This window comes from Paenibacillus sp. FSL R10-2778 (genome assembly GCF_038593035.1).
GTDB classification, from domain to species: Bacteria; Bacillota; Bacilli; order Paenibacillales; family Paenibacillaceae; genus Paenibacillus_AQ; species Paenibacillus_AQ odorifer.
Window position 1 is genome coordinate 807,267 of sequence record NZ_CP151956.1, and the last position, 57,671, is coordinate 864,937.

The 57,671-nt window shown below is 43.2% G+C and carries 51 protein-coding genes (2 of these 51 cut by a window edge); 39 read left to right on the forward strand and 12 right to left on the reverse strand.

Going from position 1 to position 57,671, the window contains the following annotated elements:
• The 13 genes from NST40_RS03560 to NST40_RS03620 all read left to right on the forward strand — a co-directional run.
• Positions 1-262, forward strand: the 3' portion of a protein-coding gene (locus NST40_RS03560; protein ID WP_076276954.1) for a restriction endonuclease-like protein. It extends 2,153 nt beyond the left edge of the window; only the last 262 of its 2,415 coding nucleotides appear in the window; its start codon lies off the left edge, out of view; the stop codon is at positions 260-262.
• A gap of 263 nt (positions 263-525) precedes the next feature.
• Positions 526-1,335 (forward strand): ABC transporter ATP-binding protein, encoded by an 810-nt coding sequence (locus NST40_RS03565; protein ID WP_081387204.1) that lies wholly within the window; start codon positions 526-528, stop codon positions 1,333-1,335.
• A gap of 75 nt (positions 1,336-1,410) precedes the next feature.
• Positions 1,411-2,181, forward strand: a complete 771-nt coding sequence (locus NST40_RS03570; protein ID WP_254857081.1) for an ABC transporter permease — start codon at positions 1,411-1,413, stop codon at positions 2,179-2,181.
• A gap of 153 nt (positions 2,182-2,334) precedes the next feature.
• On the forward strand, positions 2,335-3,342 hold the full coding sequence (locus NST40_RS03575; RefSeq protein WP_076276955.1) for an ABC transporter substrate-binding protein: 1,008 nt from the start codon (positions 2,335-2,337) through the stop codon (positions 3,340-3,342).
• Between the two features lie 138 nt (positions 3,343-3,480).
• Positions 3,481-4,842 (forward strand): LLM class flavin-dependent oxidoreductase, encoded by a 1,362-nt coding sequence (locus NST40_RS03580; protein WP_076276956.1) that lies wholly within the window; start codon positions 3,481-3,483, stop codon positions 4,840-4,842.
• Positions 4,839-5,372 carry an NADPH-dependent FMN reductase gene (gene ssuE, locus NST40_RS03585; RefSeq protein ID WP_076276957.1) on the forward strand — a complete coding sequence of 178 codons (534 nt, stop codon included), beginning with the start codon at positions 4,839-4,841 and terminating at the stop codon, positions 5,370-5,372. Before NST40_RS03580 ends, ssuE begins: the two co-directional genes overlap by 4 nt.
• A 282-nt stretch (positions 5,373-5,654) precedes the next feature.
• On the forward strand, positions 5,655-6,233 hold the full coding sequence (locus tag NST40_RS03590) for a sigma-70 family RNA polymerase sigma factor (RefSeq protein WP_081387514.1): 579 nt from the start codon (positions 5,655-5,657) through the stop codon (positions 6,231-6,233).
• Positions 6,226-7,077 carry a hypothetical protein gene (locus NST40_RS03595; protein WP_076276959.1) on the forward strand — a complete coding sequence of 284 codons (852 nt, stop codon included), beginning with the start codon at positions 6,226-6,228 and terminating at the stop codon, positions 7,075-7,077. Before NST40_RS03590 ends, NST40_RS03595 begins: the two co-directional genes overlap by 8 nt.
• 213 nt (positions 7,078-7,290) lie before the next feature.
• Entirely contained in the window at positions 7,291-8,403 is a 1,113-nt protein-coding gene (locus tag NST40_RS03600; protein WP_076219493.1) for a helix-turn-helix domain-containing protein, read from the forward strand.
• A 112-nt stretch (positions 8,404-8,515) separates the two neighbouring features.
• On the forward strand, positions 8,516-9,532 hold the full coding sequence (locus NST40_RS03605; RefSeq protein ID WP_076219492.1) for an ABC transporter substrate-binding protein: 1,017 nt from the start codon (positions 8,516-8,518) through the stop codon (positions 9,530-9,532).
• Positions 9,529-10,350, forward strand: a complete 822-nt coding sequence (locus NST40_RS03610) for an alpha/beta hydrolase-fold protein (RefSeq protein WP_076219491.1) — start codon at positions 9,529-9,531, stop codon at positions 10,348-10,350. The genes NST40_RS03605 and NST40_RS03610 overlap by 4 nt, the downstream gene beginning before the upstream one ends.
• Positions 10,351-10,420: 70 nt before the next feature.
• The gene (locus NST40_RS03615) at positions 10,421-11,461 is read left to right on the forward strand and encodes an iron ABC transporter permease (protein ID WP_076276960.1); all 1,041 of its coding nucleotides are present in this window, start codon (positions 10,421-10,423) and stop codon (positions 11,459-11,461) included.
• Positions 11,461-12,447 (forward strand): iron ABC transporter permease, encoded by a 987-nt coding sequence (locus NST40_RS03620; protein ID WP_162164281.1) that lies wholly within the window; start codon positions 11,461-11,463, stop codon positions 12,445-12,447. The genes NST40_RS03615 and NST40_RS03620 overlap by 1 nt, the downstream gene beginning before the upstream one ends.
• An 80-nt stretch (positions 12,448-12,527) precedes the next feature.
• Here NST40_RS03620 and NST40_RS03625 read toward each other — a convergent pair whose 3' ends face one another.
• Positions 12,528-13,067, reverse strand: coding sequence for a helix-turn-helix transcriptional regulator (locus NST40_RS03625; RefSeq protein WP_076128531.1), 540 nt, complete (start codon positions 13,065-13,067; stop codon positions 12,528-12,530).
• A 46-nt stretch (positions 13,068-13,113) separates the two neighbouring features.
• Entirely contained in the window at positions 13,114-14,301 is a 1,188-nt protein-coding gene (locus tag NST40_RS03630) for an ABC transporter permease (protein WP_076276961.1), read from the reverse strand.
• 169 nt (positions 14,302-14,470) lie between these two features.
• Here NST40_RS03630 and NST40_RS03635 point away from each other — a divergent pair, with 169 nt between their 5' ends.
• Together NST40_RS03635 and NST40_RS03640 are read left to right on the forward strand one after the other, a co-directional pair.
• Positions 14,471-15,601: an FAD-dependent oxidoreductase gene (locus tag NST40_RS03635; RefSeq protein ID WP_076276962.1), complete on the forward strand. Its 1,131-nt coding sequence runs from the start codon at positions 14,471-14,473 to the stop codon at positions 15,599-15,601.
• A gap of 216 nt (positions 15,602-15,817) precedes the next feature.
• The gene (locus NST40_RS03640; RefSeq protein ID WP_076185135.1) at positions 15,818-16,984 is read left to right on the forward strand and encodes a DUF4317 domain-containing protein; all 1,167 of its coding nucleotides are present in this window, start codon (positions 15,818-15,820) and stop codon (positions 16,982-16,984) included.
• Between the two features lie 73 nt (positions 16,985-17,057).
• On the opposite strand, the gene NST40_RS03645 is transcribed toward NST40_RS03640, so the two are convergent.
• Complete coding sequence (locus NST40_RS03645) at positions 17,058-17,591, reverse strand: NAD(P)H-dependent oxidoreductase (RefSeq protein WP_076276963.1); 534 nt, start codon at positions 17,589-17,591, stop codon at positions 17,058-17,060.
• Positions 17,592-17,782: 191 nt separating this feature from the next.
• On the opposite strand from NST40_RS03645, the gene NST40_RS03650 reads away from it, so the two are divergent.
• From NST40_RS03650 to NST40_RS03665, 4 genes are all read left to right on the forward strand, one after another.
• Complete coding sequence (locus NST40_RS03650; RefSeq protein ID WP_076128545.1) at positions 17,783-18,148, forward strand: helix-turn-helix domain-containing protein; 366 nt, start codon at positions 17,783-17,785, stop codon at positions 18,146-18,148.
• Positions 18,130-18,699: a hypothetical protein gene (locus tag NST40_RS03655; protein ID WP_076276964.1), complete on the forward strand. Its 570-nt coding sequence runs from the start codon at positions 18,130-18,132 to the stop codon at positions 18,697-18,699. Before NST40_RS03650 ends, NST40_RS03655 begins: the two co-directional genes overlap by 19 nt.
• A gap of 113 nt (positions 18,700-18,812) precedes the next feature.
• Complete coding sequence (locus NST40_RS03660; protein WP_076276965.1) at positions 18,813-19,535, forward strand: MBL fold metallo-hydrolase; 723 nt, start codon at positions 18,813-18,815, stop codon at positions 19,533-19,535.
• A gap of 253 nt (positions 19,536-19,788) precedes the next feature.
• Positions 19,789-20,547 carry a hypothetical protein gene (locus tag NST40_RS03665; protein ID WP_076276966.1) on the forward strand — a complete coding sequence of 253 codons (759 nt, stop codon included), beginning with the start codon at positions 19,789-19,791 and terminating at the stop codon, positions 20,545-20,547.
• A gap of 22 nt (positions 20,548-20,569) precedes the next feature.
• On the opposite strand, the gene NST40_RS03670 is transcribed toward NST40_RS03665, so the two are convergent.
• Entirely contained in the window at positions 20,570-21,511 is a 942-nt protein-coding gene (locus NST40_RS03670) for an AraC family transcriptional regulator (protein ID WP_076276967.1), read from the reverse strand.
• A gap of 425 nt (positions 21,512-21,936) precedes the next feature.
• Between NST40_RS03670 and NST40_RS03675 the strand changes: the two genes are divergently transcribed.
• The gene (locus NST40_RS03675; RefSeq protein ID WP_076128555.1) at positions 21,937-22,956 is read left to right on the forward strand and encodes a glycoside hydrolase family 88 protein; all 1,020 of its coding nucleotides are present in this window, start codon (positions 21,937-21,939) and stop codon (positions 22,954-22,956) included.
• 12 nt (positions 22,957-22,968) lie between these two features.
• Positions 22,969-25,131: a 1,3-beta-galactosyl-N-acetylhexosamine phosphorylase gene (gene gnpA / locus NST40_RS03680; RefSeq protein ID WP_076274718.1), complete on the forward strand. Its 2,163-nt coding sequence runs from the start codon at positions 22,969-22,971 to the stop codon at positions 25,129-25,131.
• 83 nt (positions 25,132-25,214) lie between these two features.
• Here the strand turns inward: gnpA and NST40_RS03685 are convergent, their stop codons facing one another.
• Entirely contained in the window at positions 25,215-26,738 is a 1,524-nt protein-coding gene (locus tag NST40_RS03685; RefSeq protein WP_076185126.1) for a flavocytochrome c, read from the reverse strand.
• Positions 26,739-27,221: 483 nt separating this feature from the next.
• On the opposite strand from NST40_RS03685, the gene NST40_RS03690 reads away from it, so the two are divergent.
• The 6 genes from NST40_RS03690 (at position 27,222) to NST40_RS03715 (ending at position 35,930) form a co-directional block, all read left to right on the forward strand.
• Positions 27,222-28,109 carry a hypothetical protein gene (locus NST40_RS03690; RefSeq protein ID WP_256715810.1) on the forward strand — a complete coding sequence of 296 codons (888 nt, stop codon included), beginning with the start codon at positions 27,222-27,224 and terminating at the stop codon, positions 28,107-28,109.
• Positions 28,110-28,209: 100 nt separating this feature from the next.
• Entirely contained in the window at positions 28,210-29,031 is an 822-nt protein-coding gene (locus NST40_RS03695) for an aminoglycoside phosphotransferase family protein (protein ID WP_076277009.1), read from the forward strand.
• 672 nt (positions 29,032-29,703) lie between these two features.
• Positions 29,704-31,260, forward strand: coding sequence for a glycosyltransferase family 39 protein (locus NST40_RS03700; RefSeq protein WP_076276970.1), 1,557 nt, complete (start codon positions 29,704-29,706; stop codon positions 31,258-31,260).
• Between the two features lie 31 nt (positions 31,261-31,291).
• On the forward strand, positions 31,292-31,540 hold the full coding sequence (locus NST40_RS03705) for a hypothetical protein (protein WP_076185123.1): 249 nt from the start codon (positions 31,292-31,294) through the stop codon (positions 31,538-31,540).
• Between the two features lie 96 nt (positions 31,541-31,636).
• Entirely contained in the window at positions 31,637-32,389 is a 753-nt protein-coding gene (gene yaaA / locus NST40_RS03710) for a peroxide stress protein YaaA (protein WP_076276971.1), read from the forward strand.
• Positions 32,390-32,564: 175 nt separating this feature from the next.
• Positions 32,565-35,930 (forward strand): HEAT repeat domain-containing protein, encoded by a 3,366-nt coding sequence (locus tag NST40_RS03715; RefSeq protein ID WP_342410408.1) that lies wholly within the window; start codon positions 32,565-32,567, stop codon positions 35,928-35,930.
• Positions 35,931-36,012: 82 nt separating this feature from the next.
• Here the strand turns inward: NST40_RS03715 and NST40_RS03720 are convergent, their stop codons facing one another.
• Positions 36,013-37,788 carry an ABC transporter ATP-binding protein gene (locus NST40_RS03720; RefSeq protein ID WP_036684845.1) on the reverse strand — a complete coding sequence of 592 codons (1,776 nt, stop codon included), beginning with the start codon at positions 37,786-37,788 and terminating at the stop codon, positions 36,013-36,015.
• Positions 37,775-39,550 carry an ABC transporter ATP-binding protein gene (locus NST40_RS03725; protein WP_076098706.1) on the reverse strand — a complete coding sequence of 592 codons (1,776 nt, stop codon included), beginning with the start codon at positions 39,548-39,550 and terminating at the stop codon, positions 37,775-37,777. The genes NST40_RS03720 and NST40_RS03725 overlap by 14 nt, the downstream gene beginning before the upstream one ends.
• 274 nt (positions 39,551-39,824) lie before the next feature.
• Here NST40_RS03725 and NST40_RS03730 point away from each other — a divergent pair, with 274 nt between their 5' ends.
• Both NST40_RS03730 and NST40_RS03735 read left to right on the forward strand, forming a co-directional pair.
• The gene (locus NST40_RS03730; protein WP_036684849.1) at positions 39,825-40,526 is read left to right on the forward strand and encodes an ABC transporter ATP-binding protein; all 702 of its coding nucleotides are present in this window, start codon (positions 39,825-39,827) and stop codon (positions 40,524-40,526) included.
• 13 nt (positions 40,527-40,539) lie between these two features.
• The gene (locus NST40_RS03735) at positions 40,540-43,185 is read left to right on the forward strand and encodes an ABC transporter permease (protein WP_076276973.1); all 2,646 of its coding nucleotides are present in this window, start codon (positions 40,540-40,542) and stop codon (positions 43,183-43,185) included.
• Between the two features lie 682 nt (positions 43,186-43,867).
• Here NST40_RS03735 and NST40_RS03740 read toward each other — a convergent pair.
• Positions 43,868-44,314 carry a GNAT family N-acetyltransferase gene (locus NST40_RS03740; RefSeq protein ID WP_076190108.1) on the reverse strand — a complete coding sequence of 149 codons (447 nt, stop codon included), beginning with the start codon at positions 44,312-44,314 and terminating at the stop codon, positions 43,868-43,870.
• 21 nt (positions 44,315-44,335) lie between these two features.
• Positions 44,336-45,325 carry a DUF4003 family protein gene (locus NST40_RS03745; protein ID WP_076276974.1) on the reverse strand — a complete coding sequence of 330 codons (990 nt, stop codon included), beginning with the start codon at positions 45,323-45,325 and terminating at the stop codon, positions 44,336-44,338.
• 223 nt (positions 45,326-45,548) lie between these two features.
• Between NST40_RS03745 and NST40_RS03750 the strand changes: the two genes are divergently transcribed.
• Positions 45,549-46,391, forward strand: coding sequence for an aldo/keto reductase (locus NST40_RS03750; protein ID WP_076276975.1), 843 nt, complete (start codon positions 45,549-45,551; stop codon positions 46,389-46,391).
• 44 nt (positions 46,392-46,435) lie between these two features.
• Here NST40_RS03750 and NST40_RS03755 read toward each other — a convergent pair whose 3' ends face one another.
• Positions 46,436-47,002 carry a TetR/AcrR family transcriptional regulator gene (locus NST40_RS03755; protein WP_076128582.1) on the reverse strand — a complete coding sequence of 189 codons (567 nt, stop codon included), beginning with the start codon at positions 47,000-47,002 and terminating at the stop codon, positions 46,436-46,438.
• A gap of 194 nt (positions 47,003-47,196) precedes the next feature.
• Between NST40_RS03755 and lpdA the strand changes: the two genes are divergently transcribed.
• Genes lpdA through NST40_RS03770 form a run of 3 tightly spaced genes read left to right on the forward strand, consistent with a single transcriptional unit; the run spans position 47,197 to position 50,352 of the window.
• Entirely contained in the window at positions 47,197-48,591 is a 1,395-nt protein-coding gene (gene lpdA / locus NST40_RS03760; protein WP_342410409.1) for a dihydrolipoyl dehydrogenase, read from the forward strand.
• Positions 48,588-49,217 carry a biotin/lipoyl-containing protein gene (locus NST40_RS03765; protein WP_342410410.1) on the forward strand — a complete coding sequence of 210 codons (630 nt, stop codon included), beginning with the start codon at positions 48,588-48,590 and terminating at the stop codon, positions 49,215-49,217. The genes lpdA and NST40_RS03765 overlap by 4 nt, the downstream gene beginning before the upstream one ends.
• Positions 49,201-50,352: an ABC transporter permease gene (locus tag NST40_RS03770; RefSeq protein ID WP_076276978.1), complete on the forward strand. Its 1,152-nt coding sequence runs from the start codon at positions 49,201-49,203 to the stop codon at positions 50,350-50,352. The genes NST40_RS03765 and NST40_RS03770 overlap by 17 nt, the downstream gene beginning before the upstream one ends.
• Before the next feature lie 20 nt (positions 50,353-50,372).
• On the opposite strand, the gene NST40_RS03775 is transcribed toward NST40_RS03770, so the two are convergent.
• A complete protein-coding gene (locus tag NST40_RS03775; protein ID WP_256719011.1) occupies positions 50,373-50,852 on the reverse strand; it encodes an NAD(P)H-dependent oxidoreductase in 480 nt (159 codons plus the stop codon).
• 83 nt (positions 50,853-50,935) lie between these two features.
• Between NST40_RS03775 and NST40_RS03780 the strand changes: the two genes are divergently transcribed.
• Positions 50,936-51,229, forward strand: coding sequence for a hypothetical protein (locus NST40_RS03780; RefSeq protein ID WP_143763932.1), 294 nt, complete (start codon positions 50,936-50,938; stop codon positions 51,227-51,229).
• A 2-nt stretch (positions 51,230-51,231) separates the two neighbouring features.
• Here the strand turns inward: NST40_RS03780 and NST40_RS03785 are convergent, their stop codons facing one another.
• Positions 51,232-52,170, reverse strand: coding sequence for a YafY family protein (locus NST40_RS03785; protein WP_076220760.1), 939 nt, complete (start codon positions 52,168-52,170; stop codon positions 51,232-51,234).
• Between the two features lie 99 nt (positions 52,171-52,269).
• On the opposite strand from NST40_RS03785, the gene NST40_RS03790 reads away from it, so the two are divergent.
• The 5 genes from NST40_RS03790 to bshB2 all read left to right on the forward strand — a co-directional run.
• Positions 52,270-52,719: a VOC family protein gene (locus NST40_RS03790; protein ID WP_076128596.1), complete on the forward strand. Its 450-nt coding sequence runs from the start codon at positions 52,270-52,272 to the stop codon at positions 52,717-52,719.
• 240 nt (positions 52,720-52,959) lie between these two features.
• Positions 52,960-54,657 (forward strand): hypothetical protein, encoded by a 1,698-nt coding sequence (locus NST40_RS03795; RefSeq protein WP_076276979.1) that lies wholly within the window; start codon positions 52,960-52,962, stop codon positions 54,655-54,657.
• 112 nt (positions 54,658-54,769) lie between these two features.
• The gene (locus tag NST40_RS03800; protein ID WP_342410411.1) at positions 54,770-56,650 is read left to right on the forward strand and encodes a PAS domain S-box protein; all 1,881 of its coding nucleotides are present in this window, start codon (positions 54,770-54,772) and stop codon (positions 56,648-56,650) included.
• A 233-nt stretch (positions 56,651-56,883) separates the two neighbouring features.
• Positions 56,884-57,228, forward strand: a complete 345-nt coding sequence (locus NST40_RS03805; RefSeq protein WP_076128602.1) for a YojF family protein — start codon at positions 56,884-56,886, stop codon at positions 57,226-57,228.
• Positions 57,229-57,251: 23 nt separating this feature from the next.
• Positions 57,252-57,671, forward strand: partial view of a bacillithiol biosynthesis deacetylase BshB2 gene (gene bshB2 / locus NST40_RS03810; protein WP_342410412.1) — the 5' portion only. 234 nt of this gene lie beyond the right edge of the window; only the first 420 of its 654 coding nucleotides appear in the window; it begins with the start codon at positions 57,252-57,254; the stop codon falls past the right edge of the window.

Here is a 57,671-nt window from a genome sequence, read left to right on the forward strand (position 1 = left end):
AGATCTGTATGTACGATTTACGGTCGAGGAATGGAAAGCAATTACGTCTCCTATCATGCTAGGTGGTCAAAGAATACAAACGGTGCTCTATACGAGTAAATATATTCTGGATCGTGCCTTGGAAATCGCGGAGCTTCGCTTAGAAACGGAGGGAGATCTTCGTGAATGGCGTGAGAAACGCCGAAGGGGCAGAGTGAAGGTGAAGTTGGATCATGAGCAGTATGTGGACTTGGGAAAGGTTGTTGAAGTTCGGAATATTTAAGGTTAGTGAACATGAAGTAAGGTTTGTTTAGTTAATTCCATAATTATGAATTTATTGTTGACAACCCCAGCGGATTAAAATATAGTAATCCCATCAGATTAATGCAAATTATTGATGTTTAAATTTTAGTGATTGTGAGTACGAAACGGAATATGCTGACTGGTTCCACCAGAGGCTCAGGGGACAAACGCTAGTCGTTGTCATCTGAGCCTTTTTGGTGAACAATCACTTTCCCGTAATAATAACTAAAAGAGGTGAAGTCAATGGCTGCTGCTGAAAAAATCAGATTTGAGAGTGTCACCAAAACGTTCAGTGTCCGAGATTCTAAGCAAAAGGAGGGAACGCAGCAATTCACGGCGGTAAAAGAGTTGGACTTTTCCGTAAGAAAAGGTGAATTCATAACGATAGTGGGGCCAAGCGGGTGCGGTAAGTCAACTTTGCTTGATTTGATTAGTGGTTTATCATCCCCCACACAGGGTCGCATTTTAATAGATGGTCACCCAATAACAGGTCCAGGGCTTGATCGAGGTATTGTGTTTCAGCAGTATGCTTTATTTCCGTGGAAGACCGCGCGTGGCAATATTGAATTTGGGTTGGAAGCAAAGGGGATCCCGAAGCATGAACGTAGCGAACAGGTTGGACATTTTCTTTCGTTAGTTGGGCTTAGTGATTTCGGAGACCGTTATCCACATGAGCTTTCCGGAGGGATGAAGCAGCGTGTAGCCATTGCCAGAAGTCTTGCCTTTAACCCGGACGTCTTGTTAATGGATGAGCCTTTTGCCGCACTGGACGCCCAAACACGTGAATCCCTGCAAAGTGAGCTTTTACGGATTTGGCAGAAGACCCAAAAAACCATCATATTTATTACGCATGGCATTGATGAGGCCGTTTATCTTGGGGAGCGGGTAGTCGTCCTGACACCAGGACCCGGGACGGTGAGGAAGATTGTAGATATTCCGCTTCAATCACGATTGGAAGATGCGGATATTCGCTCACATCCTGATTTTGTGAAGGCTCGACATGAGGTATGGGGTTATTTGCATGAACCTGAATACAAAGGTGCATATATTTAATCTATAAAGGGGGGGATTCCCATCGAATCCGTTAAGTCTGTTCATTCAACGTTACAGCTAAAGAAACGAAATCCTATTTCTTTTTCCGGCGTGCTTAAGGTGTTCAAACAGTCCATTGTCTTAGTCTTATTGTTCTTACTATGGGAAGTCGCACCACGGACCGGCTTAGTTGACGCAGCATTTTTCCCGCCTATTTCTGAGGTAATCACCGCCTTATGGAATTTGATAGCTTCAGGTGAGCTATTCACTCATTTCTTAGCGAGTATCATTCGCTCGTTCAGTGGATTTGCATTAGCGTTAGTGATTGCAATCCCATTAGGTTTATTAATTGGCTGGTATCCCTTAGCTAGGGAGCTATTAAATCCAGTGTTGGAATTGTTCCGAAATACAGCTGCGCTCGCTTTACTTCCGGTATTTATGCTGCTGTTAGGGATTGGTGAAACCTCTAAGATTACAATCGTCTTATTTGCTTGCACATGGCCTATTCTTCTAAACACGATTGCTGCTGTAGGTAACGTCGATCCCTTACTTATTAAAGCGGCTAAATCCATGAATATTAAGTCGTTCAAATTATTTCTGAAGGTCATTTTGCCGGCATCCGTGCCAACTATTTTTACAGGGATTCGAATGGCAGGAACAGGGGCGATATTAGTATTGATTGCGGCAGAAATGGTAGGGGCAAAAGAAGGCTTAGGCTATTTAATCACTTATTCTCAATATAACTTTCAGATCCCTCAAATGTACGCCGGTATATTAACCATTGCTTTGTTGGGTTTGCTAATCAACCAAGGCTTGACCATGCTCGAGCGTAAATTTTCTAAATGGAAGCAACCGGTGAATGAATAGAAGGATGATTTTGAATGATATTTTTTCGGGATAATACCAACTAAACAAATTGAATTAATTACACTTAAAACAATCTAAAAAGGAAGAGTGGCGGAGGGAAGTTTGGAACTGTAGCTCAGAAAAATACAATTCATTTGGAAAAGGAGAAGTGAGATGAACAAAACAGTAGCACTGCTTATAATTGTAGGCTTGGTTAGTGGTATTTTATCTGGCTGCTCAGAGGGGAACTCCTCCGCCAAAAGTGGAGAAGATCAGATCCTGCAATATCAGTCTGCACCTGGAAGTGTCTCTTTCCCAGAGCTGGCCGCCGATTTAGGTTACCTAGGAGATTTGAAGTTAGAGTCTATAGGTGACAGCGTGGGTGGTCCGGAAAGTATTCAGTTAACCGCGACGAAACAAATTGACTTTGGTGCAGCGTTTAATGGAGCCATTATTAAATCTTACGCCAAGAACGTAAAAATAAAGTCGGTCATTGGCTCCTACGGCAGTGATGAAAATACGTATGTAGGTGCATATGCCCTCGAGGGGGGAGCTATAAAGTCGGCTAAAGATTTTATTGGTAAAAAGGTAGGGGTGAATATTCTCGGTGCCCATTCGGAATTCGTCATTAAAGATTATTTACGCCAAGGCAACTTGACCGAAAAGGAAATTGAACAAGTAACCTTAGTGACAGTTCCAAGTTCTAGTGCAGAACAGATTCTGCGAAATCATCAGATCGATGTGGTTATGTTAAGCGGGATTGCCCGGGATCGGGCTTTAACAACAGGAGGGGTCGCAGAAATTTTTAAGGATATTGATGTGTTTGGCACAGAGTTTACTGCGGGTGATTATTTCTTTACAGATCAGTATATCAAGGATAATCCGAATACCGTCAGGCAATTTGTAGATGGAGTGGCTAAGGCGATTGAATGGGCCCGAACGACACCTAGGGAGGAAGTAATTAAACGATTCGAGGAAATTATTAATAAGCGTGAACGCAAGGAAACCACAGATAATCTTAAGTTTTGGAAGAGTACGGGCATCTCTGAAAAAGGCGGTGTGATCACACCCTCGGAATACGATGTCTGGATTGATTGGCTTGTGGCAAAAGGGGAGCTAAAGGAAGGCCAAGTGAAACCGGAAGAGTTATATACGAACGAATTTAATCCTTTTGTTAAATAATTTTATATATGAGTTGAATCTAAAACAATCTAAAAAGGGAGAGTGGCAGAGGGGAAGTTTGGAACTGTAGGAGCGTGAGCATCCGCCTTTGTGTACGGATTTCCTTAATAGAAAATCAAACAATAGGGAGTGGTTAACATGACAAAAAAACAAATGAAATTAGGGGTATTCATTAATCTACCCGGTCATCATGTAGCAAGCTGGCGTCATCCTGCTTCAGGGGCAAGTCGGGCATTTGATTTGGAGTATTTAACGGAGATTGCACAAACGGCTGAGCGTGGCAAGTTCGATATGATATTTTTTGCAGATGTATTAGGTCAAAAGCTGTCCGGAAATGCACAATCATCATTAAAGCTAGATCCCGTTATTATTATCTCAGCACTTGCAGCAGTGACTAAGAATATCGGGTTAACGGCGACCTTGACTACTACCTATAACGATCCATACCATGTAGCACGTAAATTCGCAGCGATTGATCATTTGTCCAAGGGGCGTGCCGCCTGGAATGTAGTAACATCAGCCAATGAGGGTGAAGCTCTCCTGTTTGGTAAGGATAAACATTTGCAGCATGCGTCCCGCTATGAACGTGCTGAGGAATTTGTGGAGGTTGTTAAACAACTCTGGTTGTCTATTGAGTCTGAGGCGCTGGTCATCGACAAGGAGCAAGGTCGGTATTTAGATGTAGAAAAGGTACATCCTGTTGATCATCAGGGAGCTTGGTTTAAGGTACAGGGTTCACTGGATTCCTCAACCACACCACAAGGGCATCCCGTGATTGTTCAAGCTGGATCATCGGAATCTGGAAAAGAGTTAGCTGCGAAGACCGCAGAAGTTATTTTTACAGCATGGCAGACGCTTGAAGAAGCGCAAACCTTTTATCGTGATGTGAAAGGGCGGTTGGCTAAATATGGACGTAAACCGGAGGACTTGAAGATCATGCCGGGTGTGTTTATTACTGTAGCGAAAACAGAGGAAGAAGCTTTGTTGAAGCAGCAGCAATTAAACAGCTATATTTTACCTGAAGTAGGATTATCGTATTTGTCGTCTTTCACTAACATTGATCTGTCAGGGTATGATGTCGAAGAACCACTTCCGGAATTCAGTTCAATTGAAGATGACACCAATCCGCGGATCCGCTACAACATTATTCGTGATATCGCCAAACGTGAGAATCTGCAATCTATTCGTGCAATCTATGAGCGCATCGCTGGAGCACGCGGACACCGGGAAATCGTTGGAACCCCTGAACAAATCGTAGATCAATTAGAAGAATGGTTCTTAAACGATGGTGCAGATGGATTTAATGTGATGCCTCCCCATTTCCCGGAGGGCTTTAACGATATTGTTGAATTAGTGATTCCTGAATTACAGCGTAGAGGCTTATTCCGTACTGAATATGAGAGTTATACGCTTCGAGGAAATTTAGGGCTATCTGTACCTGTTGTAACAACACTTGAAAAGGCACTAACCGGTGCGAGTACAGGAGGGAATGTGCAATGAGCAAAGCAGTCATTATTAATGGAGGAAATACTAGAAAATCTCGATTAACAGCTATTCATCAGCAGGTTGAAAGATTTCTAACGCAAGAGGGGATTTGGCATCATTCGATCTATGTACATGAGTTACCAGCGGACGATTTGCTTACGGCCAATTTCGCCAGTGAGGCGATTCTGCGGGCCAATGCGCTAGTGGAAGAAGCGGATATTGTCGCCGTATTAACGCCTATCTATAAAGCCTCCTATACGGGAATCTTGAACACCTATTTAGATCTCCTTCCGCAAAAAGCGCTGGTTGGTAAGCGAATTGTACCTATTGCTATTGGGGGTTCGTTAGGCCATCTTCTAGCGATTGAATATGCATTAAAACCCGTCTTATCTGTACTGGGTGCTACTGAGATTTTAAATACGGTTTATTTCTTGGATCGGCAAATTGAACGTTTAGAAGCTGATGGGTATCGTATTGATGAGGAAGCGGAGCAGCGGCTAACCGTGGAATTACTAAAGCTTGCACCTGCAAAAATAACTAATTAGACTAGGGAGAACAGGAAGTTAGGGGTTAACATTAACGCAGCCTTTCGGGGTTGCGTTTTTTGTGTTGTGATTGTTAATCTCATGAACCAACGTTGAAAAAGGTCCCTAGTCTCCATTTGGTGAACTATAAGTTGTATGATGGTTTCTTGCCATTCCACGATTACATCAAAAGATTTGTTAATGGTTTGGGCGTTTCTCCGTATTAACATATGTAAGTTTCTTCACAACAAATTGCGCAATTTGTTTAGCTTTTCGATGAAGGTGAGTGGAAGGAGGGTGGAGATGGAGGTTATCCAGGGTAAAGTGGAGCGTTACATGAATACCGAAAGATCACGTGAAGCTATCATGTCCAAAGAGGAATTTACCCGGATGTATGATACGTACTACCAACGTGTTTACAAATATATCTGTTATCGGATTAATAACCACCACGCGGCAGAGGACATATGCAGTCAGGTGTTTGAGACTGTGATGTGTAAGTATTATAGTTTTTCACAAGAAAAATCCAATTTTGAGGTGTGGCTGTTTGCCATTGTAAGAAACGCTGTAACGGATTATTTTCGGGCGCAGAAGAAAAGAAGCTATAGCTCACTGGATTCGTTGCTGGAACTTATATTTCCCAAGCCGTCTCCTGAGGAGCTGGCGATCCGTGAGGATAATAATCAGGCACTGTTCAAGGCGCTCTCCAAGCTGCGTGAGAAGGAGCGGAATATCATTGCAATGAAATATGGGGCTGGGCTGAAAAATTCCGAAATTGCACAGATCATGGGAGTTAGTGAGTCCAATATCGGTGTCGTAGTATATAGAAGCTTGAAAAAACTGCATATTTCCTTAAAGGCAGGAGGGTTCAAAAATGAATAAGAAAGATGATATCACCAAATTCAGCAAAACCATAGAACTGCTTGAGAATGCCGAACAGGGCAGCACTACCGCCAAAGAAAGAATCTATAACCGCTTGATATACAAATTGGACCATGGGGCTCTTAGCCCCCAATCAGAGATAAAGGACGGGATAACGATGAAAAAAAGCAGCTGGAGAAATGCAATAGTGATTGGCAGTGCAGTAATTTGTCTGGGTGGCGCATTCTCTGCAACCTCCTATGCACAGGATATGTTCCAATCGATCATGGCAAAGTTTGAAGTGGGAAATCTCGAAATCACACAATACGATAAGGAAATCCCATCGGCTGCACAGTCAATGACTCCATCTGAAGATGCCCAAGGCGGGGAGAATGCGGTCATTGAATTGCCGGTTGCAGCTAAGTTAAGCCTAGATGAAGCACGTGCAGCACTTGGCATGAACTTCCCGGCACCCGACTGGATGGGAGACTATGAGTTTGTGAATTGTGTTCTTCAGGGGACCAGCATGGTTGAAGTGCAGTATAATTCCGGTGAGAATGCTGTGAATTTTCTAATCTCCAAGGGCGGGGACAATGGGATCAGCACTACGGAAGAAGTGAAGACAGAAGTAATCAACGGGACTAAGGTTTATTATGCAAATGGAATTGTGATATGGGAACAGGATGGCTATACAGTAGAGTTGTATTCCCAAGTAGATTTTGACCAAGCTACACTAGGGAAAATCATTGATAGCTTTAACATTGGTGCGCCTGTTCAGCCTTTAGAGCAAGGTCAAGTGAAGGAGAACTTGCAAAAGAATGGAGCAGCGGTTGCAGCTCCGGCTCCGGCTGTAGATTCGGAATAAAAGACTCACTCCGGGCAGCAGCAGCCTATAGTTACACACGGAAGACGCGAGGGGATTAGTCCCCTGAGCGTCTTCTTTTCTGAGCACACTTTTATAGAACATTCCCCAACCATTGCCACCCCCCAAAAACAAAAGTATAATTGATAATGATTATCAATTAATGAATGAATAAAGAGTTATGTGCATGTATATAAGCAGTAAAGAGGTGACAGAATGCAAAAACAATCGCAGAAGACAGATTTAACTGAGGTTAGAAGATATATAGAAGAGAATTTCACGAAGCACTTGTCTTTAGCACATTTAGCTAATCTTTCTGGCCTTAGCTCCAGTTATTTTTCCTCAGCGTTCAAACAGGAATATATACAAAGTCCAATGGAGTTCGTTACCCAGCTGCGGATTCAAAAGGCTAAACAATTATTGCAAAAGGAAGATGTTCGCTTAAAGTTTATAGCAGAGGCTGTTGGATATAGTGATGAGTTTTATTTTAGCCGAGTGTTCAAAAAGGTTGAAGGGATCTCGCCAACGATGTATTCCAGCCAGCAAAAATCTCATATCGGTGTTGTAACTGGGAACATGATGGGGTATTTACATGCGGCAGGAGTCATTCCGTTTGCTGCACCCTTAAGTGCAAAATGGACACCGTACTACTATAATTTGTGGGCGCAAGAAATCGAGCATAAGGTAACCTTGACGCAAAACAAAAATTATTGCAGCCCCAATGAGCTATTGCATTTGCCAATTGATCTTCTTATTTCTCCCAAAGATTTGTCGTCAGAGCTGGTAAAACGGATAGAGGATCATTTTCCAATCTATTGGCTGGATGATAAGCAAGATTGTTTAGTAGCCTTAACTGAACTTGCTGCCCGACTAAATAAACAAGAAGAAGCGAAACAGTGGATCACGCAGTATAGGGCAAGATTGGAAGACGTTCGTCGCGGATTAGGCTGGAACTCTACACCACCTAAAGTTCTAGTTATACGTATCTATCAGCAGCAAATCTTTGCTTATTGTAATACAGGCATTCAGCATCTTTTATTTCAGGATTTGGGAGCGGAATCTAGTTATGAGCAGCCCGGTCTATATAATACTGAGATTACTTTTGATGAATTAGGTAAATTGAAGGTAGATAAGCTGTTTACGATTATTTGCCCCGATGATGAGTCACGAGCAACATGGCATCATTTGCAGAGAGAGGTTGGGTTCAGACAGTTAGAGGCTATTAAGCAGCAACAAATCTATGTTATTCACTCCGATCCTTGGTTTGAATATTCGCCTGTAGCTTTAAAGCGGATGCTAGAGGAAGTTGCAGTAATGATGATACCTTGAAAATGTACATGTCTAATCATAAGATGTTACATGGTCAATGCGTCCTATCTCTTATACACTCAATAATGAGAATGATTATTATTGAGAATATAGGAAAGAGGGAAGGTCTATCATGAAGGGGTTTAATACAAAAACAATAAGTTATGTTGTAATGGTTGGTTTATTATCCATTCTACTGACAGCTTGCGGCGGCAATAATACAGCTGATCAGCAAGCAACAGATACTCCAGTAACAACCAGTGAAGCGAGTGCAACTGCAACGGAGGAACCCGCTGTACAAGAACCGGAAGTAGCGGCTAGAGAAGCGTTTGTAGTAACTGACCAAGTAGGCAATACAGTAAACATTCCGGGGACTGTACAAAAGGTGTATGCCCCTGGTCTGGAGGATTACTTAGTTACCCTTGGTGTAACCCCAGTAGCCCAATGGTCCACGGGTGAAAGACCGCAGCAGTATCTACAAGATACGTTAAGTGGTGTAAAAGAAATCAGCTTCGCTAATGGTGTTCCCTCTCCAGAATCTGTAGTAGATTTGGAGCCGGAATTAATTATATTCCCCACTGCTTTTTATGCACAAAATGGTGTTTATGAAAACTACTCGCAAATTGCTCCAACTTACGTGTTTAAGAATGCACTCGGCAATGTAGTGGAGGCCACAGAAACGATTGCGAAATTGCTAGGTTTAGAGGATAAAGCAACAGAAGCTATTGCTGCTTACAATACAAAGCTAGAAGCAACTAAAGCACAGTTAGCCAGCGTTTCTGCTGGTAAAAAAGCAATTTATATTAATGCGAATGCCCGTGCAATCTTTTTAGTGGGTAACTTCCATTACGGGGGTTATGTGCTGAGTGAGCTAGGCTTTGCTCAAAGTGCTCTTGTAGAAGGTGAAATGTCCGCTGATATTTCGCTGGAAATGTTGTCTGATTTAGACGCGGATTATATCTTTATTAACGATAATGATGGTCTGGGAGATGCTTTCCTGGCAGACATTAAAGCTAGTCCTTTATGGAAGGCGCTGCCTGCAGTTCAAGCAGGTAAAGTGTTCGAGGTGGATGGCGATCACTGGAGATCCAGTGGATTAATTGCTTATCAAAAAACGATGGACGATATTGTAGCGTTCCTGCTGCCATGATTATCAAACCGTACGTAAAACCAAACTATGAAACGATGCTGATCACGAGTAAAGCTAATCATAAGGACTATGAAATCTTTATTGCAAAACCGTTGGATGAGTCTGCAAAAGATGGCTACGGCGCCATTTATGTTCTTGACGGCAATGGGCTTTTTGAAACCGCTGCTGAAATCACCCGATTGCTGACGCGTAAGCCTAAAGGCTATCCACCCGCGATTGTTGTTGGCATTGGTTATCCTGGAGGTGAGGCGTTTGATACCGTGCGTCGAACCTATGATTTAACCATGCCAGCTGAGCTCGCGAATTTACCGAAACGTCCCAACGGGGAGCCTTGGCCTGAATTTGGCGGGGCAGATGAGCTGCTAGCTTTTTTTGAAAAAGAGTTAATGCCAGCCATTGCCCAGCGGTTCGTTATCAATAAGCAGAAGCAAGCATTGTTTGGTCATTCCTTTGGCGGATTATTTGTTCTGCATGCTTTGTTTACACAACCCACGTTGTTCTCACATTATATTGCGAGTAGTGCTTCCATCTGGTGGAATGATTACGCACTTTTAAAGGAGTATGAGAATTTTAAAGCTGATTTACACAGCAATACGCTAAGTCAGTTACCTAAAACGCTTATGATTGCCGGTGGAGAAGAGCTGGATTATATGGTCAAGGATAGCTTGGATTTATGTAACAGCATGATGGCCTTACACCTTCCAAGCTTCGAAGTAAGCTGGGCATTGCTTGAGCAAGAGGAGCATGTGAGCGTAATCTCGGGTGCGATTAGTCGGGCCGTCAAATTTTTGCTTACCACATCCTCTGACTTAAGTTAGATAGAAATCATATTCGTTTGCATCTGAGCTGGCCCTTGGCTGGCTCTTTTTGTAAAGTGAAGGGAAAGGGTTGGAAACATTGGCCGCAAATGTTCAGAAATCATCACTAGCAGGAGAAAAAAAGTTCTCCTTTTTATTATTGCTAATCCTCATGCTCCTCCTATTAATAGGCGTATTAGTGCTTGCTATGGCCCTTGGCGCGAAAAAAATACCCTTCGCAGATGTATTCATGTCGATCATCGCTTTTGATGATAAGGCGTCTACTCATCAGGTGATCCAGTCGATTCGTTTACCCCGGGTACTTGCCGCTATGGCAACAGGCGCTGGATTTGCAGTAAGTGGAGCGATTATTCAAGGGATTAGTCGCAATCCTTTAGCGGATTCGGGGATTCTTGGATTAAATGCTGGGGCGGGTGTCACGCTAGTTATTGCTATGGTTTTCCTGCCGACGATTTCATTCACAGGTACACTTTGGCTCTGTATTCTAGGTGCGGGATTGGGAGCGGGTTTAGTCTTTAGTGTTGGTTTATTAAGTAAACGAGGCATGACGCCTATTCGGCTTGTATTGGCGGGTGCTGCCATCTCTGCTATGCTAACTGCCCTAAGTGAAGGAATAAGTATCTTTTTTTCAGTGGCTCAGCAGGTGGCTTTTTGGTATGGAGGAGGTTTAAGTGGCATTAGCATGGCCCATCTACAGCAAATGTTGCCGTGGATGCTTCTTGCGCTATTACTTGCCATCGTAATTTCAAAGTCGATTACTATACTTTCTGTAGGGGATGAGACAGCGGAAGGGTTAGGCGTTAATATAAAACTTATCAAAAATCTTTCGCTTTTAGCCGCATTTATGTTAGCCGGGATCTCATGTGCTTTAGCCGGATCTGTAAGCTTTGTGGGCTTAATTGCTCCTCATTTGGTACGTTACATAGTGGGTGTGGATTATCGTTATATTATTCCATTATCCGCAATTCTGGGAGCCATCCTTGTTGTGCTTGCTGATTTAGTGGCACGTATCGTAAATGCCCCTTATGAAATACCTGTAGGTGCTGTAATTGCGGTTATTGGTGTTCCGTTCTTTCTATATTTGGCACGTAAAGAAAGGCGGGAACTATAGTGAAGCTAAGATGGAAATTTATAATTATAGCAATCATTTTACTGCTAGGCTTTATATATAGTGTATCTACTGGTCAAAGCAGCTTAAGCTTACAAGAGTTATGGCAAACCGTATTGGGAAATGGAACACCGAGGCAGGAGCTTGTACTTTTTCAGTTCCGTATTCCACGTATGATCTTGGGTTTTCTAGTAGGTGGCGCGTTGGCAATAGCAGGAATGCTGCTGCAAGCCATAAGCCGAAATGCTTTGGCCGACCCGGGCATACTGGGGATAAATGCTGGTGCTGGATTATCCATGATGTTATTTTTACTCTTACAAAATAGCTCAACCGGCTTACATACTTATGTTCAGCCACTGTATGCTTTATTGGGCGGATTTATCGTTGTCGCTCTATTATTTATGCTTTCCTATGATCGCAATCAAGGCATTATTCCCATTCGATTAATTTATACTGGTATTGCTGTTGCGGCTGCGATTAGTGCATTTATGATTGTGTTAACCTTCGTACTAGATCCTTCGCAATATCAGATGATTAAGGTGTGGCTGGCAGGGAACATAGGGAATAGTAATTGGAGCCACGTGTATGCTATGCTGCCTTGGTTACTTCTTATTGTGCCTTTATTAATTCGGAATCATCTTATATTGGATGTACTAAGGCTTAACGATCCTGTAGTCATTAGTTTAGGGGTATCTCTAAATAAGTATCGTGTTTGGTTTTTAGTGTGTAGTGTCTTATTGGCGGCACCAGCGGTTGCCGTTAGTGGAAGTATTGGATTCGTAGGTTTAGTAGTTCCACATTTAGTTAGACGACTCTTTCGTGGCCATAAAATAATGATTCCCGCATGTTTATTAATCGGTGGCGGATTAGTTGTTATTGCAGATGCGCTTGGTAAAATGGTAGTAGCCAATACTGAAATACCAGCAGGAGTAATCGTAGCTTTAATCGGTGCTCCATACTTTTTATATTTATTAATTAAAAGTGAATAACTGAAAAAAGCTATTGTGTGATTGATGCTGGAAATAAAAAAAGAATGCCTTGATTATGCAATAATCCAAGGCATTCTTTTTTATATCGTTTTCGTTTTCAGCTTTTCTAAAAGAACTTTCCACCAGTGTATAGATTGCTCAAGTTGAGAAGCGTAGTAGCTTTCCATGAAATCTACACTTTCACGAGTGGAGCTATCTACATCTATTTGCTGGTAGATTTGATTTAATTGATCTTTTTTTATAAGTGACTGTTCAATTTTCTTCTCGATAATCGGGATCACTTTATCAGTCTCTACAAAACGAAGATTCACAAGAGCGACAATCATATCTGAAATAGATTCTGCATCTTCTATTACCTTATAAATTTTGAGCGGGAGCTGCTTGCGCCCTTTATCGGTAATGGAAAACACCTGTTTGTCTGGACGATGTTCTTCTTTGATAATCTCTACCTGTTCAACTAAGCCCTGTTTCGTAAGAGATTCAAAGTGATAATATAGTTTGCTTTCAGATAGATTGAGCAATTTATCAAAAGGAATAGGGGTGGATAGTTCTTTTTTTAATTTATAAGGATAATTATTTTCATCCATTAACTTACTTAAGATATAAATTTGAATTGACATCACAGAACCCACTCCTAATTGTTGGCTAAACTCTATCTTACCAAACCTAGGCGGTTATTTCAGCTGTATTTTTAACTTCAACGGGCAGTATAGTTTCTTTAGTCACAGGTACAGGTTTATGAACAAACCGGACGATTACAATGTTAATCATCATAGCCCCGGCAAATACGCCTGCTAATCCCCATAAGAAGGGTGCTGGACTAATAGAACCAAACATTTGTGCCAAATAAGCTTGCACAGAATAATACATCGGGGTGATGCGGCCGAACCAATCGTATGGTGTATACATCATATCACGAGGCATGGTAGCACCATTGGCGATGGTTTGCATGAGCAGGATTGGAATATTTAAGACCATACCGCCTTCGCCAACTAGGAAGACCATAATCGCACACACGTTAAATGCAGCCATATACATTAGAATTTGCTGAGCAGCAACTGGTAACAGTAAAGATAGGTCTACATCTGCAACAGAGAAGGCAATGGTTAAAGCAACGACTGTTGATAATACAGCGATTAATAAAGCTGTCAATTGAACGAACATAAACAGTTTTGTCTTGCTTGCTTTCCCGCGGTTCGCTTTAAAAGAAGCAACTAATTGCATGGAGGCAATCATTGCCCCGACATAACCAGCCATAGTTAAGAACATAGGTAACATGTTGTTGTGCATGCCGTCCGGAACATCATTGATGACAACATAATTCCCGACATAACTATTTTCAATTTGTGTAGCCATTGCGGTGGCTTGTTCTTCTGGTACGTTAAAGTTCATTAACACACCTTTTGCGGTTTGCTCTGAGAAGTTCGCGCTTAATTGTTTGTTAATTTCTCCTACAACGGAAGACATGGCTGAAGATACCATGGTGGCAGAAGCTTCGTTGACTGTGAAATCAATACTTGCGGATACCTTACCGCTTTGAACGTTGGCTGAAAATTCTTCTGGAATATGGACAACTAGAGCTAACTTATTATGTTCTAATTCATCCATCGCTTTTTTATTCGATACATCGGTTTTTATCGTTTTGAATGGTAAACTCTCCGAGAACTGACTCGAAATCTGAGCCCCATATTGACCTGCATCATCATTGACAATAGCAATTTTTAAATCATCCATGTTCCCTGGAAGTGCTGTATACCCTGGTAAGAAAATACCAAGCATCGCAATGGCATAGAACACACCCATAAAGATAGAACCGATGGCCCCTTTGGACTTCAAAAACTGTGAAAACTTCAACTGTATTCCTTCTTTCTTCTGAATAACACTTTTATTTTAGTACTTCAATTAAAGTACTTTTAACTGAGTGAAATTTATAGTACGATAATTCATTAGAAATGTCAAATTTAAGATACAATGGGTAAGTAGTGAATGATTAAAAAAATGAATAACTGAAGGGACTTCGAATATGAACAAGGTTATTGTAATTGGTGCAGGCATATTAGGGGCTTCAGCAGCTTATCAGCTAAGTAAGTTAGGTGCTGAGGTCATCATTATAGATCGTAAGGATGTTGGACAAGCAACGGATGCAGCAGCAGGGATTATTTGTCCATGGTTGTCTCAACGCAGAAACAAAGCATGGTATCGTCTTGCTAAAGCGGGAGCAAGCTTTTATCCGGCACTTATTCAAGAGTTGGAAGAGGCTGGACAAACCGAGACTGGATACGCAAAAGTTGGAGCGATACGTATCCATGAGGATTTGAAAAAGTTACTCGCGATGAAAGAAAGAGCGGAGCTGCGCAGAGAGGACGCCCCTGAAATAGGGGAACTTACGATGCTGACGGATCTTGAAGCGCAAGAGAAGTTTCCATTATTGTCGGAAGGTTACCATGCGCTGCATGTATCCGGTGCAGCAAGAGTGAACGGACGTGAATTACGTGATGCTTTGCTAAGGGCTGCTCAGCGTAATGGTGCGCAAATGATTGAGGGCGATGCTATTTTAGAGCATGCTGATCATGAAATTAAAGGGGTTAGCGTAGGAGAACAGACATTCACAGCGGATGAAGTGATTGTGTGCGCAGGGGCTTGGTCTAACGCTTTGCTTCATCCGCTTGGGATCATGCTTCAGGTGCGTTATCAAAAAGCTCAAATTATGCATTTGAAGCTTGCTCAACAAGCGAGTACAGAGCAATGGCCGGTGGTAATGCCGCCTACAGATCAATATATACTCGCATTTGCGGATCAAAATATCGTGGTAGGTGCTACTCACGAAAATGATGTCGTAGGTTATGATACTGCTGTAACCGCAGGAGGAATGCAAGAAATTCTAAATAAAGGTCTGCAAACGGCTTCCGGTCTTGCGGATTGTAGCCTAAATGAGATAAGAGTAGGGTTCCGTCCATTTACAGCAGATTTTCTTCCCGTGTTGGGCAGGGTTCAAGGATGGAATAAACTAATTGTTGCTAATGGACTAGGATCATCCGGATTAACGATGGGGCCCTTTCTTGGTGAACAGCTAGCCAAGCTGGCCATGAATCAACAGGTAGATATTCAGCTTGAAGACTATGCATTAGAGCATGCGATAAGTTTGGAACTGTAGGAACGTAGTGTCCGCCTTTGTCACCGGATTTCAACCATGAAACATGGTAATATTCGAGAAATCTGGTGACAACAGCGGCCGGAAGTCCAAACATTCACGGGAGTCACGAACTTACCTTAATAGAAAAATCTTAAGTTCAACTAGTATAGCGAAGCTTTTTTTTATCCTTTATACTGAAAAGACCAATTAATCTTCCTAGGAGTTGTCTAACGAATCATGATAAAGAAAGAAGTCGCGCATATACGCAAGCAATTTAAGCTGGATCACGATTTAATGAGTATTTACGATATTCTCAACGTGTATATTATGAAGGAAAGCAACGAAATCTATCATTGGGAGCGCCAGCCATTTGGAATGGTGGACAGAGAGAAGCAGGAGCTGTATATGGGCAATTTCAAAAAACTCCTGACCGGTGAACTAGATCAGAAATTGTTCGAGTTGAAGTTTCAAGCGGAAGCGGAGGAGCCAGCGCAGGTGATGCTTCATCAAGCTTTGGTGACAGGGGATCCGGATGAATGGCAGGACCTGATGCTACTGTTGGTGGACAGAATGATGGCGGATACTCATTATGAACGGGATACGGTGATCACTTTCGTTCGCGGACAGTATTTCCGCCCGACTAAAGATAGAAACGATGAAGCCGAGGAAAGTGAGAAAAACGAACTATTCGCGCATCCTTTTATCCTATGCAGCGTGAATTCCACGGAGAAACAACGGAAAGCTCTCTTGTTTGATTACGTGGAGCGGGAGTTCAAGTACAATGTCATTGTAGATCCGATAGTCAAATTAAGTACGCCGGAGCAAGGTTTCTTTTACCCAAGCGTGACGGACAATTATTCCGATGTGAACCGCATTCTGTATTGTACGGGGAAATCGAACTTTCCAGATCCGCATTTTGTCGGAGAGGTCTTGAATGCCGAAAGATCCATGACAGCACTGGAAGAGAGAGCTATATTCGAAGACATCGTGAAGGAAGTGGCGGGCGAACAGCTTGATGCAACCACTCTCGCACAGGTGTACGAGGAGATCCATCAGGTCATCGAAACCAACGACGATAAGGAAGAACCTCCAAAGCTCGATTATAGAGACCTGGAACGTGTACTGACGGTAAGTGGCGTAGAGAACGTGACAATGGAAAAAGTGGAACGGGCGTTTGAAACGATCGTTGACGATAAGCATTATGAGATGAAGGCGAGCAGCGTGATGCCGAAATTCACTACCAAATCGATTAAGATCGATACAAAGGTAGCTACGATTTCGGTCAGCCCGCAGGATTTAAAATATGTGAAGCAAGTGAATTATCATGGGAGACGCTGCATTTTGATTGAGGTTGACGAAGATGCCGTGATCGAAGGCTTCACCCTTACTACAGAGAATCTTTAGACTGCTTCAACAATGCTATGGGCTATCCTTAAAGTCTTTGAACAAGACTAAGGATAGCCCAATTTGTTTTGTATCAAATACGGTGATTAAAGATATATTCGATATATTCTTTTGCGCTAGTATTAATTTCTTCATCGCTGGCTTGAAATGAAGCTCCAAAAACAGCAAAGTACGGTAGGGCTTCTGCGCCTACATGTTTGGCACTGGCTTTAAAGGGTGCGATCACTTCGTCTACGGTAAAAGAAACAGAGCCCGCTGGCTGATAATTTTCTTTTTTATCACCGATGGACAGGGCCAGCCCTAACTTTTTCCCGTTAAGCTTGTTCCCGTTTGATCCATAAGCCCATCCGTAAGCCAACACATCGTCAAACCATTTTTTTAATAGCGGCGGATAACTGTACCAATACAACGGGAATTGAAAGATCACATGGTCATATGTTTCCATTAGATTCTGCTCTCTAGGAACATTAATATTCCAGTCAGGGTACTCCTTATAAATCTCATGAAGGGTAATATCGTTGGGATATAACAGCAGTTCTTCTTTCCAGCGCTGGTTGACCCTCGAATTCTCAAGGTTTGGATGCGCCAAAATCACTAGTGTTTTCATGATGAATCTCCATTCTCAGGCCTATATTATTTATGAATATTATTATTATCTTGCAGGTTGTAAAAAAAGAAAATACACACAATAAAGTAAGATGGTTACTTCGAGGTGTGTACTGGACTCCGAAAAAAATATATGCAACAATGAAGTTTTGAGTAAGCTTAATTTGATCAGCATGAACGAGGTGTTATTCTATGAAACAATATCATTTAGGGATAGAGGCAACACTAGAAATCATCGGCGGAAAGTGGAAAGCTTTGATCATTTGCTTTTTGATGTCCGGTGCCAAAAGAACAAGTGAATTACAGCGTAATATTCAAGGCATCTCACAAAAGGTTCTGATCCAGCAGCTTCGTGAACTTGAGAGGGATGGGCTTGTCAAAAGATTCGTGTACCAGCAGATGCCGCCAAAAGTTGAATACAGCCTCACGGAATATGGCGTTACAGCCAATAAGATCGTGGATGTTATGTGTTCTTGGGGAAAAGAAAATATAAAAATAAGACAAAGACGAGGAGAAGAGATCGTCTTGTTGGAGGATACATGTCCTGGAGCAAATTAAAGCAACAACTGGAGAGTTTTCTATGTCCCGCGTTATCCGGCAAGGTTGAATATCGCGCAAGCAGCTACCGTTATTTACCTGATAAATCAGGGAGCTGTTATATTTCGGTAGATAAAAAGAACGTACTCAATATGAATGATAGAACTAACTCAATCAGATGGTATCAGACGGAGCAGGAGATTAAGAATGATTCAGAACTCCAAATTCCAATCCACCCTGAAGACATTGAAGCGGTTAGAAAAGATAGTAAAGGGATCATCCCGGAGGATCGTCTAATAGTCATTGCAAGAAGCAGAAAGATATCAGAAGTTGCAAAGGAGCTTTTGTCAGCACAGACCTCATTAAGTAAATCGAATTTTATCGTTATAGCTAATAAGTTTCTATCTACTTCTATAGAGGAATGCATAGAGAGCGATGATATCTTATTGAATATTCTGGCTTTAGTGGATAGACGGGTTGGGAAAAAGCGGATTTTAAACATGAGCGAGAAGATGCAGTTAAAGCATCCGATTGTGCAATATTTTTATGAACTACGTCGTAGTACATTGTGAATATAACTAAACTCTCCCTTGCTCAATGGCACCTGCTTCATCCATTATAAATAGGTAATCATCTCCCCCATAGAGCGTATCTTTACCTGTATCCATAAAGGAGAGAAAATAGGATGGAACTCAAAAAAATAAATGACTCTATTTATTATTTGGAAAGTGTCAGAGAAACAGACAGACCTGTTTTGGGATATGTTGTAGGTGACAGCTTTTCAATTATGATTGATTGTGGTAATTCAAAATCGCATTTAGATACCTTTATAAAGTGTTTAGATGATAACAATCTGCCACGTCCCAAATATGCTTTGATCACGCACTGGCATTGGGATCATACCTTTGGTATGCATGCTTTTGACGGGGAAACTATAGTCTCTTCAGCAACGAATGAGGCACTAAAGCGCCTGAAAGAATGGGAATGGGATGAAGAAGCTGTTGTAAAACGCTTAGAGACCAAAGAAGAAATAGAATTCGCCTATAACTGTATGAAAAAAGAATATGATACGTTTGATAAGATTAAGGTTAGCACAGGAAATATTATGTTCGAGAATGCTTTAACGCTGGATTTAGGGGGCACCACTTGCCAGATTATAAAGGTAGGAGGGCCACATGAAGACGATTCTTGTGTTGTATATATAAAAGAAGCGGGAGTATTATTCGCAGGCGATGCACATAGCGGGGATTATTATCATGGAGAAGGTAAAATTGATCCGATAAAAATGAAAGAATATATTGAGCTTTTATCGACTCTTTCATTTACTACGTATATCCCGGGGCACGACGCCCCTATGAGCAAGGAACAAATCATTCCCTTGTTAAATAGATTTTGTGAGGTAAAGTAAAGGCTAGCCTTACCACATAACAGCTTATTTTATTAGGCGACTTGTTAGGTATGAATTCGGTAGTGTACCGGACGCATGCCTTTTTGTTGTGCTTGATGGGGCAGTTCAGAGGGGGGGGCTTATTTGCGTTTATTGGGAAGCAGCGTTACGATTAACCATAAGCAGCCTTGCTTCAGACCCCTTCCGAGCTATTAGAAATCTTAGACGAATTATACATCGATGGCTGGGGACTTGTACAGAAAGGGAAACAGAAATGGATAAGAAAATAAGCGTAGAGAATCTAAAACTGACACCACAAAATGATACTTATTATATTGCTTGGAGTATCGGAGTCGATAAGAAGTATAAAAAGCATATGAAAAAAGAAATAAAGAGCCAACTCACAGACGTTCTAGGATCCATGACTCAAAATAATGCTGTGGAGGATATTTCAGTTTACAGTCATAACAAAACAGCCGAAAAACATGGAGAATTCATTATATGGGATTATCTTATCCTAATGCAGATCAAGGAAAAAGAAGATGCCGAATTCATTTTACCTAACTTAAAAAATGTGAATATACCTTTCGTGCTCGAAACAATCCGTATGGAGTTACTTGTAACCACACCAAACAGCACGTACCCTACACCAGGGGAAGGCGCGCGAAAACGGCATGTAAAGCCCTTTTATGCAATTGAATATGTCGATGTTCAGCCTAATCATTTAGATGAATTCCGAGACATAATGATTAACAATAATGGACCGGCAATGAAGTACGTAATGGAGGAAGCGAGATGGTGTCATAATTTTTATGCATTAGAAACGCTGACTGTCTTCTATCATCATTCAAGTTATCCTACTTGGAACCAGATTCATGTCATAGGTTTGTATTTGGAATCAATTTTTCTATATAAAAAAGATTTCTCAAAAGGGCTGGCACTGACCCACAGCATTTCATTTGAAGAAAACTTTGCGCAGTTAAAGAAGATAAGAACCATGTTATATAAAACAATCGGGAGAAAGATGATCTAGAATAGATCAATGGATCAATGGATCATACCCACCCCGTAAACTCCAATATAGACGCTTTAGCGGATTGTGCTTCGGATTGTGCGCCTTTACGCCATTGTTTAGGTGACTCACCCATAAGCTTGGAGAAACATCGGTTGAAGCTGGATATGGACTGAAAACCGACTTGCTCAGAGATGGAGAGAATGGAATCATCCGTACTTTTTAACTGCTTACAGGCCTCTTCAATACGGGTACTGTTTAGGAAGTCGAGAGGTGCGGACCCCATAATCTCATGGAATTTCCTGCGGAAATGAGTGGTACTTAGGTGGCACAGATCAGCTAAAAAATCGATGGTAACTGGCATCATGTAGTTTTTAGTGATGTATTCCAGAACAGGTGAAATGACAAAATCGCCCTTCAGGCTATGCTCTGTGTCTTGATCAACCAAGGGTTCATTCCGGGAATGAATTCTAAGGAGCTCTATATAAAGCGATAACAATAAGCCGTAGGCACTTTCTTGATAGTAAGGATTTTTTTGTTTCAATTCCTCCACGACCGATGTCGCAAGGGTATAAACCTTGGGATGTTCCTCTTTGTTCAAAATACAGTTTATTCCCTTTATTGCCCACAGATTCGGCTCAAAGTTGCTGTAAGCGCTCTTGAAGGATTGCTGAAAAAGATCCTCAGGCGAAAAAAAGATATAAGACCACAGACTGGCTTCATTCGGCGAACTATAAGTTGTATGAGGGAGATACCTAGGGATGAAGGTCACATCTCCGGCTTTAAAAGGCACAGATTCTCCTTTGATCTCCATGATGCCGCTATCCGAATGGCAAATGCCAATCTCCAAATGATTATGGAAATGCAGATGTTCACTTTTAATATCAGAAATCTTCCAACGTTCACCGCTTAACAGCAAGATAGGAAAGTTTATCGGTAAGCTGTAGTGGCGGTATTCAATGACGGGCTTCTTTTTTCTGGGCATATTCTCAATACTCCCATTCTTATTACGTAGGTTGAGTAGATTATAGGTTAACGTTATATCAAATTCAACTATATAAAGAGAACTTGATATTATACAATTTGGGAAAAAAGTGGCGGAGGTGAAGTTTGGAACTGTAGGAGCGTTAGCGTCCGCCTTTGTCAGCAGATTTCCACCGCGAAGAGCGGTATAAAATCAAGAAATTCTTACGACAACAGCGGCCGGAAGTCCAAACATTCTCTGTAGTCACGGCCAATCCCGAAATATAAGAACTACTAGTTAATGGTTGAAATTGCACAGTTTAGTTATGAATATGCTTAGAATCAGACCATTTTACTACTTACAATAGAGTTAGTAAAGCGTTTACAATATGGACGGACAGCTCTCAAGCGCCTTTGGGGGCGTGTGCGAAAGAGAGGAGAAACAAGATGCTTCAATTAACTTATGACAGAGAAGAGATTTTAAGGGTCATTGACAAAGTGGTCAGAAAAACAATGGCGATGGATTTAACATGGGACTGGCCTTGTGGTGTGGCTTATTATGGGGTAACCAGAGCTTATGAAACTACAGGAAATAAAGAGTATTTGGATATGCTTGTCCAGTGGGCAGATGAATATATCGAGCTGGGTCTGCCGGATTGGACGGTAAATACCTGTGCCATGGGCCATATGCTGATCACTTTGTATGAGGAAACAGGCAATCAGAAATATTGGGATATTGTGATGAGCAAAGTAGATTATCTACAGAACAATGCGCTTAGATTCGGAGATCATGTGTTGCAGCATACCGTCTCTATTTCTAATGATTTTCCAGAACAGGCATGGGCGGATACCCTGTTTATGGCGGCATTTTTCCTGCTCCGTGTAGGAAGCAAATTAAAGGATCAGGAAATGATCCAAGATGCCTTGAATCAATATTATTGGCATATCAAATACCTGCAAGATCCTAGCAGCGGGTTTTGGTACCATGGCTACAATAATGTGAAGCAGGATCACATGTCTGGACTATTCTGGGGCAGAGCGAATGCTTGGGGCGCATACACCATGTCGCAAGTTAAAAAGCTTTTGAAAGAATGGTATCTGTATCCGCAGTGTATGGACGTGGAGTGTTCGCTGCGCGATCAGCTGGCCGCACTCAAGCTGGTGCAAACGGAGAACGGCCTGTGGCGGACAGTACTCGATGACGAGGAGTCTTATGAAGAAGTATCCGCGTCTTGCGGTATTGCGGCTGCTATGATCAATAACGGCAATCCGCTGCATACCAAATATGTGCAAAAAGCCCTGAAAGGTATTTTGAACAATATCAGCGAAGATGGACGGGTACTGGGTGTCTCTGGCGGAACAGCGGTTATGAAGGATCGGGAAGGATACCGCAATATTCCAAAAGACTGGATTCAAGGCTGGGGGCAAGGCTTAGCATTAGCTTTTCTATCCGATATGCTTAAATAGGAGGGATCCAAGTTGTCCAAACAAACAACGGGGGCCTTTACACTGCCGGGAGAATCCGGTTATGAGGCATTGACCCTGGAATTAGCTGAACGTTGGGGTGCCGATGTCATCCGTGACAGTGACGGCACACAGTTGTCCGATGAGATTATCAACGCAGGATACGGCATTTATTCAACAATCTGCATCATCAGAGATCATAACGAATGGGCGTCCCAGAATTCAGACAAGCTGCAGCAGAGCTTTTTAATAACAAATCCGAAGGTAGCGGTACAAGATTATTTATCCATCTATCTGATGGAGGATTTTTTTGCTGAACAATTCCGAGTGAATGATTCCAAAGAGGCGTTTAAGTACTGGCAGGTTTTTGACCGAACGACGGGCGAAGAGGTTCCAAGAGAACTGTGGAATTATGAGCGGGAATCGGGAAATGTAGTCATTACTGGAATAACGCCTTGGCATAAATACACAGTCAGCTTCATGGTCTACCGGATTTGGGAAGAGATCTCCATGTACAATCACACCACGAATCACTGGGAAAAAGAGCATCTGATGCAGATTGATCCCATCTATGTAGAAACGCAAAAATATTTACTCCATTGGATTGAAGATTGGTGTCGTAAGCATAAGGAAACAACAGTGGTTCGGTTCACCTCCCTCTTTTATAATTTCGCCTGGATCTGGGGCAGTGATGAGCGCAATCGCCATTTGTTCTCGGACTGGGGTTCATATGATTTTACGGTAAGCTCAAGGGCGCTTGATCTGTTTGCCAAGAAATATGGGTATTCGCTCACGGCCGAGGATTTTGTGAATGGTGGGAAATATCGGGTCAGTCATATCCCGGCGCAGCAGCGGAAGCTGGACTATATGGCATTTATCAATGATTTTGTCATCGAATTTGGTAAGCAATTAATTGATATTGTGCATAAGCACGATAAGCTGGCGTATGTCTTCTATGATGATAGTTGGGTTGGCATGGAGCCTTACAATGACCGTTTTGAGGAGTTTGGTTTTGACGGGATGATTAAATGTGTGTTCTCAGGGTATGAGGCAAGGCTTTGTTCTGGTGTAAAAGTAGATACCCATGAGATTCGGCTGCATCCCTATTTATTTCCGGTTGGATTGGGAGGGCTTCCTACGTTTATGGAGGGAGGTAACCCTACGCTCGATGCCAAAAAGTATTGGATTAATATCCGGCGCGCCTTGCTCAGAGAGCCTATAGATCGGATTGGACTGGGCGGATATTTGCATCTTGTAGAGCCTTATCCGGATTTTTGTGATTATATCGAAAAGATCGCGGATGAATTCAGAGAAATTAAAGAGCTGCATCATAAAGGCAAACCGTATCACATTAAGACGAAGGTAGCCATTTTGCACGCTTGGGGCAAATTGAGATCGTGGACCTTGTCCGGGCATTTCCATGAAACGTATATGCATGATCTGATTCATATCAACGAGGCTTTGTCCGGGTTGCCGGTTGAGGTGCAGTTCATTGATTTTGAAGATATCCGTAAGGGAGTATTACAAGAGTGTGATGTAGTGATCAATGCCGGCTCGGCAGGTTCAGCATGGAGTGGTGGAGAATATTGGAGTGACCATAAGTGCGTGGACTTACTGACAGAATGGGTTTATGAGGGCGGTACTTTTATAGGTATCAATCAGCCTTCGGCGCTTGATGGTTATGACAGCTTTTTCAGATTGGCACATGTGCTTGGTCTGGATGAGGATACAGGCTCCAAGGTAGCTCATGGAAGATGGACATTTGAGGCTAGAGATGAGCAAGGTTTAGTGCCTGAAGGAGCCAGCATAACACCTAAAAATAACATCTATCTTACGGATGGCTCAGCGGCGGTATTGTGTGAAAAGAGTGGGATGATAACATTGTCCACCCATGCCTTTGGTAAAGGAAAGGGGATCTACCTGCCTTCTTTCACCTTAAGCTTTGAAAATACAAGATTGCTATTAAATGTGATTCGTTATGCCGGGAATGAGTTAAAGGAAACAAAGTACATTACGGATAATTTATATACAGAGTGTGCTTATTATCCAGAAAGTAAAATACTCGTCGTGATTAACAATAGCGACCAGCTTCAAAAAACTACGATCGATACGGAATATGGACAACAAACCCTGGAATTAGATCCGTTTGATACTATTATCCGAACTATTGGCGATTAATCCCATTAAAAAAGCTCAAGCCAGCGGCTAACTTGCCGATGCTTGAGCTTTTTGCTGTGAGGCCTATAGTATCTGTTATCTACTTATTTTGCTTTTATGAATTCAGCAGATTTGATCCCAGCTTGACGACCAAAAATAATGATTTCTGCAACAGAGTTGCCGCCAATCCGGTTTTGTCCGTGTAAGCCGCCTGTAACTTCGCCTGCCGCAAACAGACCAGGGATAGCTTCACCATCTTTATTTAGAACCTCTGTGTTCGTATTGATCTTCACGCCACCCATGGTGTAGTGAATCCCAGGAGCAATTTTAATAGCGTAGAAAGGACCAGTGGACAGGTCATTGTCCATTCCTGTAGTTCTGCCAAATTCGGCATCCTTTTTATTCTTAACGGCGCTGTTCCAAGTATCAAGCGTTGTTGCCAGCTTATCCTCTGGAACACCGATTTCTTTGGCCAAAGCTTCGATGGAATCCGCCTGAATCACGAAGCCCATTTTGTCATATTGTTCAACAGCCTTCACACGGGATTTAACACCGGAATCAAAGACCAGCGTAGCTGCTTTTTCAGGTAGTGTATTGATGGAAGCTGTTACTTTATCACGGGTGTCCAATTCATTGGTGAACCGTGTACCTTCACTGGAAACAAGGATAGCGCCTTCCCCACGAACAGCTTCGCCGATGAGGTAGGATTTTTCTTGCTGCACAGTCGGGTGAACTTGGATTTGATCCATATCGACGGTTGTGCCGCCGAGTTTCTCAATCATCTTGATGCCGTCTCCGGTACTGCCGATTTGGTTAGTAGTAACGTAGCCTTCCAAGTCAGGTCTTACTTCGGAGATCAAATCCATATTGGCACCGAATCCGCCAGTGGTTACAACGACAGCATCTGCCGTAATTGTTTTTTCCTCTGTTTGGTTAAAGAGGACCTTGACGCCATTTACTTTGCCATCTTTTTCAGTGATTTCTTTGACATCAGCATTCACGAAAAGTGGGATTTCTTTCTCTTGTACGTTTTTTACTAAACCTTTGACAAGGTATTGACCCACAGCAGAGCCATCTTCAGGACGGTGTGTACGTTTTTCGTTCATGCCGCCTGTAATGGTGATATTGTTCAAGCGGATTCCGATGGAATCCAGCCAATCGATCGCACTCGCGGAATTATCAACGAAGAAACGAAGCATTTCTTTGTCGTTAGTGTCATGGCCACCTTTTAATGACTCTTCATAAAATAAATCATTGCTGTCTTCAATGTTTTGTTCTTTTTGGAATTTCGTTTCAGAAGCGTTCATCCCCGAAGAGGATTTGGTTGTGTTCCCGCCGGCAACCGGCATTTTTTCCAAAATAACAGGGTTCATGCCTTTCTCTTTGGCCTCAAGCGCCGCGGACATTCCCGCACCACCCGCACCGACAATGATGATATCATATTTATCTTTTAATTGATCGAATGGTGTGTAGCTTGCTTCAGATGCCCCGGAGACGGCTTCAACTTCTTTTTTCTCGTTGTTATTACTCTTGCTCTCGTTCACCTTGTCGTTTCCATTACCGCAACCTGCGATAACGAGCATGACAGAGAGGACGAGACTCAGAGCACCAGCTGCTTTCTTTTTCATTGTTAACCCTCCACTTTTATATTTCTCTATTAAGATGTACCAAAAGAACCCGACAAAAAAGAAAGGAAGTATCAGAGGGAGTTGGAAGTGGAGAAGCGCGCGCGTCGCTGTTATTCTCCTAACTTCAAATCTTCTACGGTTACGTCCACAGTTTCCATCGTTATTCTCTTTAGTTCATCTTCTTATTAAGTATACCATCAATCATGACTATTAGTGAAAGTTTTCACAAATTATACAAGTCGTCTATTCTAACATAGGGTAACGAAATATTGAGCGGATTAGGCGGAAAATGGACCATAAACCATATAACTAGAAGATTTGGCGTGAGATTTTCTCACTGTAGAAGTGGTAACTGTCACGGATTAGTAAAGCGGTTTTTGTTTTTCTGGATTTTTAAATGGTAAAATGAGAGTATTGCCTACTAGTCAATCCGGAAAGACTAACATGAGACATAGGAACAAATTCTAATTAATAGGTGAGAATATGGAATTTAATAACGTAATAAAAGAAAAAGTAAAAGAAGATAACTATAAAGTGTTTGCTTTACTTAGCCGCTATTTGAATAATACCCCCGACTTTATTAACAAAGAAGAAATTGAAGAAATCGTAAACTGTGGTGTATCTTATGAATACGCTTTTGGTTTAATGCTGGCTGCTGCTTTTGGGATGGATACGGTTGATAATGTTGATGATAAGGAATTGTTCAACCAATATTTTAGCAATATGCTTCATAAGCTTGATGCAAATGAATATTATGACAATCCATATTATAAAAATATCAAGATACCAACTATAAAGATTAATAATAGTGAATTAAAATATGAAAAATATAAACCCTTTGAAGGTTTTGTTTGCAATGATATCATCCGGACAGAAGAGGGAAGACAAATTCCTCAGGTTGGTTTTTTTCAAACTGAATTCATGTTCCCGGCTGTCTTGGAGAATGACAGAATCTGGATGACGATCACACCAAATGAAATAGAAACAATGAAAGAAGCTGTTGATAAAGCGTTTGGGAATGTTCTTACGTTTGGGCTTGGACTTGGCTATTATGCTTATATGGTTTCTGAAAAAGTTAATGTTGAAAGCATAACGGTTGTTGAAAAAAATCAAGATGTCATTGATTTATTTAATAAATATGTACTGCCACAATTCAGTAATGCTCACAAGATCAGGCTTATCCAAGCAGATGCTTTCGAATATGCAGAACAACATATGTCTAAGGAAAAATATGATTTTGTATTTACGGATTTATGGCATGATGTTTCTGATGGAATGGACATGTATTTAAAAATGAAAAAGTTTGAAAAGAAAAGCCCGGATACTGTATTTATGTACTGGATAGAACAATCTATTTTATGTTATTTGTAATTTTGAGTTGCGTTAATCTGTTGTAGCTGACTCCGAAAGGAAGAACCCATTTTTGAAAACTCCTATATCTATCATAAATTGGCTAGAGCACAACGAAATCATGAACGACTTATTAAATCAGGAAGACAGCTTAACTGCGCATACAATGGATCAAGGATTTGAAGCTGAGGTCATGAAGATTAATTCTGATCAAGAGAGCTATGTACTGAAAACATGGAATAAGGAATCCAGACCGGATGTCCAGTTTCAATATCGTTTATTGGATGTTCTATCCGAACGAGGAGTAGCCGTCTCTAAACCAGTGGGCTGGGGAATCAATCCGGAGGGACATAAGGTGTTGTTAACAAGTTTTGACGGAACCCCTATTCATAAAATGAATACCAGGAAAATGAAGGAACTCGCAAGCCTATTAGCAAAAATACATAAGATTCGCGTTGAAGAGATTGGAAATATACAACTGCCAAAATACGATTTCATCGGCTACTTTTTCCCTGAAGCCAAAGAACAATCTGATATTTATAATGTGTTGACTGCTCTTGTTGAGCAAACTCCAATGAAGCAAGACTGTATCATTCATGGGGATTTTCATATCGGAAATATAGTGGAGGATAAAGAGCGATATACCATAATCGATTGGACGAACGGCCAGTTGGGAGACTCTAGATATGATTTTGCCTGGTCACTTATTCTGCTGAAAATATATATCTCTGAGCGTTATGCTGATGTGTTCCGAACTGCTTATCTATTGGAAAATGATATGGATCAGGAAGAACTTGAGATCTTTGAAGCTTGGGCATGTCTACGGTGGATTTTGCTGAATAGAAGAGGTAGCACACCGAAAGGGCCTAATACAACGAAGAGAGTGAAAGGCTTAATCGCTAATAATCGGTTTTTAAAAAAGATGGATAGTAAATTGTTCTGATGTACGCAAGGATGGATGGATTTTCTGGGAGATTGGAAATGTAATGTAACACCGTACATTATTACGTTATTAAATTATTTGTGGTATATTAAAGGTAGAAAAGACGTAAAATGCAAAGAGAGCCGTGCTGTAACACGACTCCCAAGGCAATAGCCGCTTTTAAGGGCGGTAGGCTTCAGCAAATAGGACACGACAGATAGACCGCATGCCTTTGTGAGTGGGCGGTCTATTTGCGTTTATTGGACAGCAGCGCTACGATAAGCGAACCAAAGGTTAGCATAAGCATCATTGCTTCAAACACTGTCACAAGGCATCCCTCCCTTCGGTGAGAGGTAGCCGACCGACCCTTTAAGCCTATTCTATTTGCTCCACCAGTATAGCATAATCGTTTGAAAGAGAATTAAGACTCTTGTCATAATACTCCCTAGGATTGGAGTAGTTTTCCATTTACTCTCTTTGTCTCCGCAACTCTCTCCATTTTGAAACTTCCGTATCACATTTGCGATTTTTTGATTCCCAATTGTAGGACGTACCTCTCTTTCTAAATCTCTTCTTTGCGAATTCCCAAACTTCCGATTTTCATTGGATTTTCAGTTTGGGTGTTTATAATGCTTTTTATGAATCGGGGCAGCGGATTGTAAAGGGCTTTCGATTGCGCAAAGGAGGTTTTCCATGATAAGAGGAATTAAAAAAACATTGTATCTCATACTTGCATTCTTTATCGGTCTTTTTATCGCATCCTCCTTTTTTATTAGGGCGAAATATAATTATTTCGTATATGGGGACACGCCAATTTTGGAGAGACAACAGCTGGGTCTTTTTATTCTAGTGATCGCAGTGGTGCTGGCATTAAGCGTTATTTTGTATAAAATGTGCCTGAAGCTTAATAAGTACAGTTGGAAAATAGTCATTCCAGCCATACTGCTGTTTTCTTTTGCAATCCAGATGGTGATTATCTTTCTGTTTCCACGCTTGCCGACGGATGATTCGCAGACAGTGCTTTCATTGGCACTCGACATGCTGTACAGGAATGATTATTCGTCGTTTGACACGAACGGCTATCTGCATATGTTTCCGTTTAATTTTTCGATCGTTTTATATTTAAAGACGTTGTTGTTGATCTTTCCGGATAATTATCTGGTAATCAAAATATTTAATATTCTATTTACACTCTTAACCTCATTAATGATTTACATGCTGTATAAAGAGCTCAATTATAAGTCCAAGGATAAGGATTATGGCATCCTCGTGTTTGCTGCAACCTATATCCCTTCATTGTTTATGAGTAATTTTATCTATAACGATGTGATCGCTACCGCCTTTCTGACAAGTGCTTTATATTTTGCCATAAGATTTATCAAAAGAAGGTCCATTAAGGATATTCTCTTCGCAGCTCTCTTACTGGCAATAGGCAACTATTTCCGCAGTATCGGTGTTATTTTTCTGATTACCGTGGTGGCGGGTCTTTTATTCAACATACGTTCTATCGGGGTGAAAAAGGTTTTTAGCGCTTTGGTTATCACGGCCATATTGTTTAATGTCCCCGGCTGGACGCAAAATGCTGTGTTGCAGGCGACGAATGTTGTAGATGAACCGATGAACGAAAATTCCGCACCTGTCTACATGTGGCTGAATATGGGGATCAATCTGGAGACGTTTGGGTTCTGGGACAACCGGGAGAGCTACGCTATCTATCAGCAGGATGCAAATTATAATAAGGCAGAAAGTACGGAGTTATTTAAAGAAGAAATCAGTAATAAACTCTCCGAGGCGGGCCTAAGTGACTTAGTGAAGATGTATTATAAAAAAATCGTTTGGACCTGGACGGAAGGAACCTACCAGATGGAACGATATGGGCTCGGAAATGACGGATCATCCAGTAACGGGGGAAGAATGGGCTTTGTCATGGACCGTTATAGCTACACTAATGCTGCTACGGATTTGTTTAAGGCAGACTCCAATTATAGAAGTGGAATGTTGTGGCTGCTGTATGTTCTGAATTTTCTGATGTATGTATTTATACTCGTTCGCTTAATGGGTGGAATAAGAGCCAAAAGATTTGAAGAGACCTCTTTGATTCTTGTAGTGCTGGGCTTTATCGGATTCTATCTTTTATGGGAGATCAAGTCCCGGTATATTTACCCGGTGTATCCGCTGCTGATCGTATTATCCTATATGGGTTTTAAGGACGTATACGATTATATGTTAAAAAGATATTTTCCACGTTAACTATGTTCGCTCGGAAAGAGGGGATTCAAAGATGCGGATCAAGCGATATTTCGCTTTGCTCATAGCAGTGCTAAGTTGTTCCATGGTGCTCGTCTCCTGCGATGCTATTACCGCACAGAAGATAACGAGTACTGACTCCGGGTCAAGAGCGAACGGGGGACAGGGCTTCACTGGCGGGCGGGGTAAAGATGGGGGCGGATCTCCCGGCATGAATGGTGGGACAAGGAGAAACGGCAACCCAGGTACAGATAGCGGTGGCGCACAAGGTGGACGGCAGTGAACAAATTTCATGAACTTGCCCCAAGCCTACGAAGATTAAGTGTGATAGGATAAGGTTACATTTAAATTCCCCGCGGGGGTAAGAAAAGGGAGCACCATGAGAATCATTATATCGCCTGCCAAGAAGATGAAGATGGATACGGATTTCTTGGATTGCCGCCAGATGCCGCAATTCATAAGCGAGTCGCAGACTCTTCTGGCCTTATTACAAAAGTTGAATTATGAAGAAGCCAAATCGTTATGGAAATGCAATGATGCCATCGCCACGCTGAATGTGGAACGGATTCGGGATATGGATGTAACACGGGATCTTACACCGGCTATCTTTTCTTATGAGGGTATCCAGTACCAGTACATGGCACCAGGGGTACTTCAAATGGAGGAGCTGGAATATCTTCAGCAGCATTTACGGATATTATCAGGGTTCTATGGAATTGTCCGGCCATTTGACGGCGTTGTTCCGTACAGGCTGGAGATGCAGGCAAAGCTTAGCGGACCTGGTTTCAAGTCTATCTACGAGTTCTGGAACAGGAAGCTGGCAGATCAGCTGTTTTCGGAGACTGACATCATTCTGAATCTGGCCTCTAAGGAATACAGCAAGTGCATCTCCCCTTACATTGGCGGGAATGTTCGAATGGTTAGTTGTGTATTCGGGCAGGAGATCGGCGGTAAGGTAGTAGAGAGAGCGACCCTGGTCAAGATGGCCAGAGGTGAAATGGTACGCTTCATGGCTGAGCGGCAAATCAGCTGTGTGGAGGATATCAAAGGCTTCGACGGATTTGATTTCAGCTTTGCTGATGAGCTGTCGGATGAGAGTACGTATGTGTTTATTCAGAAAAAGAATGACTAGAGCAAGCAGTACATGATGGGTAATTCTGAAGGGGGTTGAATAACCTGCTTCAGGGTTACCTTTATTTTTTGGTCAACGAAACCAGATGCTGAATTCTAGTTTTTTTAAAGGGGATAGATTAGGGTATAGAGAATAAAGTTCGGGTGGAATAAGAACAGGTTAACGAGGAGGACTTATGATTTTCAAAAGAGATCCATTGGATAAACAGAGCTTACTTAAAGAATTGGATTCGCTAGGCTATTCCGACAGAATCAAAAAAGTAGCAATCCTAGGCCGTGATCATCTCGGATCTGTCCAGTACTCCCAATTACTAGCCTCTTTGCTGGAGGATGGTGTTTATGAAGCACGACTTGCCTTAATCGGCGCCATTGCAACACAAGATGCTGCTATTATTCTATCAGCACTGCGGCATCCCAAGGCAAGTATCAGAAATACGGCTGCGGGTCTTTTGGCAAAGGTGGCTTCGGATGCTGATATTGAACGTGAGCTCCCCCATTTATCCCATGATTGCCGCCGCAAGCTGCTGCATAGTATTTCACAGATTAACCGTCAGGAATTAGCAGAACGCTTATTGCCTGTAGTGTATGCCCGATGGGGAGCGGAGGAAGCCGCGATTATATTGCAGGCCTGTTATTCGGCTACGGTAAGTAAATGGCTTGCTGATATCGGGTATGCCATAAAAGACTGGAAGAAATTATCCAGCCGGCATCTTAACGTAGTAGCAGAATACTTTGCAACAACACTGGAAAGCACACCACTCAGGGAAAAAGGCTATGTCTGGTGGAGATTCTCATCAGCTCTGGAGATCCTATGCAATCTGAAGGCAGACTTGGTGCTGGAGTGTGCGCTGAATCATGGACCTATGGGCATCATACATCCTGCGTTAAAAGAACAGCTTGGCACGCTTGTACGCCAAAATCCTAATAAGGTATATCAACTGTTAACACGAACGGAGTCGCGGAGCGATCTGATTTCTTATGGTATTCCTGAAGCTGTTCTTAAAAGGAAAAAATATTTATCCATGGATCAATGGATTGAGATAGCGAAACTACTCGCAGATCACCCTATGCACATAGCAAAGCTGCTTCATAATATTGCACCTTCTAACCGCAAAGTCATTTTCGATGCTGTGTATGAAGAAGATAAACGTAATGAACGTATTTTTCCGGAAAGATTACTGTATGTATTACCGCATGTCTTGCGTGACAAGGAAGCCACCCGGATGCTTGGCCTTCGTGAAATCAATGATGACCGGGAGAGAACAATCAGATTTACAGCTTGCCGTTCTATTCTTCATTCAAGAGCGGGACTTGAACAAGCAACACAGGTATCCAGTGCAGACGAACGTGCCACGGCGCTTATGCAGCTGATCAGAAGTACCGTTCTGTCGAGACAGGGTATGAATGAAACTTTGGTGTACCTGGGCCGGATTAAAAATGATCAGGATCCTGTCCGGGGCGCTGTGTTTAAAGAGCTATCGGAAAGTCCTGCGTCTGTGTTCACGGATGCCCATGTACAAGAGCTTACTTTGCTTGTTGATAGTGTTATAGAGGCTAGAGATACTTCATATGGCACAAAATTTTCCGTTCAACAACTGGCGTTTGCTATTCTCCGGCATAACGCATTACTTCCTCACGGTGAGCTGTTTAAGTTTTCTTTAAATACGATTCAGAAATTGGCCAAGCAGAATGGGCAGCTTTCCCTTCCATCCTTGGAGAAGAATTTACCCCGGGGAGTAGAAGAGATTATCTTCGACGAAATTTATACATTAGCTGTACAGGCCAACAAAAGAGAAGACTACAATCTGGTATTAAGCCTAGCTAGCTCATTCGGTAAAAGAGGTTACGGTATTATAAAACTTCAGAATCTGTTAAAGGAAGCAACGAGGGCAAAGGCGGATTCTACAGCCATACAAGCGGCCAGATACTGGCTTGCGCCTCGTACAACGCGTGATGCCAGAGTTAAGGAATTATTAGCTATAGATAAATCGTATATTACGATCCATGAAGTGTTCCAGCATCTGCATCTGAAGCGTCAGGAATGGCTCGATCCTTTTATTTCAGGGGCTGTCATTAAGGGCAAGTTCCTATCAGGCAAAACTATCTATCTTGTGCCGGCCGCGGATGGATTCCACAGATGGCTGCCACGTCAGCAACAAGCTTTAAGTGCCTTATTAGAAAAAATTGCATACGATGCCAAACGTAATCTTTGGGAGCGTGCAAGCGTTATTAAGATCATGGCAAGCATGCCTGATCTCGGTTCGGATAGGTTACTTGGGCTTATGCAGGATAAGGAAGTAACTGTAGTAGAAGCTGCACTTCATGCCTTTTCGCTTATGGAAGAACCGGAGAAGGCACTTCCCGTTCTGCTGGAGAATCTGGATGGGGACCGGGCCCGTGTAGCCATGTACTCGATACCCAGATGCATCCGCAGGGTGAATCCGGTGTTACTGGTTACTATGCTGAAAGAGCTTCTGAATCGGGATAAGCTGAAGATCACTGTCAGAAAAGAAGCCATCCGCTTACTGGGCGCTTATAGAAGCGATGACAGCCTTCCGCTATTGATGAACGAGTTCCAGAAACCCAATGCACACAAGGATGTAATCATAGCCATAGGGCATGCTGCGAAACAGCTTTTAGATGATGAACGCGCTTGGGATATGTTAAGTACAATGGCTTCTTCATCAGAAAGTGACATTGCAGGAAGTTTATTATCTCAACAGCCTAATGCTCTTCCGCTAGACTTTAGACCACGTTATCTAGGATTAATCCTTGAAATCGCAAGGCACCAAGATGCGTATATTGGCAGATATGCTTTCATTTCTATGATGCGGTGGACAAATGGAAATGAAGGGATTGTTGCAGCTGCCACCGCTCAGTCTATTACGGATTTGGAAGACAGCACTAGATGGGAAACTGCTATGAACACGCTGGTAGAAACCTGTCGCGATGGTAAGATCAATGAGGTTGTAGTTGGTGTATGTCAGAGACTGGTTAGTGCAGCGATAAGGGATGAATGGAACGCCACTGCCAAAAGAGATTTGCCTCATCGGCAACGTCTACTGAAATTAGTCAACCAGCTGATAGCTTTGCCAAAAATCACCCGGATGCACCTTATCCCTTTGTATACGGATCTGATTGACTGTCTGGCATCTGATGAGACCTTACAGCAAGCTGTGATGAAATTGTATATAGCAGCAATAGATTGGAATAATGTGAAGGAATCCGCCAATTATCTCAATCGGATGGTTACCACTATTTCAAATCAGCCCCAGCTATTAAGCGATGTTTATAAGCAGGTCGCGTATAATTTAGAAGAGAGCACGGGATACTGGAGTCCGGAAACTTTATTGGAAATTGTAGATGTTCTAGGGTCTGAGAGTCGTTACGAATCTCAGTATATTGGACTTTCGTTGCTTGAAGTTGCCGGAAGTGCTCTATTGTGGAGTCCAGAGCCTGCAGAGCGTCTGCGGTTGTACAGAGATCACACGAACCTTGCGGTTCGCTCACTTGCGCTAAATATTTGGACGGCGATAGATTAGTTTTTGATATTTTTTGAAAATAATAAAACATCAAAAAAGCTCAGGCTGCAAATCGGCCTGAGCTCTTTTGGTGTTTATTCAATTAAGCTTCCATCTTCTGTGCTGTGTAGAGGCGGTAATAAAGGCCCCGTTGTGCGATAAGCTCATCATGTGAGCCGCTTTCCGCGATGCCTTTGTTAGATACGTACATAATACGATCGCAGTTTTTTACGGTGGAGAGGCGATGCGCGATAATGAACGAGGTGCGTCCCTTAAGCAGTTCATTCAGCCCTTTTTGCAATAAGCGCTCAGTCTTCGCATCAATGGAAGAAGTGGCTTCATCCAAGATGAGAATGCGCGGATCTGCTAAAAGTGTTCTTGCGAACGAAATGAGCTGCCGCTGTCCTTGAGACAGCTTGGAGCCACGTTCATTGACCTCTGTCATGTAGCCTTGATCGAATTCACGGATGAATTCGTCGGCGCAAACGGCCTTTGCAGCGGCGATTACTTCTTCTTCGGTCGCATCCAGTCGGCCGTACCGAATATTGTCCAGAATGGTACCGGAGAAGATGAAGCTATCCTGTAACATAATCCCCATCTGACTGCGAAGAGATTTTAACGTCACCTGCGAGATATCCTGGCCGTCGATCAGAATCTGACCACTGGAAATGTTATAAAAGCGTGAGATCAGATTGACGACGGTTGTTTTGCCCGCACCTGTGGGTCCTACCAGCGCGATGCTTTCTCCCGCTTTGACCTTGAAGGAGATATTCTCCAGAATATTAAGCCCCGGGTCATAGGCGAAAGTTACATCGTCGAAGGTGACATGGCCCTGTACAGATGGCAGTGTTTTTGCATCCGGGATATCACTGACGGTAACCGGTTCATCCAGCGTTTCGAAGATACGCTCAAGATAGGCAACGGCGTTGATGAAGTTATTGTACAGGTTCGAAAGATTCAGAATCGGCTGCCAGAAGCGGGCAGCGTAGCTGCTCATCGCCAGAATGACACCGAGGGTCATGTCTTGAGGACTCAGTGTTAGTAGGCCTACAAGGAAAATTAATGATGTAACGATCGTAGACAAGTTGTCTACAGAGAACGGAATAAGTAAGTTGTAACGTTGAGCCTTCATCCATTCTTTACGGAAATTACCCGCGAGACGTGTGAAGATTCCTTCGTTACGTTGTTCCCGGGAGAACATTTGTGTCACACCAATACCGCTAATGCTCTCTTGCAGATAGGCGTTCAGGTTGGAGCTTTTGTTGGACACTGCTTGCCATGCCCGGCGTTGCCGGGTTTTGATCAGCAGCATGATGCCAAGGAAGACTGGCAGTCCGGCAAGGATGACAAATGAGAGTCGTACATCGACAGCGAACATGAAGGCTGCGATAAAGAGCAAATTCACGATTTCTAGAATAAAGTTGATAATCCCGTTGGACAACACATCTGAAACGGCGTTGACGTAGTTTACGACCCGGATAAGGATCTTGCCCTGTGGACGGTCGTCATAATATTTAAAAGGCAATTCTTGCAGATGCTTAAACAAATCCGTTCGGATGTCAAAAATAATATCCTGCCCAACACTCGTCATGATGCGCGAGCGTATCGTAGCCAGATAAACGCTGACCACGATGGTCACAAGCATCAGTGCAGCCCAACCCAGCAGTGCAAGCTTCTCTTTTGCCGGAATGGTCACGTCGATGACATGTTGCATGATCAGCGGAGCCGATAGTGAAATGGCTGCTGAAAGTGCACTGAGCACGAACGCAACAATCATTGGGGTTTTCTTTCGTTTGATATATACCATCGCACGCCGGAAGTGTTTTATATTAAACGGCGATTCAAGATTTTCATCGACGTCAAATTTATTCCTTGCCACTTGCGGTCACCTGCCTTCCAATACCCTCGTTCTGCAGTTTAAACACTTCGTAATAGTAACCACGTTTCGCTAGCAGTTCAGTGTGTGTCCCTTCCTCAACTAGCTTCCCGCCATCCAGAATGAGAATACGGTCGGCTTGCGAGGTAGTAGATACACGCTGCGCAATAATAATTTTCGTACAAGGATAGTCCAGTTCACGTAGACTTTTTTGGATATGCTCCTCCGTCTCAAGGTCGACCGCAGAGGTCGTATCATCGAGAATCAGGATAGGACGGTGTACCGCCAAAGCACGCGCTAAGGCAATACGCTGCTTTTGCCCCCCCGACAGTCCGACTCCGCGTTCCCCGACAACGGTATCATAACCTTCAGGCATTTTGGTAATGAAGTCGTGTGCGGCTGCGAGCTCTGCATAACCCATTGCATCTTCTTCCGGAAGATCAGGATCGCCATAGGCGATGTTTCCATCAATGGTATCAGAGAACAAGAGTACATCTTGGGTCGCCATGCCGATATTTCCACGAAGTTCATCAAGCTCCAGCTGCCGTACATCAACACCGTCTACGAGTACGCGCCCTTCAGCTACATCGTAGAAGCGAGGGATGAGGTTGATGATTGTTGTTTTGCCTGATCCTGTCGCGCCCATGATTGCTACAGTTTCACCGGGTTCAACGGTAAAGCTAATATCGTCCAGTACGATAGCGCTATCATATTTGAAGCGGACATGATCGAATTCAATCCGGCCTTCATAACGGCGTTTGTCAGTGACAGTATGCTCATTAACAATATTTGGCCGGGCATAATAGATATCTACGATTTTGGACAAGCTCGCAAAAAAGCGCTGAATGTCGTTGATAATGATACCGATGTTGCGCATAGGGTTCGATATAGCCCAAATAAGCGAAGAGAAGGCCATAAACTCACCGAAGGTGATCCGGCCGTTCATAAGGAACAAACCACCAACCAACATAAGGATTACGTTGAAGCCCTGAGCGAAGGATTCCAGATAAGGAAAATAATCAAGCCATACAAGGGCAGCCTTTTTGTTCGCTGTAGAATAGTTGACATTCTTCTCTGTGAATTTTTCGACCTCGAATTCTTCACGGGCAAAAGCCTTGACCACACGGTTGCCTGAGATATTCTCCTGTGTAGTCGTGTTAAGCTGTGACAGCCGTTCACGCAAGTCAATATACATAGGACGGACGCGTTTAGCGAATATGTAAGCCACGATAAAAATGGGCGGTGACAGGATAAGCATCCACAGCGTCAGTTCCGCATCTATGGTGAAAAAATAGATAACGGCGGCAAGGAAGATCGTTAGCGATTCAATGATCGTCTTAAAAATCCAGGCCATAGAGTGACGGACCATGTCCAGATCGCCTGTCATCTTGGTCATGAGATCGCCGGTACGATTATGATCGTAGTATTTTCTGTCCTGTCCCTGAATTTTGTTGTACAAATAAATGCGGACATTGTACATCATATTTTGCGAGGATATCTCGTACTGCATGGTCGTGAAATATGCGAGACCTGTGCGCAGTAGAGAAAATCCGATCATGCCCAGACAGAGCATAATCAATAATTGCCGTTCTTGTGTAAGATTCTGCAGGGCGTTGTCACCGGCTATAAACGTATCGACAATGCGCTGACTGATGTACGGATTCACGATTGTAAGACTTGAGCCCACCACCGAAAGGCAGAGTGCCAGAATGTATCGCGTCCGGTTTCCCTCTAGGTTCTGCCATAGCCATTTCAGTTCGAACATCTGATCACCTGTTTCTGATTGTTCTTGTTCTTTCACTCTTGCCTGAAAAGAGTAAATAAAACAAAGTGATTATAACATTATCAAATGACTAAGTATCGTTTACGGTAAAATTTCCTTGTTACATTATTGTTACAAAAAAATGAACTTATTAATGATGTGAATTTCACCTTGTGTAATGAGGGTTTGCCATTCGGGCTTGGGCGTTCTAATTATGATAAACTGAGACAATGTAGAGTAATTAGACTTAGTTCGGATAGGGACAGGAGGAAGAGGAATGAGTTTTGTTGCTGTAAAAGGGGAGTACAAGCGTTACAAGATGGGCGAGAATGTGATTGTCGCGAATGACGGGATTGATTTTGAGATAAAAAAAGGTGAATTTGCCGTGATCGTCGGCCCAAGTGGTGCGGGTAAATCTACGGTGCTTAATATTCTGGGTGGCATGGATTCTGCCGATGAAGGTCAGGTCATTGTGGATGGCATTGATATCGCCAAGTTTAGTGCCAAGGAGCTGACAGGCTACCGCCGAAATGACGTAGGTTTTGTATTTCAGTTCTATAATCTAGTACCTAATCTGACCACACTGGAAAATGTTGAGCTTGCTTCGCAGATTTCCCCGCGTGCACTAGATGCACGTAAGGTGCTGGAGGATGTGGGTCTGGGCGCGCGGTTAGATAATTTCCCGGCTCAGTTGTCCGGTGGTGAGCAACAACGTGTCGCTATCGCCAGAGCGTTGGCTAAACAGCCGAAGCTGCTGCTCTGCGACGAGCCGACAGGGGCGCTTGATTATAACACAGGCAAGCAGGTGCTGAAGCTGCTGCAGGATACTTGTCGTAACACCGGGACAACGGTCATCGTAATTACACATAATCTGGCGATCGCTCCGATGGCTGACAGGGTTATAGAGATTAACAACGCTAAGGTACGGAAGATGGTGATCAATCCTTCGCCGGTATCCGTTGACGATATTGAATGGTAAGGAGAAGGCATCTATGAAAAAGCGAGCATTGTGGAAAGATATTTTTCGTGAAATTGGGCATACCAAAGCCCGGTTTATTTCGATTTTTGCAATTATTATGTTAGGCGTCAGCTTTTTTGCCGGAATCAAGGCCACTGGGCCAGATATGCTGAATACAGCTGGAACCTTTTACAAAGAGCAGCGCTTGATGGATCTGAAGGTGCAGACTAACTACGGCCTGACCGAAGACAACATCGGGTTACTCAGAAATGTACAGGGGATCGATGAGATTCAGCCGAGCTATAGTGCAGATGTATTCGTAGGTGATAATGCCTTAATACTTAAAGTCAATTCTTACAACACGGATAAACCACTTAATCAATACCGTATTATTGAAGGCCATCTACCGGAGCGTTCCGGTGAAATCGTGCTGGACGATAAGCTAGCGGAAGAATATGCGTTGGGTGACAAGATATCTTTTAGTGGAAACGGTACGGATGCGGAGCTGTCGAACAGCTTCGAGACACTGGAGTATACCGTAGTTGGTTTTGTTAGAAGTCCACAGTTTATTGAGCAAAGTACCCGGGGCACCAGTGGGATCGGCAAAGGTACGGCGGATGCGTTCGCCGCGATCCCGGAGTCAGATTTCAAGCTTCCGGTGTATACGGAAGCCTATCTGTCCTTTAAGGATACAGCCGGGGTGAAGGCTTATTCGCCGGAGTATGAAGATCTGATCGAACAGCATACCCATGCTGTAGAGCAGGCGATGTCTGGCGTGCCGGAAGCACGGCTTGCTGAGCTGCGGGCGGAAGGCGAGAAAGAGCTTTCTGGTGGCCGCGCAAAGGTGGCCGCCGCCGAGCAGCAGCTTGCGGATTTGCAGCGCCAGCCGGAGGAAGTGCAGCAGGAACAGGCTGCAAGTATGAAGGCAATTGCTGCCGGACTTGCTTCTGCCAAGGAGGAATTGGCGGCAGGGGAGCAAAAGCTTGCAGAGCTGGAGCAGCTTAAGGTCTACGTTACTGACCGAAGCGCTAATCCGGGATATGCCGAATATAAAGATAACGCTGATCGGTTGTCGGCGATTGCCAGTGCGTTTCCTGTGTTCTTTTTCCTGATTGCTGCGCTGGTCAGCTTGACGACCATGACACGGATGGTTGAGGAGCATCGCTTGCAGATTGGGACACTGAAAGCACTTGGTTATGGCAACCGCGACATTATGGCCAAATTCCTGGTCTACGGTACACTTGCCAGTCTGGCGGCTTCAATTGCGGGTCTTGCGGTTGGTTTTACCCTGTTTCCGGGTATTATCTACGATGCGTATAGTGCAATCTATAATTTACCGGATATCACGAAGAACTTCTATCTTTCGTATTCGATCATATCCGTTATCGTAGCGTTAATATGTACTACGTTGACGGCGTGGATTGCCTCACGGGTAGAACTGCGCAGCAATGCTTCCGTATTGATGCGTCCGAAGGCACCAAAGAGTGGCCAGCGTATTTTACTGGAGCGGATCACTTTTATATGGAAGAGATTGAGCTTTGTCCAAAAGGTTACCGCACGGAATCTATTCCGCTATAAGCAGCGGATGTTCATGACTGTATTCGGTGTGGCTGGCTGTACAGCGCTGATCCTGACGGGATTTGGTCTCAAGGATTCAATTGGCAGCATCGCCGGGTCGCAATTCGGCACGATTATGAAATATGATGCACTTGTGGCGCTGCATGAAGATGTGTCTGCCGATGTGCTAAAAGCCTACGACCAACTAATCACTGGTGAATCTGCAGTAACTGGGACGCTGAGTGTGGCGCAAGAACGGATGACCGCACATGCTAGTGGAGTAAATGACCAAGAAGTTCATCTGTTCGTTCCTACTTCTGTTAACTCTTTATCCGATTTCGTGGAGTTGCGTGATCGAAAAAGTGGAGAAGGACGGATGCTTACGGATGATGGGGCTATTATCTCAGAGAAGCTGGCTAAGCTGTATGGGCTGGAGTCTGGTGATAAATTGACCGTGGTGGACAAAGATAATGAGACGTTCGAGATTAAGGTCGCGGCGATTACAGAGAATTATGTAATGCACTATGTTTATATGACACCGGCGTATTATGCTTCTGTGTTCGGAGAAAAACCGCTATTCAACACAGAACTGCTGAACTACACCGCACACGATAAAATATGGGAAGACAAATTTGGTGAGAAGCTGACGGCTAATGAGGGCGTCGCTGCCATCAGCTTTTCCAGCAGTGTAGGCTCCGCCTTCGATGAGACTATGAAGAGTATGGACGTTGTAACCTTGGTGCTCATTGTTTCAGCGGCGGCATTGGCTTTTGTCGTCCTCTACAATTTGACCAATATCAATGTGTCCGAGCGGATCCGGGAGCTGTCAACCATTAAGGTACTGGGCTTCTACGACAAGGAAGTAACCATGTATATTTACCGCGAAAATATGCTGCTTAGCCTACTCGGTATTGTGGCTGGATCGGGTCTCGGCATAGTGCTGCATAGCTTCGTCCTGAAGACGGCCGAGCTGGATGCGACGATGTTCGCTCCGATCATCAAGTGGCCAAGTTATATTTATGCGGCGCTCCTAACCCTATTGTTCTCCGGTATAGTCATGGCGTTCATGCATATTAAGCTCAAACGAATCCATATGATAGAGGCTTTGAAGTCGGTGGAATAGCATCTAAAAATGCCAGAGCTACGGCTCTTTCTATGGAATATAGCTTCACTGGAGTCCGAAAGTATGCCTCAAAGGCGATAAATGAGCAAATAGCGCCATCTGGGTCCGTAAGTAACTGGGGATGGTTAGGAACTGACGCTATCAGATGCCAACCGACGATATCGGACGATATTGGACGCTATTGGACGCTATCGGACCCTAACGGACCCAGATGACCTTAAACGCCGGATTATCCGCCATTTGGAATGATATCGGACTCCATAGCAGCTATTGGCATAAAAAACGCCAGAAATGATGCTTTTTCTATAGAATAGCGACACTGGAGTCCGAAACTATGCCTCAAAGGTGATAAATGAGCAAATAGCGTCATCTGAGTCCGGAAGCAACAGAGAGCTTTGATTTGGCGATGTGCATGAGGGTATATGCGTAGATTTAGAAGTGAATTTAGAAGTAGAAGTAGAAGTAGAAGTAGAAGTGGAAGTAGAAGTAGATACAGCTGAACCGAATACTCGGAGCCGCTACGCCTATCTACGCCTAGCTTCTCCTATCCGCTCCTAGCTTCGCCAACCTAAACTGCAGACAACTAAACAACAGAGCTGCGTTCTCAAACGAGAGAATCGCTGCTCTGTTGTCTTTTTTACAATATTAAAATGCATTGAACTGTCTCCTGCATAGGAAAAAGCTACTTAAGCGACATGTGCAGGATAGGAAAAGGATTACCTTGTTCGTCGAGTGCTGAACGCTCAAAAACCTGAAATCCCATATGCTCATAGAAACCTAAAGCTTGGGGATTTTGCTCATTCACATCCACGAGGTGTACGGCGAGTTTCTGCATGACATAAGCTACTAGCGCTTTTCCAACCCCTTTTCCCATTGCAGCAGGTTCTACGAACAGCATTTCAATCTTTTTATTCTGAACCCCTATGAAGCCAAGCAACTGTTCCTCATCATCTGTAAAAGCAAACAAATCGCTTATGCCCTCAAGCGCCTGCGTGACCAGCGGCCGCAAAGCATCAATATCCTGCTCGGATAGAAAAAGATGAGTATGCCGCACGGATGATTCCCAAATGTTCAGTAGACGGTTTAACAATTCTTCATTTCTAGTTGTGAAGATTTTTATTGAGTCCATATCTTTCCCTCACGATTCAATCTAATTCGAAGAAGAAGCTGCAGCCGCAGCTGATGCAGCCGCTGCCCCGGCAAGAGCAGCCTGTTGCGCAATTATAATATTGGTAATGTTGGTAGAAAGCATCGTAGTTAATACGCCGTTTTGCACATCCTCCACAGATCTGAAGGCTACCAGTGCAGAAGACAAGAGCAGTAATTCCTGCTTGCCAATAGACCAGTTCCCGAAGCCCTTTTTTGTACGCAAAAATTCGTAAGTCTCCGAGACATCAGTAACGATGTCCTCCTTGTTGCAAGGGAGCAGGGATAACACGCCCAGTGAGGAGAGGGTATATTCCTTGTCTAGCCGGATACCCTGTGCACGAAATGCCTCTCTTAATGCCAATACACGGTCCGCTGCTTGAGGGGCTTCTTCCCCAAGAACCAATACCTGGGTCAGGGCTTGCACACTGTTGCCTGACATAAACTCGGGCTTAAGCGTTACATAGAGCTGCTCCATGCGGTCCACGCCACTCTCAACATCGATATCGGAAAGACCAAGCATCGCGGAGAAGATATAATCGTCCTGTCCGGTAAGGAAACGATGTTTTGCCTTCATACTATCGTAAAATAGCTTTGCCCGTTCTACCGTACGCTGATATTGATCCGATGTTTCATTAGCAGCGATTTGATAGGCAGCAACGACGAGATAATCAGAGGCTCTGAATTTGGCTTCCTTCATTAAATCATACACGGCAAGTGTGTTTGCAAGCAGAGTTTCCTTCTCGTCAGAAAGAGAGAGCAGGGCAGCAATGCTGATCACCGAAGTCCCTCTAAATTGAGAGAAAATCCCGGTACTCTCCTTAATTAGCTCATAGCTGGCACGGATGGCTTCGTCATCTGCAACTTTGTCTTCTACAGCATACAATAGTGCCGCTAACCGATTAACCATTGCATTTTGCCATGGGAAAGCTTTTTTGATCCTCTGAGCGTTGTCTGCGAACAATTCAAGCCTAGCAGGATATTGCTCCTTCATTGGATACACCTCTTATCTCTACTTTTAATTCATAACATTACGAAAATCCTGTGTTGTAGATTCATTTTACTATAAAAAATAAATCGGATGCCCACGAAAGCGGCTTACTAATAGGCTAGAGGTTGTTCAGGTGACCCGATGATTGAGTTTACTATGAGGATGTTATAATAATTATAAGATGGATCGACTGGGGTTTAAATGACAACAAAGGAGAAGAGCGACGATGACTGAGAGAATACCTGAAATCGTATTGAACGATGGAGTGAAGGTGCCTGCGATTGGTTTTGGTACCTACGCGTTAAACGGAACTGAGGGAGCACAAAACATCACTAAGGCGATTGATGTTGGCTATCGTCTGATCGACACTGCGTTTAATTATGAGAACGAAGGTGCTGTAGGCCAGGCTGTTCGGCAAAGTTCTGTGCCTAGGGAAGAGCTACTCATTACTTCCAAACTGCCAGGACGCCATCACTCTTATAAAGAAGCGTTGTCTACTATACAGGAGTCTTTATTCAGAGCCGGATTGGATTATTATGATTTCTATCTCATCCACTGGCCTAACCCTAGAGTGAATTTATATGTTGAGGCCTGGCAGGCGATGATCGAGGCACGTAAGCAAGGTTTGATTCGCTCCATCGGTGTATGTAACTTTTTGCCGGAGCATATTGAACGTTTGATACAAGAAACTGGTGTAGCGCCGAGTATGAATCAGATTGAGCTGCATCCTCATTTTAATCAGGAAGAGCAACGTGCATGGAACAAAGAGCATGGGATAGTGATTGAATCGTGGAGTCCATTGGGACGGGCTAGCAGTGTACTGGAAAATGAGGAAATAGCGGAAATAGGCAAGGTTCATAATAAATCGATATCGCAAGTTATCTTACGTTGGCATATACAGCTTGGGGCTATTCCCATTCCAAAGGCTTCTTCTCTAGAGCATCAGCGTGATAATCTGAATATTTTTGATTTTGAATTATCGGAAGCGGAGATGACCGTTATTTCCGCATTAACCTCGCCAACAGGTCGCATAGCTGATCAAGATCCCGCATCGTATGAAGAATTTTAATAAATTTAACTACAACACGCCATTTATTGGCGTGTTTTTTTATATTAGGCTCTTACTAGCGCTTTGGCATACTGTTTGCCAGACGAGAGTAGGTTGTCGCTTAGTTCAGGATCTTTAACCGTCCGTGCAAGAACAAGGGAGCCAACCATAGTACTGAACAGTGCACTACCTTTGGACGCGTCAATTCCCGCCAGATTAGAGATAAAAGCAATCATCCGCTCCAGTTCCTGCGTGAATACCTGCCGAACTTCTTCTGAGGAACGGGATATTTCGCTAGAAAGGGCAGGAATAATGCAGCCCATCTCCATTTTGTCGCGGTGATACGGACTTAAATAATAATCAATGACAGCATTGATTTTGGGGTTCTGCTCTTCCTGGTCAGCGACCTTCTGCAGAAGTGCGATGGTATCGCTGATGGCATACCGGCAGGCTTCCGCGACAAGCTGTTCTTTGTTGTCAAAATGGGAATAAAACCCGCCATGAGTTAATCCGGCCCCCTTCATAATGAACGGAACGCTTACATCGTGAATACCGTTGGTGCGAAAAGCCTGAGCAGCACTTTCAACGATTTTATTTCGAACTTTTATTTTATGACCTTTGGGATACGGCATTGTAATCACTCCACAGCTTCATAGTTCTACTTTTAAAATATTATAGGCGTCATAATAAAGCCTGTCAATTTAGCGATTCTGAGAAAGTTAGCTTGTGAAAGGCGAGGCAAGGTTATTGACTGTTTTAAAATATGATGGTAATAATATATTACGATCATCATATTTTAAAAAAGTTCAACAGGAGGTATCAGGAGATGAGTAAGCTTGAAGCCGTAGAAACATTGGTCATTGGATCAGGTCCGGGAGGTTATGTGGCGGCGCTGCGATCTGCACAGCTTGGGATGAAAACAGCAATTGTTGAACGCAACCAGCTTGGCGGAGTCTGCACGCATGTTGGATGTATCCCATCCAAAGCATTAATTGCTGAATCACATCGCTATGATTTGCTCAGTCCTTTCAATTTTGTAGATGCGTCAGCATCTTTTAAAAATGCTCAGGATTTTAAACAAGGAGTTGTGAATAAGCAGGCAGGTGGAGTCAGTTATTTATTAAAGACTGCTGGGGTGAGCATTTTCGAAGGAGAGGCTAGCTTGGTTGATGAACATACAGTTATCATCAGTCAGTCTGGACAGGAGCAAACCTTATCCTTTAAAAACGCTATCCTGGCTACAGGATCTCGTCCGATTGAGCTGCCAGCCTTTCCTGTTGGCGGACGTATTTTGTCTTCCACAGAAGCGCTGTCGCTCCCTGAGATTCCAACTAGCCTAGTAGTTATAGGTGGGGGCTATATTGGTGTCGAGCTGGGGCAGATGTATGCCAAATTCGGAACAAAGGTAACGATTCTGGAAGGGGGAGAACAAGTGCTGCCTGGATTTGAGGCGGAGCTTGTGAGCCCTGTTGGAAAGCAGCTGAAAGCCGATGGCATGAAAATTATTACCGGAGCGACAGCTGTGAACGTAGTGGAGAGTGCAGATACCATTACCCTGCATTATTTAAAAAATCAGGAACAGCAGCATGTTACAGCGGAATATGTGTTAGTTACTGTGGGCAGAAAACCAAATACAGACGGCAATTTAGGACTAGATCGCATAGGCTTGCCAGTGACGAGTAGGGGATTGATTGCGACGGACGAACAGTGCAGAACGGCTATCCCGCATATTTTTGCAATTGGAGATATTACGGCAGGCCCGACTCTCGCTCATAAGGCATCCTACGAAGCCAAGATTGCGGCAGAGGTCATTGCAGGTCTCTCCTCCGAAGTTGATTATCGAGCCATCCCGCTCGTTGTTTTTTCGCACCCAGAGCTGGCCAGTGTAGGCTTAAGTGAAACAGAAGCAAAGGCAAGAGGCATTTTGCTGGTTATTGGCAAATCCTCCTTTGGGATTAACGGGAGAGCCTTGGCCTTGAGGGAGACGGAAGGTTTCGTCAAGCTTGTAGCGGACCTAAATTCAGGAGTCGTGATGGGGGCACAAATCGTTGGAGTAGAGGCATCCACACTCGTGTCGGAGCTTGCTCTTGCTATTGAGATGGGAGCCACTGTGGAGGACTTGGCGATGACCATTCACCCTCATCCCACATTGGGAGAAGTAATTATGGAGGCTGCTGAAAATGCAGTTAAAAAAATGGTGATGAAAGAGAGTGGAAAATGAAGATAAAAGCAGGGCTATATATAGGAATTGCGATTGTGCTGATTGTTGGTGGGGCGCTTCTTGCTGTAAAAGGAAAGGATGCAGTCAGTCAGGCTGAGAGCAGGAAACAAGGGATTCTGGATGCGGAGCAGAAGACAATATTTTATCAGAATAGTCCAGGGTCAATTGTCGAGGTCGGTGTGGCTGTAGGTGATTCTATAAAACAGGGAGAGGTGCTGTTTAAGGTTAAATCTGCTGAAGGAGAAACAGATGTAGTTGCGCCGGAGGACGGATCAGTCAACAAGATTATTGTAAAGCCGGGGGATCTAGTCCAGCTAGGAATGCCAATGGCGGTTTTGCAAAAAAACAGCTTTTATACAGATCTCTACATACAAGAAAGTGAAATCCAAAAGCTAGAGGTGAATCAAAGTATTGGCGTTCATTTTCCATATTTGGAGCACCCAACGGAGATGACAGGTGTAATTACATCTATCGCAGCCGCCCCTCAATTTGCGAGCTTACGTATGTCACGTGAAAAAGGGCAAGCCGATTTAAGCATGTTTCTTGTCCGTGTAACTATGGATGGGAATGCTGATTTGCTTCCGGGGATGACAGCGGAGGTGAAGCTCGATGAAGTCACTGATTGACGAATGGAAGTACGTGGCGGGTAGTAAGTATTTACGCCTGATTTTTATAGGTCCGCTTATTGCGGCCCTGTTTTTTGGCTTAATGTTCTCGAAGAACCAAATCAGCGAATCGCATGTTATTGTCATTGATGAGGATCACAGTTCGTATTCACGACAGCTGATCTCTAAGATAAATGCCTCTCCATATATGAACGTAACAAATGTGTACTCCAGCCGCTTGAACCCAGAGACGTTACTGGCAAATGAGCAGGCTGTAGCGGTCATCATGCTTCCCAAAGAGCTGGGGCAACATCAGCAGCAGGGGATATCAACGAATATTGGCATCTTAATGGATAATACAATGCCATCAGGGTTAACCGGCATCCGGACTGCGATTCAGGAAGTCATCCAGACGGAAAATGTGACTCTTTCTATGACCCGGCTCCTCCAAAAGGGGATGGACGCCGAAACCTCTAAAGGGCTTGCTTCTCCGTTATCTCTCCAGCAGCGGATGTTATTTAACCCGACCACAAGTTATGTGGGCTTTATGGTCATTGGATTTGTGAATATTGTGGTGCTGATGATTACAACAAGCGCAGCGGGTTCAATTGTCCCTCGGTTGCGACAGGAGGGGAAACTCTTTGCAAACGGGAAGTCTCCTTGGCAGATTTGGGTTCGCAGTGTACCTTACGCTGTTTTGACCACTATTTCGCTGCTCCTATGTTACGGCTTATTAAAGCAGGTGGGGGGAATGCGCTTTGAAGCGGAGCCTTATCTGTTTATTATTCCGCTGTTTGTATATGCCTTTGCCTTGTCGCTTATGGGCCTGTTGATTGGTTATACTGCCAAAGACGTATCCAAAGTTAATTTACGAACCAATTTCGTGTTGTATCCGTCGTTTCTTGCTACTGGAATCCAGCTGAGTCCACTTGCCTTTCCAGAGTTCTTTCAAATTTCCGCATGGGTATTACCTATGAACTGGCTTAATCGCCTCATACGTGGAATGGCTTTTCGGGATGGGGCGCTAACAGCCTACAGTCAGGAGCTGGGGGCGCTGCTGATTATTATCGGCGTTGTATCCTTATTCATTGGATTGCTGGTGCTTAGGGAGATGAAGAAACCAGAGATTCAGTTCTCAGAATCAGTCAGCGCTTGAGTAATTTGATCTAGTCTAGTTTAGTCCAGTCGTGCAAACCGTTGTTCTGTTTTATCAAGATGCTTCACCCGCTCTTCTAAGCTGCGATCTGACATCCCGGCATAATTATACCAACGGAGGTTCTTTCGTATTCCCATTTTGCGGAAGGTGCCTCTAAATAGAATTTTGGTGATGGGGTTGCCAAAAATCCAGCGATAAAAGAAGTCGGGCGTGTTCATTACGGTCAGCAGGGACACTCCTTTAATATTCGGGAGCAAGCATTTGAAGGGCCGCCCAGGTTTAGTTTCTTCGTAGACAATGCCTTTTGCGAAAACCTTATCAAGAAAACCTTTGGTAAGAGCGGGCATGGCTTCCCACCATATAGGGAAAATGAAGACAATATGATCCGCTGCTATAAGACGCTGCTGATAATTGGCGACTAGCGGGTCGGGGGTTCTCTTTTGCCGCCAAGCAGTGAGTTCTTCGTGCGACATGACGGGATCAAATCCATCGGCATGCAGATCGTATTCGCACGGAGTTTCTCCACGATAATAAAAAAGAAGTGCTTTTTCTTACAACACCTCTAGGGAAAGAAATATTCGATTTGCATTTAGCCCTACATAAGCAGATGAATAAAGGGATAAACCGGTTTCTACAGAGATATAACCCAGATGAATTGTTATTTATAATCCAAGCCTTCGAGGATACTTTGGAAGCGTCATGGGTTCATTCGGAATCGGTTGCTGAAAAAGAACCATTAACTGCCGGAGCATCTCTTGAGCCAGTGGAAAACGATGAAATGAGTCAAATCGTAGACATGCTGAACCAACTGGATACGCGCAACCTCAAAAAGGCTAAGGCAGTTCTCCAAGCTATGTTTTTCACCCCTTTTGCTTAGCTTTATATTTTTTGATAGTGATTTACGAGTTGCTCTAATTTATCTTTGATTATTTGTTTTAAGGCTTCAGGTTTCACGGATGTAACAGCATGACCATATCGCATAAAATAATTAGCCAAGAAATCCTCTTCACCTGGATTATAGAATCCCTTAATGACTGTTTTCGGACCAACTTCTATTTTCATAGAAGGATAATGCTCTTTATAAAAAATATCCTTTGCTTGTTCCGCAATCTCAACTTCAAAGTCAATACTCTTCGCAGACTGATAGATTTCTAATGAACGACTAAGAAGTTCTTCTATAGAATAACGAGCTTTGCTTTCCTCTTCTTCAATGAAGGTTATTCGATCACATCTAAAAACTCTATATGTATTCGTCGTAAGCTCTATTCCAGTGGCATACCATTGACCAAACTTAGCGGAAATCCTAAAGAATTGAACAGGGTAGCTTTTTGTTTGGTTTTCTTTTGTATATGCAATGTTACAGGCACTCTCATTTAGAATACTTGCTAGGATTTTATCTAAAAAACGGCTGACATGCTTATGCTGATACATTTCGAATTGCAGGACCTTTTTCATTTTGTGAATTTGGTTGATTTGTGTACTCGAAAGACAGTGCTCGAACTTTTCGTTTAGCTTGTTAACACTCAGATGAAAGGGTGTAGATTGATAAGATTCTAACGTCAGCATGGCAAAATACAGCGCATAGACTTCATCTATCGTGAAAATAATAGGGGATAACAATCTGTTTTTTAGAATACCATAACGTCCGTGTCTTCCATGTTCTGCGAAAATAGGCATACCTAATTGTTCTAATGAACTAATATCGCGTAGAGCTGTGCTTTTTGAAATAGCGTATTTATCCATGAGATCACTTAAATTAAAGAATTCTCGACTGTTTAAGTACCTCATCATGTCATTTAATCGTTCTGATTTTTTCATATATAAAACTCCTTATAAAGGTGTCATGTTTTGATACCTTTATATAGGATAATAAGTTTAAGGCCAGATATCAAATATATAAAAGGAGAGAGTTATACTATGAGTACAACACTAGAAGTAGCTATTTTTTTATCGATGAATGGAAGAGCTAAGGAAGCTATAGAATTTTACAAAGAACATTTTAACGCAGAGGAATTGCTACGTGTCACCTATCAACAACTAGCAGAGCGTGACAGCTCCATACAGCTTACGGATGAAAATAAGGATTATATTACTCACTCTGTCCTGTTAATCGGAAAAACAAAAATAATGATAGCAGAAGATACAATGAATACGAATGAGAAATATACAGTGGGCAATAACACCTCATTATGTATTCAAAGTGCTGACTTAGAGGGGATTGAAGGTTTTTATAAAAGCTTAATCACAGACGAGCGCGTGAAAATTATTGCTCCTTTATCCAGCAATGTGTTTAGCAAAGCCTACGGTATCATTGAAGATCCCTTTGGTATTCAAATCCAACTCATGTTTGATGAAAGATTACATTAAAAAAGCTTCCTGCTTCTAAAACAAACTTAGTTTAATATTCAGCCGACTAAATTTCAGGTGTATTGTCCTGAGTTTGGCCGGCTTTTTTCTTGAGAGACGGGTTGTCCCAACCAAACGATAGAACGCAGATCGCGAGACTGTGCAGATTGTGCTTTTTACGTTCATTTCAAAATTAAGGCGGCACAGCAAATTACCGATAAATATAATAGCTAATGATTATATCTAATGGAGGAAAGACGGATGAAGAGGATTTTTAGTATATTGCTGATGTTATTACTGGTTACACCAGCACTCGGCACTACAACCTTTGCGAGCAATACGGTGAAGGCTAAGGTAACCGAGAGCAGTACATATTTTGATGGAGAACAGCGGAACCTGAATGGGTTCAACATATCGAATAACAATTATTTCAGACTACGCGATTTGGCAGAGTATTTCTCGGGAACGAGCAGCCAGTTTGATATCACTTGGAATAAAGCGAACAATGCGATTGAGATCATAACTGGACAAGCTTATACGCCCGAAAAGAAAACAACAAGTAACTATTATAGCCGCAATAAAAATTATGCTGCTACGCTTTCAAGCTCTAAGGTGCTAGTCAACGGACAGTTACAGTCTATTACGGCGTACAATATTGATGATAACAATTATTTTCAGTTGAGAGATTTGGCGGGTAAAATCCCGTTCGATATTGAATTTGACGTTCAGTCTGACCGCATATCGTTATTTTCCAAAATCCCAGATCATGCTTACCGGGTAAAGACGGCGGCTGTAGCTGAGAGTAACGGGGAATCTTCTTATTTTCCTAGATGGAAAAGTACGGCCTCTTCTTATCTTGTGAATAATAAGGATGGGACTGTAAGTGTCATTGAGGCGAACAAAGAGTTTACGATTGAAACGTACAATGAGAAGTACGAACTAACAGGCAATAAGAGCATTCCTTTTGAGCTTCCGGTGTTTGGTGGATTCTTTAGTGGGGAGAAGTATAACTATATTGCTTTTGGCCAAGAGAACCGCGAAGAGAATGATAGCAAGGAAGTCATTCGTATTGTCCGTTATGATAAAAGCTTCAATAGAGTAGACAGTGTCTCCATAAAGGGTGGGGAGAGCTATACCGTTAGCCCTTTTGATTCAGGCTCCGGCAGGATGGCTGAAGCTGGAGATACGCTTGTATTTCACACTTCACGTACACGATACACGACAGAAGATAAATTAAATCATCAATCCCAGCTTACCATTATTGTAAATACTAAAACCATGACCGTGACCAATGATCTGGGAAGATTCCAGAAGAATCATGTCAGTCACTCTTTTGACCAATATGTATTGTTTGATGGTACTGCGCATGTTCTAGTCGATCATGGCGACGCTTATCCCCGTTCGATTGTTCTGAATAAAGGAGACGGAGCCAGTTATAACGAAGTGGATTTATTTAATATTCCCGGCAAAATCGGAGCGAACGCGACGGGGGTTTCTATAGGCGGATTTGAGATGTCTCCGGCGAACTATATAGTCGCTATGAATTCGGTAGATCATTCCCTAGTCAAAGAGTATACATCTTATGAGATGGAGGGTTTGGAAACAGACCAAAGGGATGTCATACTTAGTGTGTTGCCCAAGTCCAACCTGAGCAGTACTTCGGTGAATCACATTACCTTGGCTAAATATGTAGGCACGAACCTGATCGCGTCCATCCCTAAGCTAGTAAAAATCACAGACGATAAAATGATGGTGCTGTGGCAGGAGTTTGATAAAGAGAATCATCCGGGTGATCTGAAATATGTTCTTATAGATGGAGCGGGAAAAGCTACTAGCGACATCCAAACGATCAAGCATTTTGCCTTATCAGAGTGCAGTCCTATTATTAATGGAGACAAAATCATTTGGTATACGAACAATAAAGGATCCAGAGTGTTCTATTCGATCCCGTTAAATTAACGGATTCAATTAATAACAAAGTGGGTAAATTAGACTATAAGCTATAAATAGGACCTTCTAAATAGAAGGTCTATTTTTTCACGCAAAAATTACATCATCCATGGAGGTCGCTATGCATCGCGTAAATCTAAATCAGGAACAATTCAACCAACAGGTGATTAATCACGCCTCCTTTGGGATCGCCCTTTTATCGCCAAATGGTTTGATTCTGACCGTAAACCCGGCCTTTGAGCAGACTTTTGGTTATTCCACTGAAGAGTTTGAGGGTATGCGGTTAGAAGACCTTTCTCACCCCGAGGATTTCGGCAACCTTCATGATTTAAAAGCAGTTTTGGGTGAGGAAACAGAAGTGCAGATGGAAAAGCAGTTTATCACAAAAAATGGAGATTATATTTGGGGACAGCTCACGCTCCACCTTTTCAGCGACGAGTCGAACCAGCCAGCATATTTCATTTGCCAAATCGTTAACATTACAAAGCAAAAGGAATCCGAGCAACGCCTTCAGGAGTCTGTTGAACGGTATACGTCGCTTAAAAAATATAACCATGACGCCGTCATTTCTTTTGACCTTGACGGTCGAATCATTAACACCAATAGTATGGCGGAAAAGATAACGGGCTATGCCATCGAGTCCGAGTTGATCGGGATGAAGCTTGCGAGTCTGATTGGAGAAGAGAATGTCCAGCGCATTCTGGAAAGAGCCCTTTACGATAATACGGTTGAGCAGTATATCAATAAGCTTGTTACTAAGGACAGCGAAGTCGTTGAAGTGCTCACCAGTATTGCACCTATTTATGTGAACAATCATAATATCGGATTTTATCTTATATGCAAGGACATTTCCGAGCAAAGGCAATTGTCGCTAGCTAAGGAAGCCGCAGAGTCCACGAATAGAGCTAAAAGTGAGTTCCTGGCTATGATGAGTCATGAAATTCGCACTCCCATGAACGGGGTGATCGGCATGACTGATATTTTGCTTGAAACAGAGCTTAATGAAGAACAACGTGAATATGTAGAAATCATTCGCAAAAGCGGAGGAATCCTGCTCAATATAATTAATGATATCCTTGATCTTTCAAAAATTGAGGCAGGCCGAAGCGAGCTACAAGAGGATACATTCGATCTGCGAACTTGCCTCAAGGACAGCTTTTCTGTTATCGCAATAAAAGCTGAACAAAAACATCTGGAGCTCACCAGCATCATAAATCATGATGTTCCTGACTTTATATACGGTGACGAGGAACGCTTGAAGCAGGTGTTCTTGAACCTGCTAGGGAATGCTGTGAAATTCACACCCGCGGGCAGCATATCGGTAAAAGTGAGGCTTGTAAAGGAAGAACCCTTCCTGCTGGCCTTTACGGTAACCGATACTGGCATTGGAATTGATCCTGATCGACTTACTGATATTTTTGAACCGTTTGAGCAGGTGGATAGCTTTATGATGCGGAGACACGAAGGCACGGGTCTTGGCCTTGCCATCAGCCGCAGAATTGTCGAAATGATGGGTGGCGAGATCTATGCGGAGAGTGACGGCAAGAGCGGTACTTCGGTTACCTTCACAATCAGGCCCAAGAAATCAGTGGTAATTCCTAGCCAAGAGGCTAACATTAACAAGCTTCATACCGCACGTGAGGCAAGAATTTTACTTGCTGAAGACAACTCTATCAATGCGCTAGTGCTGACCAAAATACTCGAAAAAATGGGTCACAGCGTTATCGCCGTCACAAACGGCATAGATGCGGTTGAAGCAGCACGGAAAGAACCCTTTGATCTTATTTTATTGGATCTTCACATGCCCATTATGAACGGTATAGAGGCTATGAAGATGTTAAGAGATGAGCATCAAGAGAAATGTCCGCCCATCATCGCGGTCACGGCTAATGCTTTGAAGGGTGACCGTGAAAATTGTCTAGCTGCCGGAATGGACGAGTATATCAGCAAGCCTGTAAAGCGTGAAGTCATCATAAAGATGTTAGATCAGTTTGTGATCTAATATAAACAGCATAACCTCTCAGTGATATTATCCCCTTCAGGTGAACAGTAAAAAGCCAGTCCATTACTGTTACACTTGGAGGGGATCGCTCTATCCATTGAATTACATAGCATTGCACGTTATACTTTGATGAGAAATACGGACCCGCTTATCATATAACAGATCCGTCCTTCTATAAGGTATGGATCTTATTTTTTGTATGTATATATTCAGTCAGAGACGGAGGCGCAACATTGCAGCTAATCAATCAATCGGAAGTACAAGATAGGATCGACCTGCTTAAAGATCAGGATCTATATATCCATCTTGAGATGACAACGGGAGCCTACGCTGCCCATTTAGATAGTTCGAAGCATCCAGCCGCTACTTTTATTACTAATGCTGTTATTCGATATTCCCATGGTTCGATTTCCGGCAACGGTCCTTATCGGGTCGGCTTAAAAATGTCGCAGGGCTGGGTTTACTCGGAAGGGCTAACTCACTATGAAGAGAGTGAGACAGGCAGATTGATTATGGCTGGACATGATGCTCAAGGCAAACTGATCGTATCGTTACAATTAAGCCGAGAGCCGTTCTAATGGAAGAGGAGATGAAGAGTTCTGTGGAAAAACATATTCTTGTTATTTTGCCACATCCGGATGATGAGGCCTTCGGTATATCAGGTACCCTTGCCAAACATATACAAAATGGGACCCAAGTTACCTACGCATGCCTAACGCTAGGAGAAATGGGCCGCAATATGGGCATCCCGCCCTTCGCAAATCGGGTAACCCTCCCAGAAATACGTAAGAAGGAGCTGGAGGAATCCTGCGAAGCTATTGGCATACAGGATTTAAGAATGCTTGGTTTTCACGACAAGACGATAGAATTCGAAGATCAAGTCTTGCTCGATGGGCAGATTGATGCGCTCTTGAAAGAGCTTAAACCTTCGTTGATCATCACTTTCTATCCAGGGTACAGCGTTCATCCTGATCACGATGCTACTGGAGCCGCAGTGATCCGAACCGTTGCAAGACTTCCA

What these genes read in the sequence shown, in the direction of transcription:
- NST40_RS03565 (WP_081387204.1), top strand. Translation starts at nt 526, where the DNA reads ATGGCTGCTGCTGAAAAAATCAGATTTGAGAGTGTCACCAAAACGTTC.
- NST40_RS03575 (WP_076276955.1), top strand. Translation starts at nt 2,335, where the DNA reads ATGAACAAAACAGTAGCACTGCTTATAATTGTAGGCTTGGTTAGTGGT.
- NST40_RS03580 (WP_076276956.1), top strand. Translation starts at nt 3,481, where the DNA reads ATGACAAAAAAACAAATGAAATTAGGGGTATTCATTAATCTACCCGGT.
- ssuE (WP_076276957.1), top strand. Translation starts at nt 4,839, where the DNA reads ATGAGCAAAGCAGTCATTATTAATGGAGGAAATACTAGAAAATCTCGA.
- NST40_RS03590 (WP_081387514.1), top strand. Translation starts at nt 5,655, where the DNA reads ATGGAGGTTATCCAGGGTAAAGTGGAGCGTTACATGAATACCGAAAGA.
- NST40_RS03595 (WP_076276959.1), top strand. Translation starts at nt 6,226, where the DNA reads ATGAATAAGAAAGATGATATCACCAAATTCAGCAAAACCATAGAACTG.
- NST40_RS03600 (WP_076219493.1), top strand. Translation starts at nt 7,291, where the DNA reads ATGCAAAAACAATCGCAGAAGACAGATTTAACTGAGGTTAGAAGATAT.
- NST40_RS03605 (WP_076219492.1), top strand. Translation starts at nt 8,516, where the DNA reads ATGAAGGGGTTTAATACAAAAACAATAAGTTATGTTGTAATGGTTGGT.
- NST40_RS03610 (WP_076219491.1), top strand. Translation starts at nt 9,529, where the DNA reads ATGATTATCAAACCGTACGTAAAACCAAACTATGAAACGATGCTGATC.
- NST40_RS03625 (WP_076128531.1), bottom strand. Translation starts at nt 13,067, where the DNA reads ATGTCAATTCAAATTTATATCTTAAGTAAGTTAATGGATGAAAATAAT.
- NST40_RS03635 (WP_076276962.1), top strand. Translation starts at nt 14,471, where the DNA reads ATGAACAAGGTTATTGTAATTGGTGCAGGCATATTAGGGGCTTCAGCA.
- NST40_RS03640 (WP_076185135.1), top strand. Translation starts at nt 15,818, where the DNA reads ATGATAAAGAAAGAAGTCGCGCATATACGCAAGCAATTTAAGCTGGAT.
- NST40_RS03645 (WP_076276963.1), bottom strand. Translation starts at nt 17,591, where the DNA reads ATGAAAACACTAGTGATTTTGGCGCATCCAAACCTTGAGAATTCGAGG.
- NST40_RS03650 (WP_076128545.1), top strand. Translation starts at nt 17,783, where the DNA reads ATGAAACAATATCATTTAGGGATAGAGGCAACACTAGAAATCATCGGC.
- NST40_RS03655 (WP_076276964.1), top strand. Translation starts at nt 18,130, where the DNA reads ATGTCCTGGAGCAAATTAAAGCAACAACTGGAGAGTTTTCTATGTCCC.
- NST40_RS03660 (WP_076276965.1), top strand. Translation starts at nt 18,813, where the DNA reads ATGGAACTCAAAAAAATAAATGACTCTATTTATTATTTGGAAAGTGTC.
- NST40_RS03665 (WP_076276966.1), top strand. Translation starts at nt 19,789, where the DNA reads ATGGATAAGAAAATAAGCGTAGAGAATCTAAAACTGACACCACAAAAT.
- NST40_RS03670 (WP_076276967.1), bottom strand. Translation starts at nt 21,511, where the DNA reads ATGCCCAGAAAAAAGAAGCCCGTCATTGAATACCGCCACTACAGCTTA.
- NST40_RS03675 (WP_076128555.1), top strand. Translation starts at nt 21,937, where the DNA reads ATGCTTCAATTAACTTATGACAGAGAAGAGATTTTAAGGGTCATTGAC.
- NST40_RS03685 (WP_076185126.1), bottom strand. Translation starts at nt 26,738, where the DNA reads ATGAAAAAGAAAGCAGCTGGTGCTCTGAGTCTCGTCCTCTCTGTCATG.
- NST40_RS03690 (WP_256715810.1), top strand. Translation starts at nt 27,222, where the DNA reads ATGGAATTTAATAACGTAATAAAAGAAAAAGTAAAAGAAGATAACTAT.
- NST40_RS03695 (WP_076277009.1), top strand. Translation starts at nt 28,210, where the DNA reads ATGAACGACTTATTAAATCAGGAAGACAGCTTAACTGCGCATACAATG.
- NST40_RS03700 (WP_076276970.1), top strand. Translation starts at nt 29,704, where the DNA reads ATGATAAGAGGAATTAAAAAAACATTGTATCTCATACTTGCATTCTTT.
- NST40_RS03705 (WP_076185123.1), top strand. Translation starts at nt 31,292, where the DNA reads ATGCGGATCAAGCGATATTTCGCTTTGCTCATAGCAGTGCTAAGTTGT.
- yaaA (WP_076276971.1), top strand. Translation starts at nt 31,637, where the DNA reads ATGAGAATCATTATATCGCCTGCCAAGAAGATGAAGATGGATACGGAT.
- NST40_RS03715 (WP_342410408.1), top strand. Translation starts at nt 32,565, where the DNA reads ATGATTTTCAAAAGAGATCCATTGGATAAACAGAGCTTACTTAAAGAA.
- NST40_RS03725 (WP_076098706.1), bottom strand. Translation starts at nt 39,550, where the DNA reads ATGTTCGAACTGAAATGGCTATGGCAGAACCTAGAGGGAAACCGGACG.
- NST40_RS03730 (WP_036684849.1), top strand. Translation starts at nt 39,825, where the DNA reads ATGAGTTTTGTTGCTGTAAAAGGGGAGTACAAGCGTTACAAGATGGGC.
- NST40_RS03735 (WP_076276973.1), top strand. Translation starts at nt 40,540, where the DNA reads ATGAAAAAGCGAGCATTGTGGAAAGATATTTTTCGTGAAATTGGGCAT.
- NST40_RS03740 (WP_076190108.1), bottom strand. Translation starts at nt 44,314, where the DNA reads ATGGACTCAATAAAAATCTTCACAACTAGAAATGAAGAATTGTTAAAC.
- NST40_RS03745 (WP_076276974.1), bottom strand. Translation starts at nt 45,325, where the DNA reads ATGAAGGAGCAATATCCTGCTAGGCTTGAATTGTTCGCAGACAACGCT.
- NST40_RS03750 (WP_076276975.1), top strand. Translation starts at nt 45,549, where the DNA reads ATGACTGAGAGAATACCTGAAATCGTATTGAACGATGGAGTGAAGGTG.
- NST40_RS03755 (WP_076128582.1), bottom strand. Translation starts at nt 47,002, where the DNA reads ATGCCGTATCCCAAAGGTCATAAAATAAAAGTTCGAAATAAAATCGTT.
- lpdA (WP_342410409.1), top strand. Translation starts at nt 47,197, where the DNA reads ATGAGTAAGCTTGAAGCCGTAGAAACATTGGTCATTGGATCAGGTCCG.
- NST40_RS03765 (WP_342410410.1), top strand. Translation starts at nt 48,588, where the DNA reads ATGAAGATAAAAGCAGGGCTATATATAGGAATTGCGATTGTGCTGATT.
- NST40_RS03770 (WP_076276978.1), top strand. Translation starts at nt 49,201, where the DNA reads ATGAAGTCACTGATTGACGAATGGAAGTACGTGGCGGGTAGTAAGTAT.
- NST40_RS03785 (WP_076220760.1), bottom strand. Translation starts at nt 52,170, where the DNA reads ATGAAAAAATCAGAACGATTAAATGACATGATGAGGTACTTAAACAGT.
- NST40_RS03790 (WP_076128596.1), top strand. Translation starts at nt 52,270, where the DNA reads ATGAGTACAACACTAGAAGTAGCTATTTTTTTATCGATGAATGGAAGA.
- NST40_RS03795 (WP_076276979.1), top strand. Translation starts at nt 52,960, where the DNA reads ATGAAGAGGATTTTTAGTATATTGCTGATGTTATTACTGGTTACACCA.
- NST40_RS03800 (WP_342410411.1), top strand. Translation starts at nt 54,770, where the DNA reads ATGCATCGCGTAAATCTAAATCAGGAACAATTCAACCAACAGGTGATT.